The organism is Pseudomonas auratipiscis, from assembly GCF_036324085.1.
GTDB classification, from domain to species: domain Bacteria; phylum Pseudomonadota; class Gammaproteobacteria; order Pseudomonadales; family Pseudomonadaceae; genus Aquipseudomonas; species Aquipseudomonas auratipiscis.
This window is the reverse complement of record NZ_JAZDCU010000012.1, coordinates 57,287-114,242: the sequence shown is the minus strand read 5'-3', so window position 1 is coordinate 114,242 and position 56,956 is coordinate 57,287. Positions and strand designations below refer to the sequence as shown.

The window sequence follows — 56,956 nt, the reverse complement described above, 5'->3', positions numbered from 1 at the left end:
CAGGCCAATGAACTGGTCCTCGGCCTTGAGGACAAGCCGCGGCCGCTGATTGCCATGCTGGCAGCACTGCAGCATTTGCTGGCGATCATCGTGCCGATCGTGACCCCCGGCTTGCTGATTTGCCAGGCGCTGGGCGTGTCGGCACGCGACACTAACTTGATTGTGTCGATGTCGCTGGTGATCTCGGGTATCGCCACCTTTGTGCAGTGCCGTCGTTTTGGGCCGTTTGGTGCCGGATTGCTGATTGTCCAGGGCACCAGTTTCAACTTTGTCGGGCCATTGATCGCCGGGGGCGCGCTGATGGTCAAGCAAGGTACGCCGGTGGAAGCCGTGATGGCGGCGATTTTCGGTGTGGTGATTGCCGGTTCGTTCGTTGAAATGGGCATTTCGCGCATCCTGCCTTTCGTTAAACGCCTGATCACGCCGCTGGTGACCGGCATTGTGGTGCTGATGATCGGCCTGACCTTGATCAAGGTCGGCCTGATCAGCATGGGCGGTGGCTTTGCGGCAATGGGCAACGGCACCTTCGCCAACGGCGAAAACCTGCTGCTGTCGGGCGTGGTGTTGGCGATTATCGTGGTGCTCAACCGTATTCCAGTAGTGTGGATGCGCAGTTGCGCCATTGTCATTGCCTTGGCCGTTGGCTATGCCCTGGCCGGTTATCTCGGTCGCCTGGATTTCACCGGCATGCATGAAGCCGAGCTGTTCCAGGTGCCCGTGCCACTGCACTTTGGCCTGGGTTTCTCTTGGGCGCTGTTCATTCCGATGCTGGTGATTTACCTGGTGACCTCCCTGGAAGCCATTGGTGACGTGACTGCGACCAGCAAGGTTTCGCGCCAGCCGGTCGAAGGGCCGCTGTGGATGCAACGGATCAAGGGCGGCGTTCTGGTCAATGGTGCCAACTCGTTGCTGGCCGGGGTGTTCAACACCTTCCCAAGTTCGGTATTTGCCCAGAACAACGGCGTTATCCAACTGACCGGTATTGCCAGTCGCCATATCGGCGTGTGGATCGCAGCCATGCTGGTCATTCTTGGCCTGTTCCCAAGTGTTGCCGGGGTGATTCAGGCAGTGCCGGAGCCAGTACTGGGTGGCGCTGCGATGGTGATGTTCGGTGCAGTGGCTGCATCGGGGATCAACATTCTCGCAAGCATCAGCCTGGACCGCCGTGCACTGCTGATTATTGCAGTGTCGCTGGCGTTGGGCCTGGGCGTGGCGCAGGTGCCGGAGTTTCTTGCGCACATGCCGTCGGCGCTGCGCAATGTGCTGGAGTCGGGGGTCGCTACCGGGGGGATTTGTGCACTGGTACTGAACTGGTTCCTGCCAGAGCATAAAGAGAAGGCTTGAGCGAAGGGGGGCGGGCCGTCGCAGGGCAAGCCCGCTCCCTCGATTTGCTTTATGATTGGCGCAGTTTTGCTGAATGAGCCTTCCATGAAGTTCGCCATTGCGGTTTTTTCCCCGGCCCATGCGCCCTCCTCACGCCGCGCCCTGCGCTTTGCTCAGGCGGCACTGGCCAGCGGCCACGAAATTGTCCGGCTGTTTTTTTATCAAGACGGCGTGCACTGCGCCTCGGGCAATATCGTCAGCCCTCAAGATGAGCTGGATGTCGCCGCCCAATGGCGATCCTTTATCAGTGAGCACCACCTCGATGCCGTGGTGTGTATTGCCGCGGCGTTGCGCCGTGGCGTACTCAATGACGAGGAAGCCCAACGCTACCAGCGCACCGCGGTAAACCTGCCGGCACCCTGGGAGCTGTCTGGTCTTGGCCAACTGCATGAAGGTGCGCAACTGGCTGACCGCTTGCTCTGTTTTGGAGGCGACTGAGATGCCCAAGTCGTTACTTCTGATAAGCCGCAAGGCACCTTGGGCCGGTCTGTCCGCCCGCGAAACACTAGATATCGCCCTGGCCGGTGGGGCCTTCGATCTGCCCCTGGGCATGCTGTTTCTCGATGACGGGGTGTTTCAGCTCGCGCCTGGTCAGCAGCCCGCCCAACTGCAACAGAAGAACCTCGCCGCTAACTTGCAGGCCTTGCCGATGTTTGGTGTCGACGAGCTTTTTGTTGCCCGCAGCAGCCTGCAGGAGCGTGGCTTGACGGCAGAGAACCTCAGCCTGCCGGTGCAGGTGCTGGATGACGCCGAACTGGCTGCATTGATTGACCGTTTCGACCAGGTGGTAACCCTCTGATGAGCACCTTGCACGTAATTTCCCATTCGCCCTTCGGTGACAATCGCTTGAGCAGTTGCTTGCGCCTGCTCGGTAGCAAGGATGGCCTGTTGCTGTGCGGCGATGCCGTGTATGCCCTGCAAGCCGCAAGCGCGCCACTGGCCAGCCTGCACGCGAGCAATCTGCAAGGCCGCCTGTTCGCCCTCGAGGAAGACCTGCAAGCCCGCGCCATCAACACCGACGACGGCGTTCAGGCCATCGACTACCCGGCGTTCGTTGCACTTTCGCTGGACTACGACAAGGTCAACACCTGGCTATGAGCACCCTCACTGTAGGCGCGCGCAACATCGCCCTGGACAAGGACGGTTATCTGCTTGAGCTCAGCGATTGGTCCGAGGAGGTTGCCAACGCCCTCGCCGCCCGCGAGCAATTGGAGCTGACCGAGGAGCACTGGGAAGTGCTGACAGTACTGCGAGCATTTTACCAGGAGTTCGAGTTGTCGCCGGCCACGCGCCCGCTGATCAAGTACACGGCACTCAAACTGGGGCCGGAGAAAGGCAACAGCATGCACCTGAACCGCCTGTTCAAAGGCACTCCCGCCAAACTCGCCGCAAAACTTGCGGGCCTGCCAAAGCCGACCAATTGCATATGACCGACCCTCGCCCGCTGATCACCGAAACCCCGTCCGAACATCCCTTTGCCCAGTTTGTACGCATCCTTGGCAAGGGCAAGCGTGGCGCCCGCGGCCTGACCCGGGAGGAAGCCCGTGAGGCCATGGGCATGCTGCTCGACGGCGAGGTCGAGGAAGCGCAACTGGGCGCCTTTCTGATGCTGCTGCGACACAAGGAAGAAAGCCCTGAGGAGTTGGCCGGCTTCACTGAAGCGCTGCGTCAGCGCCTGCATGCACCAGCGATCCAGGTAGACCTGGACTGGCCCAGTTATGCCGGGAAAAAGCGCCACCTGCCCTGGTACCTGCTGGCGGCCAAATGCCTGGCCGCCAATGGCGTGCGCATTCTCCTGCATGGAGGTGGCGCACACACCGCCGGACGCCTGTACACCGAACAAGTGCTGGAGGTGTTGCAGATCCCCCTGTGTCGCGACTGGCAGGCGGTGGCCAAGGCGCTCGACAACCAACAATTGGCATTTATTCCGCTGCAGGACTGGGCGCCACGCCTGCAACGAATGATCGACCTGCGCAACACCTTGGGCCTGCGCTCGCCTATCCATTCCCTGGCCCGGGTGCTCAACCCTCTGGGCGCACGCTGCGGCCTGCAGAGCATCTTCCATCCGGGCTATCAGGCGGTACACCGCGAAGCCAGTCGTCTGCTTGGCGATACCGCTATTGTGGTCAAGGGTGACGGTGGCGAGATCGAGATCAACCCCGACACCACCAGCCATCTTTACGGCACTGCAGCGGGCGTGGATTGGGATGAGGAATGGCCTGCCCTGGCTGCCCAACGGCATGTAAAACCAGCGAACCTGGAGCCTGAGCAATTACTCTCGGTATGGCGTGGCGACACACAGAACAGCTATGGTGAACTGGCTGTAGTAGCGACCATGGCCCTGGCTTTGCGTGGCCTTGGCCAGTCGCGTGAAGACGCCTTCGCTCAAGCCCAACGCTACTGGGACAAGCGCAACTGATCGAACAAGCCGATTAAACCGGCCCGGTCTTTGCGCTATTCGTTCGAACTCAGCTCCGTACACTGGGCTCTATATCAGAATGAATCGCCAAGGAGTCAAGCATGGGCCTTTTGATCGATGGACGCTGGCATGACCAGTGGTATGAAAGCAGCAAAGATGGCGCCTTCCAGCGTGAAAGCGCGCAGCGCCGCAATCAACTACCGGCCGCCGAAGCCGGGCGCTATCATCTGTACGTGTCGCTGGCCTGCCCTTGGGCGCACCGCACCCTGATCTTTCGCAAGCTTAAAGGCCTGGAAAGTCTCATTGATGTGTCAGTAGTCAGCTGGCTGATGGGCGAGAACGGCTGGACGTTCGATCAGAGCAAGGGCTCTACCGGCGACAAGCTCGAGCACCTGCAATTTCTCCATCAGCGTTATACCCGCGACGATCCACATTACAGCGGCCGGGTTACCGTGCCGGTGCTGTGGGACAAGCAGGAACAGCGCATCGTCAACAATGAGTCGGCAGAGATCATCCGCATTTTCAACCATGCCTTCGATGGCCTGACCGGCAATCGCCTGGACCTCTACCCCGAGCCGCTGCAAAAAGAGATAGATGCCCTCAACGAGCGCATCTATCCGGCGGTCAACAACGGTGTGTATCGAGCAGGCTTCGCCACCTCGCAAGAGGCGTATGAACAGGCTTTCGATCAATTGTTTGCGGAACTGGACTGCCTGGATCAACGCCTTGGCGAACGCCGTTATTTAACCGGCGAGTACCTGACTGAAGCCGATTGGCGACTGTTCACCACATTGATTCGTTTTGATGCGGTGTACCACGGGCACTTCAAGTGCAACCTGCGGCGCCTCGCCGACTACCCAAACCTGTCGAATTGGCTACGAGAGTTGTATCAGTGGCCGGGGGTGGCGCAGACGGTGAATTTCGAGCATATCCAGAAGCATTACTACATGAGCCACAAGACCATCAACCCGAATGGTATTGTGCCTAAAGGCCCATTGCAGGACTTTACCCAGCAGCATGATCGGCAACGGTTGGCGGGGCGAGGTATCTGGACCAACGATTAATGCTGTGATTGGTGATCACGGGGCAATCCCGCGCCTACAGAGGTGAGTCTGTAGACGCGGGCTTGCCTCGCGATGCATTTCAGCCCTGGGAGCCTTCGAACCAGGCCAGCTTTTCACGCAACTGGACCACTTCCCCAACGATCACCAGGGTCGGCGCATGAACCTCATGCTCGGCGACCAGCGCCGGCAAATCAGCCAGTGTGCCGGTGAACACCCGCTGATTCGGCGTAGTGCCCTGCTGTACCAGCGCTGCGGGCGTGTCGGCAGCGCGACCATGGCGAATCAACTCGGCACAGATGGTCGGCAAACCAACCAGCCCCATGTAGAACACCAGGGTCTGAGCCGGTGCCACCAGATCATTCCAAGGCAGGTTACTGGTACCGTCCTTGAGATGGCCGGTAACGAACCGCACCGACTGGGCGTAATCACGATGAGTGAGCGGTATGCCAGCATACGCTGAGCAACCACTGGCGGCAGTGATACCCGGCACTACCTGGAAAGGAATGCCCTGCTCTGCCAGTTCTTCGATCTCTTCACCACCACGACCGAAGATGAACGGATCACCGCCCTTCAAACGCAATACCCGCTTGCCCTGACGAGCCAGGGTCACCAGCAGTTGGTTGATCTGATCCTGAGGCACAGTATGATCGGCGCGACGTTTACCGACGTAGATGCGCTCGGCATCACGGCGGCACAACTCGATGATCGCTGGAGCAACCAAACGATCGTAGAGCACCACGTCAGCCTGCTGCATCAAACGCAAGGCACGAAAGGTAAGCAAATCGGGATCACCCGGCCCTGCACCGACCAGATACACCTCACCCGGCGCCTGATAGCTGGCGCCGTCGATCTTGGCTTGCAGCAACCGCTCCGCTTCAGCACCCTGCCCGGCCAGTTGCCGCTCGGCGATAGGTCCCTGGAAAACATCTTCCCAAAAACCACGACGCTGATTGACGTCCGGATACAGGGCCTTGACCTTGTGACGAAAACGCGCGCCCAAACCGGCAAGCTCGCCATAGGCGGCCGGAATCCAGGTTTCCAGCTTGGCGCGGATCAACCGCGCCAACACCGGTGCATCACCGCCACTGGACACCGCCACCACAAGGGGCGAACGGTCGACAATCGCCGGGAAGATCACCGAGCACAAAGCAGGTGCATCAACCACGTTGACCGGCACACAGCGCTGGTGAGCATCGGCTGAAACCTGAGCGTTGAGCGCCTGGTCATCTGTTGCAGCAATGATCAACTGACAACCGTCAAGATCGCTCGACTGATAGCCACGGCTGAGGATTTCACCACCGCTGTGCCGGACAAGCTCGCTCAGTTGCGCTTCGATCTGGGGCGCAACCACGCGCAGTACCGCCCCGGCATCGGCCAGTAGACGCGACTTGCGCAGGGCAATCTCGCCTCCACCGACAACCAGCACACGGCTGCCGCGCAGTTTGTGGAACAGCGGCAGAAATTCCATTTAAGCAATGATCTCCAGGCCGCCCATGTACGGCTTGAGCACTTCAGGCACGCGGATCGAACCATCGGCCTGCTGGTAGTTCTCCAGCACCGCAACCAGGGTACGCCCAACCGCCAGACCCGAACCGTTCAGGGTATGGACCAACTCAGGCTTGCCGGTTTCCGGGTTGCGCCAGCGGGCCTGCATGCGACGCGCCTGGAAGTCACCACAGTTGGAGCACGAAGAGATCTCGCGGTATTTGTCCTGGCTCGGCACCCAGACTTCCAGGTCGTAAGTCTTGACCGCACTGAAACCCATGTCGCCGGTGCACAGCGCCAGAACGCGGTACGGCAGCTCCAGCGCCTGCAGCACGCGCTCGGCGTTGGCAGTCAGGCCTTCCAGCGCTTCCATGGATTTACCTGGCTCAACGATCTGGACCATCTCGACCTTGTCGAACTGGTGCTGGCGGATCATCCCGCGGGTGTCACGACCCGAAGCGCCGGCTTCACTGCGAAAGCATGGCGTGTGGGCGACAAACTTGACCGGCAACTGCTTGGCGTCGAGGATCTCGCCTGCGACGATGTTGGTCAGCGATACTTCAGCGGTCGGAATCAGGTAGAAGTCGGCTTCGCCTTCACGGCTGATCTTGAACAGGTCTTCTTCGAACTTCGGCAGTTGACCGGTGCCTTGCAGCGCCGGCGCCTGTACCAGGTACGGGGTGTAGGCTTCTTCGTAGCCGTGCTCGCTGGTGTGCAGGTTGATCATGAACTGCGCCAGGGCGCGGTGCAGGCGCGCAATTGGCCCGCGCAGCAAGGCGAATCTAGCACCCGAGAGCTTGGCTGCGGTTTCAAAGTCCAGGCCACCGCTCAGTTCACCCAGGGCGACGTGGTCCTTGATTTCGAAATCGAACTGGCGCGGGGTGCCCCAGCGACGCACCTCAACGTTGTGATCTTCATCGGCGCCGACCGGCACGCTTTCGTCCGGCAGGTTGGGAATGCCCAATACAATCGCGTCCAGCTCGGCCTGAATGCCGTCCAGTTCGGTTTTGCCACTGGCCAGCTCTTGGGCCATGCGTTCCACATCGGCCATCAGCGGCGCGATATCTTCGCCACGAGCCTTGGCCTGGCCAATGGATTTGGAACGGGTGTTACGCTCGGCCTGCAGTTGTTCGGTGCGGGTCTGCACCACCTTGCGGCGTTCTTCCAGTGCTTCGATGCGCGCGACATCCAGGCTGAAGCCACGGGAGGCCAGGCGGTCCGCCACTTCCTGAAGTTGGCCGCGTAACAGTTTGGAATCGAGCATATCGTTCTCTCGTTGGTTCAGAATTTGGTTAAAGACAGGCCGGCCCAGGTCGCGAGCAGCCCGCCAAATACGCTAAGCCCGGCATAACCGAAGGCCAGCGGCGCCTGCCCGCTTTCGAGCAGACGCACGGTATCCAGGGAAAAGGATGAAAATGTAGTCAAACCGCCAAGAAAGCCGACGATCAGGCCAGCACGCAGTTCGACCGGCACCATCGGGCGATGCAGAAACAACCCGTATAGCAGGCCGATCAGCAGACAGCCAATCAGATTGACCGCCAGCGTACCGAGATAGAAGTGGCGTGGCCAGTGGGCATTGACCCAATTGGACGTGGCAAATCGCAGCAAGGTCCCGGCGATACCCCCCGCGCTGACGGCGGCGATCACAGCAATCATGACTTTCTCCGTTGCCGTGGGCTGTTGCGATCAAGCTCAGCGAGGTGCTTGAGCTTCTCACCAATCTTCAATTCCAGGCCGCGCGGCACAGGCTGATAGTAAGGGCGCGGCTCGAGGTTATCCGGGAAGTAATCTTCCCCGGCTGCATAGGCATCCGGTTCATCATGGGCGTAACGGTACTCGTCGCCATAGCCCAGTTGTTTCATCAACTTGGTCGGCGCATTGCGCAAGTGTAGCGGCACTTCCAGCGAACCATGCTCACCCGCTTCACGCAGGGCAGTCTTGAAGCCCATGTAAACGGCATTGCTCTTCGGCGCACAGGCAAGGTAGGTGATGGCCTGGGCCACGGCCAGCTCACCCTCAGGGCTGCCGAGACGCTCTTGTACATCCCAGGCCGCCAGGCACAGGCTCAAGGCGCGGGGGTCGGCGTTGCCGATGTCTTCGCTGGCCATGCGCACGACACGACGCGCGATATAGAGCGGATCACAGCCACCGTCGAGCATTCGGGCAAACCAATACAGTGCGCCGTCGGGGTTGGAGCCGCGGACCGACTTGTGCAGCGCCGAGATCTGGTCGTAGAAGGCTTCGCCGCCCTTGTCGAAGCGACGGCGACTGTCACCCAGCAGGCTTTGCAGCAACTCCACACCGATTTCGCCGCCATCCTCCGCCAGATCGGAGGCGTTTTCGAGGAAGTTGAGCATGCGCCGACCATCACCATCGGCAGCAGCCATGAGCATCTGAAACGCTTCATCGCCGACGCGCAACTGGCGTTTGCCGAGGCCACGCTCCTCGCTCAGGGCGCGATTGACCAATTTGCGCAGGGCCGCTTCGTCGAGGCTCTTGAGCACATACACCCGCGCCCGCGACAACAACGCATTGTTGAGCTCGAACGAAGGGTTCTCAGTGGTGGCACCGATAAAAATCAGCGTGCCGTCTTCTACATACGGCAAGAAGGCATCTTGCTGGGACTTGTTGAAACGGTGCACTTCGTCAACGAACAGTATGGTGCGCCGCCCGTATTGCCCTGCCTGCTGCTTGGCGATTTCCACCGCATGGCGGATCTCCTTGACCCCCGCCAGCACCGCCGAAACGGTTTCGAAGTGGGCATCGCAGAACTGCGCCAGCAGCCGCGCCAGGGTGGTCTTGCCGACCCCGGGCGGGCCCCAGAAAATCATTGAGTGCAACGCTCCCTGCTCCAGCGCTTCGCGCAGCGGCTTGCCGCGGGCCAGCAAGTGCTCCTGGCCAACGTACTCGTCCAGGTTGGCCGGGCGCAGGCGCGCTGCCAGAGGCTGGGCTACGGGTTCGCTACGAAACAGGTCCATGGATGGCGTTACTACCTCTTATTCCGAAATGACGTCAGCGCCTTTCGGGATGTCGAACTTGAACTTGCCTGCCGCAATCGCCTCGTTGGCTTTGACGCCGGTGAACAGGATGTTGGTGCGCTGGCCGACGCTGTCGATCAGTTGCATATCATTGACCAGCCCCTTGCGGAACGAAAGGCGCAGGGAGTCAAACAGGGTGTCCTTGGTTTTCGGCTTGAGGGTGAAATCCATGACATCACCCTGCTCCTTGGAGGTGATATCGAAGCTCTGGCTGATCTTCGATACATCACCGGACAACAGCAGTGCAGGCGTTTCGGTCAGGCGCTGATCGAGCTTCTTGATCGTCGCCTGCTCCAGGTCCGGATCCCACAAGGTTACCGTCTTGCCGTCGGAGACTACGACTTGCTCCTGTGGCGCGTCAGTGTGCCAGTAAAACAGTCCTGGGCGCTGAACCGACATTTGCCCCGCCGTTTCCTGCAGGCTGGTGCCGCTGGCATCCAGGGTCAACTGCGAGAATCGAGCCTCGATAGTCCGGGATTTTTCCAGCAACTGGGTCAAGCGCGCCACATCCTGCTCACCAGCAAAAACCGACGCACTGGACACGGCCAAAGCGGAAACCAACATCATGCGAATCAGGCGCATGGCAATCCTCGTTGCAGTATGAATGGGCCTGTGGCCGTCGCTGGCCACAGGCTGAAAGGTCATCAGTCGCGAGACGGCCCGGGGGCAATCACTTCACGCGAGCCGTTGGTGTTCATGGCGGTTACGACACCGGCCATTTCCATCGACTCGATCATGCGCGCGGCGCGGTTGTAGCCAATCTTCAGCTTGCGCTGCACGGCGGAAATGGAAGCACGACGGCTTTCCAGCACGAATTGTACGGCTTCATCGTACAGGGCATCGGTTTCGGCATCATCGCCATCGCCACTACTACCACCGTCGAAGCCGCTACCGGCTTCTTCGACACCGTTGAGAATGTCGTCGTTGTAGTCTGGGGCGCCACGCAACTTCCAGGCCTCGACCACACGGTGAACCTCTTCGTCGGAAACGAAGGCGCCATGCACGCGAATCGGCAGGCTGGTGCCTGGCGGCATATAAAGCATGTCACCGTGACCGAGCAACTGCTCGGCACCGCCCTGGTCGATGATGGTCCGTGAGTCGATCTTGCTCGATACCTGGAACGCCATACGGGTCGGGATGTTGGCCTTGATCAGGCCGGTAATCACGTCTACCGAAGGCCGCTGCGTCGCAAGGATCAGGTGGATACCGGCAGCTCGGGCCTTCTGGGCGATACGTGCGATCAGCTCTTCAACCTTCTTGCCGACGATCATCATCATGTCGGCGAACTCGTCGACCACCACCACGATGGTCGGCAGGGTTTTCAGCAGCGGCGGCACGTCATCCATGCTCTCGCGCTTGAACATCGGGTCATAGATAGGCTCGCCCGCTTCCTCGGCATCTTTGACCTTGCGGTTGAAGCCCGCCAGGTTACGTACGCCCATCGCGGCCATCAGCTTGTAGCGCCGCTCCATCTCGGCCACGCTCCAGCGCAACGCATTGGCGGCGTCCTTCATGTCGGTAACCACCGGGCACAACAGATGTGGAATGCCTTCGTAGATCGACAATTCGAGCATTTTCGGGTCGATCATGATCAGCTTGGCGTCTTCCGGCCCCGACTTGAACAGGATCGACAGGATCATGGCGTTAACGCCCACCGACTTACCGGAACCGGTCGTACCGGCTACCAGCAGGTGCGGCATCTTGGCCAGATCGGTAATGACCGGCTTACCGCCAATGTCGTGGCCCAGAGCCATGGTGACCGGCGACTTGGCTTCGTCATACTGCGGCGACGACAGCACTTCGGAGAAACGCACGATCTGTCGGTCTTCGTTGGGAATCTCGATACCGACGGTGGTCTTGCCGGGAATTACTTCAACCACACGCACGCTGGTCACTGCCAGCGACCGCGCCAGGTCTTTTGCCAGGTTGGCGATCCGGCTGACTTTCACGCCTGCGGCCGGCTGGATTTCGTAGCGGGTAATCACGGGGCCTGGGTGAATGGAGTCCACCGAGACTTCCACGCCGAACTCCTTGAGCTTGATTTCCAGCAAATGCCCCACGCCGGCCAGGGATTCAGGCGAATAATTGACCTGTTTCTTCTCGGCAGGATCAAGAATCGAAATCGGCGGCAATGTGCCTTCAATGGCACTGTCGACGAACAGCGGCGCCTGCTTTTCCTTCTGCACGCGCTTGCTCGGCTCAGGCACCTTGGCAGGCGCGGGCATGATCACCGGCGCTGGCTGTTGCGCACGCTCGGCCACATGTTTGGTCAGGGCCTGGTCACGCTCGATGATACGTTCCTTGGCCTTGGCTTGCTCACGGCGGTCCGGGACCATTGGAGCGACCACATCATGAACCTGATCGTCGACTTCACGCAGTTGTGCAACCAGACGCTTGCGCTCGTTACGCGCCGCCCACCAGCGATTGGCGGCGCCCTGGAACAGTTCGAACAGATCGAGGGTGATCTTGCCGGTAACGTCCATGACCTTGAACCAGGACAGGTCGGTAAACACGGTCAGGCCAAACAGGAACAGGGCAATGAACATCAGGGTGCTGCCCTGTACGTTCAAGGCGTTCTTGGCCAGATCTCCCAGGCTTTCGCCCAAGGCACCGCCGGCCGAGGCAGGCAAACTGGCGGCAGAATGGAAGTGAATGTGCGCAAGGGCGGCGCCGGAAAGCACCAGAAACACCAGGCCGATCAAGCGCCAGGAGAACAGCCAGCCGCTCCACTGCCAAGGCTGATGGCGCTCACGGAAAATTTGCCAGGTTTTGATGGCCAGCAGCAACGGAAAGATATAGGCGAAATAGCCGAGCACCATGAACAGAACGTCGGCGAAATAGGCACCCGCGCGCCCGGCGGCATTCTGCACCTGATCGACATTGCTGGTATGACTGAAACCTGGATCGGCCTGATCGTAGGTCAGCAGCGCCATCAACAAGTACAGGCACAGCGCCCCAAAGGCGATCAGCGCACCTTCCTTGAGGCGGTAATGCAGCTGCTGACGCCAAAGCGGCACAGGCAAGGGCTTCGATGTTGCGGTGGATTTCTTCAAAACGCTTCTATTCCTGCGCTCAACGCGCGTCCAACAGTGATTGACCTATTTGAACAGTCAATAAACCACTACTTTTAACATTACTGCCCGTCTACCGCTATGGCGGCACGCTAGAAACAAGCGTAAACGGTGGCCAATTTCCTATATCGCAATTTGAGCACGCATTTTCTTTTGTGACAAAGGCTTATGCGTTGTTTTTGCACAGGTGTGACAACAAACGCCAAAGCAAGTTGCCATAAAGCCGCTGGTGACGACGCGACTTGCCCCGCAAGGTGCTTTCAGGCAATGCTGGACGCCCTCCCCTCCTCCATCTTTGGACCACGATGCTGACCTGGTTGAGCCGCGACTCCCTGACATTCCCCGCGCTGGACAAAGCCATGCGCGACCCTAACGGCCTACTCGCCGCTGGCGGGGATCTAAGCGCCGAGCGCCTGGTGCAAGCCTATCGTCACGGTTGCTTCCCCTGGTATCAGGACGGACAGCCAATCCTCTGGTGGTCACCGGACCCGCGTACAGTGCTGTTCCCCGACGAACTGCACGTATCGCGCTCGTTGCGCAAATTTATCCGCCAGGGCCACTACCAGGTAAGTTTCGATCAGGACTTCGCGGCGGTGATTGCCGCCTGCGCCGCGCCACGCGACTACGCAGACGGCACCTGGATCACCGACAGCATGCAGGCGGCCTACCTTAAACTGCACGACCAGGGTTTTGCCCACTCGGTGGAGGTGCGCCAGAACGGCGAACTGGTCGGCGGCCTGTATGGACTGGCCATGGGCCGCCTGTTTTTCGGCGAATCGATGTTCAGCCGCGCCGACAATGCATCCAAAGTTGGCTTCGTGACGCTGGTGGAACACCTTCAGCAAGCAGGGTTTATCCTGATCGATTGCCAGATGCCCACCGAACACCTGCACAGCCTGGGCGCCCGAGCCATTGCCCGAGCCACTTTCGCCGATTATCTGGAGCGCTACCTGGATCAACCCAATAGCGCCACCTGGGTTTGTTAGGCGAGTTTTCCCAGCTGGCATACACTTAAATCTAAAGCACCTCCCGAGGGGTTGATCATGACAGAGCTGGCGCGGTTGAAGTTTTATGCCACTCAACCCCATTCCTGCAGCTACCTGCCTGACGAACAAGCCACCACGCTGTTTCTCGACCCGAGCCAGCCGATGGATGTGAATGTCTACGCAGACCTGTCGGAAATGGGTTTCCGGCGTAGCGGCGATCACCTGTATCGCCCGCATTGCCAAAACTGCAACGCCTGCGTGCCGGCGCGAATCCCGGCTGCGCGATTTTTACCCAACCGCCAACAGAAGCGCATTCTCAAACGCAACGCCGACATCAGCGTCACCGCCGCTCGCCCAGCGTTCAAGGAAGAGTACTTCGAGCTGTACCGGCGCTACATCGAGCAACGTCACGCCGATGGCGACATGTACCCACCCAGCCGCGATCAGTTCGCGACCTTCCTGGTCCGCGACCTGCCATTTTCACGCTTTTACGAATTTCGCCTGCATGGCCGCCTGGTCGCCGTGGCAGTCACTGATTTGCTGCCCAACGGCCTCTCGGCGGTCTACACCTTCTACGAACCCGATGAAGAGCGCCGCAGCCTGGGTCGCTTCGCCATCCTCTGGCAAATCACCGAAGCACTGCGCCTCGACCTGGAAGCGGTTTACCTCGGATATTGGATCAAAAACTGCAAAAAGATGAACTACAAGACCCAGTATCGCCCTATCGAGCTACTGATCAATCAGCGCTGGGTGAGCCTAAACTGAAATCATTGGCTTGAAATCCATTTTTCGGGCACAATGCACGCCACTTTTTTAGCCTGGCGCAGTTGTGCACCGGGCCAATAACTGGATACCGAGGGCTTTACTGCATGTCGAAAGAAGACAGCTTCGAAATGGAAGGCACTGTCGTCGACACCCTGCCCAACACCATGTTCCGTGTGGAGTTGGAAAACGGGCACGTCGTTACCGCGCATATCTCCGGAAAAATGCGCAAGAACTACATTCGAATCCTGACCGGTGACAAGGTCCGCGTTGAACTGACGCCTTATGACCTGAGCAAAGGGCGCATCACCTACCGCGCCCGCTAAGCGACACCAACAAAAACGCCCGGCTATATGCCGGGCGTTTTTGTTCGCCCCAGAAATCCACTGGGAACGGGCTTGCGATGGGATCGTGCCTGTTCCGCGATAGCCATGTGCTTACACACCGCAATCGCGGACCAGGCCCGCCTCACTTAAGCCGTTATGCCATCTCCGCCGTGGTTTCGAAGTCGAATACCAGCTCACCCTCGCGAATGTCGATGTGCACCACACCGCCATGCTCGGCCAGTTCTCCGAACAGGATCTCTTCGGCCAATGGCCGTTTGATCTTGTCCTGAATCAGCCGCGCCATTGGCCGCGCGCCCATCTGCGCATCGTAGCCACCCGCAGCCAGCCAACTGCGCGCCGCATCACTTACCTCCAACAGAACACGCTTGTCTTCAAGCTGCGCCTGCAGTTCGGTAAGGAACTTGTCCACCACACTCTTGATCACTTCGTGGCTCAGGCGACCAAACTGGATAATGGTATCCAGGCGGTTACGGAACTCAGGCGTGAAACTCTTCTTGATTACTTCCATCGCGTCAGAAGAGTGATCCTGCTGCGTAAAGCCAATCGAGGCTCGTGCAGCCGTTTCAGCACCGGCGTTAGTGGTCATGATCACGATGACATTGCGAAAGTCCGCCTTGCGCCCGTTGTTGTCGGTCAGAGTACCGTGGTCCATTACCTGCAACAGCAGGTTGAAGACTTCCGGATGGGCTTTCTCGATTTCATCGAGCAACAGTACGCAATGAGGCTGCTTGGTAATGGCTTCGGTAAGCAGGCCACCCTGGTCGAAACCGACATAGCCTGGAGGCGCACCGATCAAACGCGACACGGTGTGACGCTCCATGTACTCGGACATGTCGAAACGCACCAACTCGACACCCAGCGCCTTGGCCAACTGGCGCGCTGCCTCGGTTTTACCTACACCGGTAGGCCCTGCGAACAGGAACGAGCCCACTGGCTTGTCAGGCGCTTTCAACCCGGCACGCGACAGCTTGATAGCGGTCGCCAGCGAATCGATCGCTGCATCCTGACCAAACACAGTCAACTTCAGGTCCCGCTCAAGGTTACGCAGAAGCTCTTTATCGGAACTGGTGACATGCTTTGGTGGAATACGCGCGATCTTCGCAACGATGTCCTCGACTTGCGGCACATCGATACGCTTGACGCGCATTTCCACCGGCTGCAGACGCTGGTAGGCGCCCGCCTCGTCGATGACGTCGATTGCCTTGTCGGGCATGTGCCGATCGTTGATGTAGCGTGCTGCTAGCTCGGCAGCGGCGCGCAGTGCCTCATCACTGTATTCGATATTGTGATGCGACTCGAAGCGCCCCTTCAGACCCCGCAGAATGCCTACGGTGTCTTCCACCGACGGCTCGCTGACATCGACTTTCTGGAAGCGTCGCGCCAACGCCCGGTCCTTCTCGAAAATGCCACGAAACTCCTGGAAGGTGGTCGAGCCGATGCAACGGATATCACCGGAAGACAACAACGGCTTCAGCAGGTTGGAAGCATCCATCACCCCACCGGAGGCCGCACCGGCACCAATGATGGTGTGGATCTCATCGATGAAGAGAATGGCCTGCGGCCGCTTGCGCAGTTCATTCAACAGCGCCTTGAAGCGCTTCTCGAAATCACCCCGGTATTTTGTACCGGCCAGCAAGGCGCCCAGATCAAGGGAATAGACCACGCTTTGTGCCAGCAGATCAGGCACTTGACCATCGACAATTCGCTTGGCCAGACCTTCGGCAATGGCGGTTTTGCCGACGCCGGCCTCACCGACCAGCAGAGGGTTGTTCTTGCGTCGACGTGCAAGGATCTGCGCTACCCGCTCGACTTCAAGTTCGCGTCCCACCAGCGGGTCGATACGACCTTGGCGAGCCTGCTCGTTGAGGTTGCTGGCATAGGCGTCCAGAGGGTTGCCTGACGACGAGGTTTCACCACCATCTTCGTCCTGCATGTCCTGCTCGCCTTCGGAGTGATCGCCATGCCCCGGCACCTTGGAGATGCCATGGGCGATGAAGTTGACCACATCGATACGCGCGACGCTCTGCTGCTTGAGCAGAAACACCGCCTGACTTTCCTGTTCACTGAAGATCGCTACCAGCACGTTGGCACCGGTGACTTCACGTTTGCCCGAGCTCTGGACATGGAAGACTGCGCGCTGCAGCACACGCTGGAAGCCCAAGGTTGGCTGGGTTTCGCGGTCCTCGTCATGCACGGGGATCAATGGCGTGGTGGAGTCGATGAACTCCTGCAGGTCATGTTTGAGTTTGTCGAGGTTCGCGCCGCAGGCGCGTAGAACGGTCGCGGCGGCCTCATTATCCAATAGCGCCAACAACAGGTGCTCGACAGTCATGAACTCATGACGTTTCGAGCGAGCCTCCTTGAAGGCCAGATTGAGGGTGACTTCGAGCTCGCGGTTTAACATAGCTTCACCTCATACCCAAGTGGTCGGCGATTAACCGTCCTTCTCGATTTCACAGAGTAGCGGATGCTGGCTTTCCCTAGCGTATTGATTGACCTGCATAGCCTTGGTCTCGGCAATGTCACGGGTAAACAATCCGCAAACTGCCCGTCCTTCTGTATGGACGGCCAGCATGACCTTGGTCGCCAGCTCACGATTCAGGTTAAAAAACACCTCGAGCACTTCGACGACGAAATCCATCGGCGTGTAGTCATCGTTGAACAAAATCACCTTGTACATTGGTGGTGCCTGCAGGGCCGGCTTGGCTTCCTGTACCGCCAGGCCAGAACCATCGTCCTCATGCGATTGCGGGCGATCCTGATTGAATGTTAGTCGAATCTGGCTATGTGCATGCATGGAAAGAATTTCATCATTTCGACAAGTTGGATTGTGGATTGACCGCACAGATGACGCGGGATTGCCGTCACCTCACCTTGACTATCGGCAAAACGGTGTTACAACCAATAAGAACCCACCGTGGTCGATAAAGATCCGCGCAGTCAACCAGAATTTTCGCAGGTTCATATGCGGATGGAGTGGATGATACTCCAGTGATGGAGTCCTTTGCAGAGGGATATGAGGATGGCAAGCGGTAAAGTCAAGTGGTTCAACAACGCCAAAGGCTATGGATTCATCAACGAAGAGGGGAAAAGCGACGATCTGTTCGCTCATTACTCAGCTATCGAGATGGATGGTTACAAAACCCTGAAAGCCGGACAGGCTGTCAGCTTTGACATCATCCAGGGGCCAAAGGGGTTGCACGCGGTGAAAATCACCGGACTCAAGGCAGCCATCACCGACCCTGCGCCAGCCTCGACCACTACCGTAATTGCCTGACCGCCACAGCACATAGAAAAAGCCGGCCCGTTCTTGCGAAGGGGCCGGCTTTTTATTGCCTTGCTTACATGTGCTTGATCATTGCCTCACCGAAACCGGAGCTGCTGACCAGCGTGGCGCCATCCATCAGGCGCTCGAAATCATAGGTTACGGTTTTGGCAGCAATAGCGCCGTTAGTGCCCTTGATGATCAGATCGGCAGCCTCAGTCCAGCCCAAGTGACGCAACATCATCTCGGCCGAGAGAATCACCGAACCCGGGTTGACCTGGTCCTTGCCGGCATACTTGGGCGCGGTACCGTGGGTGGCTTCGAACATTGCCACGGTGTCGGACAAGTTGGCGCCCGGCGCAATGCCGATACCGCCTACTTCTGCAGCCAGTGCGTCTGAAAGGTAGTCGCCGTTGAGGTTCAGGGTGGCGATGACATCGTATTCAGCCGGACGCAGCAGAATCTGCTGGAGCATGGCATCGGCAATCGCATCCTTGACGATGACGTCACGACCGGTTTTCGGGTTCTTGAACTTCATCCACGGGCCGCCATCCAGCAGCTCGGCGCCAAATTCGTTCTTGGCAACCTCATAGCCCCAGTCTTTGAAGGCTCCTTCGGTGAACTTCATGATATTGCCCTTGTGCACGATGGTCAGCGACTCGCGGTCGTTGTCCACTACGTATTGCAGGGCCTTGCGTACCAGGCGCTGGGTACCTTCCTTCGACACCGGCTTGATGCCGATACCGCAGTCCTGGTCGAAACGAATCTTGGTGACGCCCATTTCTTCCTTGAGGAACTTGATGACCTTATTCGCCTCGGGCGAACCGGCTTTCCATTCGATGCCGGCATAAATGTCTTCGGAGTTTTCGCGAAAGATCACCATGTCGACGTCACCCGGCTTTTTCACCGGGCTTGGCACACCCTGGAACCAGACCACAGGACGCAGGCAGACATACAGGTCCAGTTGCTGGCGCAGGGCCACGTTGAGAGATCGAATACCCCCGCCAACCGGCGTGGTCAGCGGCCCCTTGATGGAGACGACGTAATCCTTGACCGCATCCAGGGTTTCCTGTGGCAGCCAGGTATCCTGGTCATACACCTGGGTGGCCTTTTCACCGGCATAGACTTCCATCCAGGAAATCTTGCGCTTGCCCCCATAGGCTTTTTCTACAGCAGCATCGACCACTTTGATCATGACGGGACTGACGTCTACGCCAATGCCGTCGCCTTCGATGAACGGGATGATCGGATTATCAGGAACATTGAGAGAATGGTCCGCATTGACGGTGATTTTGTCGCCGACTGCCGGAACCTTGATTTTCTGGTATCCCATGCTGCACTCCGTTTTTTTTGGTGTGGTACGTCATCTGGATCCCCAGAGCGTACCCCAGTTGCACGGCAACGGGAACCATGGTGGCAAATGCACCATTTTGGGGCTGATGCGCCTACATCTTTGGTCTAAAAAAGCCGTTGTTACACGTTGATCTTGATGATTACGACCAAGGATTTGGTATACTCCGCCGGTGACCAAAGGGTCACTGGGGCAAACCGTCTGAAACGCGACCCCGACTTGATTGGTTCGACCTGACTGAACTGTTACCGCAGTCCAGCCGTTTGACACTCGACTGATGCAATCCACCATCACTGCACAGAACCCTCGACCTTCTGCTCATAGATGTGTCTGAGCGAAGCGCCTACCCTGCGCACTTCGAGATTCTGCGCACGCTCAGCAAAACAGAGAGTTAACCCGAATATGCCCACCCGATCCAAGATCATCTACACCTTCACCGACGAAGCCCCTGCCCTCGCCACCTATTCACTGCTCCCCATCGTCGAAGCCTTTACCGCTTGCGCCGACATCGCCGTAGAAACCCGGGACATCTCTCTGGCCGGCCGCATCCTTTCTGCCTTCCCCGAACAGCTCGGCGCCGACAAGCAAGTGGCCGACCATTTGGCAGAACTGGGCCAACTGGCTACTACGCCAGAAGCCAACATCATCAAGCTGCCTAACATCAGCGCCTCGGTACCGCAGCTCAAAGCCGCAATCAAGGAACTACAAGCCAAGGGCTTCAACGTTCCCGACTACCCTGAAGCTGCTACCAGCGACGCCGAAAAAGAAGCCAAGGCTCGCTACGACCGCATCAAGGGCAGCGCCGTGAACCCGGTTCTGCGTGAAGGCAACTCCGATCGCCGCGCCCCACTGTCGGTCAAGAACTACGCTCGCAAGCACCCACACAAGATGGGCGCCTGGGCTGCAGACTCCAAATCCCACGTGGCCCATATGAGCCAGGGTGATTTCTACGGCAGCGAGAAAGCCGCGCTGATCGAAGCCGATGACAACCTGCGCATCGAGCTACTGGACAAGAACGGCAACACGACCGTTCTGAAAGAAAAAACCGCGGTCAAGGCCGGCGAAATCATCGACTGCGCGACCATGAGCACCAAGGCACTGCGCGCATTCATCGCCACCGAAATCGAAGATGCCAAGGCCAAGGGCGTACTGCTGTCGGTACACCTGAAAGCCACCATGATGAAGGTCTCCGACCCAATCATGTTTGGCCAGATCGTTGCCGAGTACTACAAGGACGCGCTGAGCAAGCACGCCGCCGTACTGGAACAGATCGGTTTCAACCTGAACAACGGTATCGGCGACCTGTACGCCCGTATCAAAGACCTGCCAGCTGAGCAGCAGGCGCAGATCGAAGCGGACATCAAAGCCGTCTACGACGTACGCCCTGCCCTGGCCATGGTCAACTCCGACAAGGGCATCACCAACCTGCACGTGCCAAGCGACGTTATCGTCGATGCATCGATGCCAGCGATGATCCGTGACTCGGGCAAGATGTGGAACACCGAAGGTCAGTTGCAAGACACCAAGGCGGTGATTCCGGATCGCTGCTACGCGACCATCTACCAGGCCGTTATCGAAGACTGCAAGCAGCATGGCGCCTTCGATCCGACCACCATGGGCAGCGTACCGAACGTTGGCCTGATGGCGCAGAAAGCCGAAGAATACGGTTCGCACGACAAGACTTTCCAGGCCAAGGTCGACGGCGTAATCCGCGTAGTTGACGGTAAGGGCAACCTGCTGCTGTCCCAGGACGTCGAAGCTGGCGACATCTTCCGCATGTGCCAGACCAAAGACGCCCCGATTCAAGACTGGGTCAAACTGGCTGTAAACCGTGCCCGCGCCAGCAATACTCCGGCACTGTTCTGGCTCGATCCGCAGCGCGCCCACGACGGCGTTCTGATCGAGAAAGTCCAGCAGTACCTGAAAGACCACGACACTGCCGGCCTGGACATTCGCGTCCTGTCACCTGTCGACGCCATGAAGGTTTCCCTGGAGCGCATCCGCGCCGGCCAGGACACCATCTCGGTAACCGGTAACGTGTTGCGCGACTATCTGACCGACCTGTTCCCGATCATGGAACTGGGCACCAGCGCCAAGATGCTGTCGATCGTACCGCTGATGAACAACGGCGGCCTGTTCGAAACCGGCGCCGGCGGCTCGGCACCGAAGCACGTACAGCAACTGGTTGAAGAAAACTTCCTGCGCTGGGATTCGCTGGGTGAGTTCCTGGCCCTGGCCGCCTCCCTGGAGCACCTGGGCACTGCCTACGCGAACCCGAAAGCCAAGGTACTGGCGGCGACCCTGGATCAGGCCACTGGCCAGTTCCTGGACACCAACAAGTCTCCGGCTCGCAAGGTCGGCGGCATCGACAACCGTGGCAGCCACTTCTACCTGACCCTTTACTGGGCCCAGGCGCTGGCTGCACAGAGCGACGACGCCGCACTGCAAGCGCGCTTCGCCCCACTGGCAAAAGCCCTGGCCGAGAACGAAGCGACCATCGTCGCCGAACTCAACGCCGTTCAGGGCAAGCCGGCCGAAATCGGTGGTTACTACTACCCAGACGCCGAGCTGACCAGCAAAGTGATGCGCCCAAGCCAGACGCTCAACAGCGCGATTGCCGCACTGTAAGCGAAGCAGCTTGATGCAGTAACAAAGAACCCCGGCCACGCACCGGGGTTTTCTTTAGCTGCAAGCTGTAAGCCACAAGAACGAGCACTCCTGCCCCACCTCTACGTGTGGCTTACAGCTTGCAGCTTGCAGCTTACAACCAAGGGAGAGATTCAACCGTGCGACCCCATATCACTGTCGCCACTATCGTTGAAGACCAGGGCCGCTTCCTCATGGTCGAGGAGTTCAAGGCCGGCAAGCACGTCTTCAACCAGCCCGCAGGCCATCTTGAAGCCAACGAAAGCCTGCTCGACGCCGCCCGCCGCGAAACCCTCGAAGAGAGCGCATGGGAAGTCGAACTCACCGGCATCGTCGGCATCTACCTCTATACAGCCCCAAGCAACGGCGTAACCTACCAACGCGTCTGTTTTGCCGCGCGGCCGCTCAAGCACCACCCGCAGCGCCCTTTGGACAGCGACATTGTTCGTGCTATCTGGCTGAGCCGCGACGAGCTGCTGGCAATGCCCGAGCGCTGGCGCAGCGAGTTGGTGCCACGCTGCATCGACGACTACCTGGCCGGACCGCTGCACAGCCTGACCTTGATCCGCGACTGACAGTGACGATGCCTTGAAGGCCACGGCCTGATAGAATCGCCGTCTTTTTCCAGATACACAGCCGGTACCTATGACCAGTCCAGCACTTTACGAACCCGAAAAGACACGCGTTATTGTCGGCATGTCCGGCGGCGTGGACTCTTCCGTCTCCGCCCTCCTGCTGATGGAGCAGGGCTACCAGGTGGAAGGCCTGTTCATGAAGAACTGGGAGGAAGACGACGGCACCGAATACTGTACCGCCCGCGAAGACCTGGCCGACGCCCAGGCTGTTTGCGATCGCATTGGTATCAAGCTGCACACCGCCAACTTCGCCGCCGAGTACTGGGACAACGTGTTCGAGCACTTTCTGGCCGAATACAAGGCCGGTCGCACGCCGAATCCGGACATCCTGTGCAACCGTGAAATCAAGTTCAAAGCCTTCCTCGATTATGCCCTGATGTTGGGCGCCGACCTGATTGCGACGGGTCACTATGTGCGTCGTCGCGACACTGACGGCCGCACCGAGCTGCTCAAGGGCCTGGACCCGAACAAGGACCAGAGCTATTTCCTGCACGCTGTCGGCGGCAAGGAAATTGCCCGGACACTGTTCCCGGTTGGCGAGCTGGAAAAACCCGAAGTGCGCGCCATTGCCGAAAAACACGGCCTGGCCACAGCAAAGAAGAAAGACTCTACCGGCATCTGCTTTATTGGCGAACGTCGCTTCAGTGACTTCCTCAAGCAGTACCTGCCTGCGCAGCCCGGCGAGATCCAGACCACCGAGGGCGAAGTGATCGGTCGCCATCACGGCCTGATGTATCACACCATCGGCCAGCGCCAGGGCCTGGGCATTGGCGGCCTCAAGGACGCCGGTGACGAGCCGTGGTACGTGCTGGAAAAAGACCTCGAGCGCAACGTGCTGGTGGTGGGTCAGGGTAATGAACACCCGTGGCTGTTTTCCCGCGCCCTGATGGCTTCGGAAATTTTCTGGGTAAACCCGATAGACCTGACCAGCCCGCGCAGACTCACCGCCAAGGTACGTTACCGCCAGAGCGATCAGGACTGCACCCTGGAACTCAGCGAGAGCGGTTATCGCGCCGTGTTCGATGAACCGCAACGCGCCGTCACCCCCGGCCAGTCCGTGGTGTTCTACGATGGCGAAATATGCCTGGGCGGTGGCGTGATCGAAACGGCCGAGCCGTGGAGCAGCCACTGATGAGCTCGATTCAGGAGCAGTTGATCGCCTTGGGCGGCGTATTCCAGGCCGCGGTTCTGGTTGACCGCATTGCCCGCACCGGCCAGGCCAGCGAGGCCCACCTGGGTTGCATGCTTGGCAGCCTACTGGTTCGTGATCCACAGAACACCCTGGAAGTGTTCGGCGGCGACGATCTCAACCTGCGCGACGGCTACCGCGCCCTCGCCAGTGCGCTGGAACGCGACCCGGGCAGCCTGCAACGCGAGCCCCTGCGCTACGCCCTGTCAATGCTGGGCCTGGAACGGCAATTGGCCAAGCGTGGCGATATGCTCGATGCAATCGGCAATCGACTGCCACAGATCCAGTCCCAGGCCGAGCATTTCGGCCTGGTGCATGAAAACGTCATCGCTTCCAGTGGCGCCCTGTATCAAGACACCTTGAGCACCCTGCGCCAGCGCATCCAGGTGCACGGCGACATGCGCCACCTGCAACAACCGAGCAACGCTTCGAAGATCCGCGCGCTACTGCTGGCCGGCATTCGTGCTGCACGCCTATGGCGCCAACTGGGCGGCCATCGCTGGCAGCTAGTGATCAGCCGACGCAAGTTGCTTAAAGAGCTTTACCCGATGCTACGTGGCTGACACCGCTTGCGCGGGGCAAGACCGCTCTCACCGAGCCTCACCCGTGGAAGCGCACCGCCTTGCGATACGACGAAAGATTTACTGGCAGACCATTGGTCAGCCACCCGACTCGGGCGCGTTTTTCATGTATGATATGCGCCCTCTTCAAAGCCTGACTGTCCGAGAACACCCCATGCAGCTTTCCTCGCTCACTGCGGTTTCCCCTGTTGACGGCCGTTATGCCGGCAAAACCCAGGCCCTGCGCCCTATTTTCAGCGAATACGGTCTGATCCGTTTCCGCGCCCTGGTTGAGGTGCGCTGGTTGCAACGCCTCGCCGCTCATCCGCAAATCGCTGAAGTTCCAGCGTTTTCTGCCGAAGCCAACGCCCTGCTCAATGGCCTGGCCGATGAGTTCGCCCTCGAACACGCCGAGCGCGTGAAAGAAATCGAGCGCACCACCAACCACGACGTCAAGGCCATTGAGTACCTGCTCAAGGAGCAGGCAGCCAAGCTGCCAGAACTGGCCAAGGTCAGCGAGTTCATTCACTTCGCCTGCACCAGCGAAGACATCAACAACCTGTCCCACGCCCTGATGCTGCGCGCCGGCCGTGATGACGTGCTGTTGCCGTTGATGCGCCAGATCGCCCAGGCCATCCGTGAACTGGCCCACCGCTTCGCCGACGTGCCGATGCTGTCGCGCACCCACGGCCAACCGGCCTCGCCGACCACCCTGGGTAAAGAGCTGGCGAACGTTGTCTACCGCCTCGAGCGCCAGATCGCACAAGTCGCTGCCGTACCGCTGATGGGCAAGATCAACGGCGCCGTAGGCAACTACAACGCCCACCTCTCGGCCTACCCACAGATCGACTGGGAAGCCAACGCCCGCGCCTTCATCGAAGACGAGCTGGGCCTGGTGTTCAACCCGTACACCACCCAGATCGAACCGCACGACTACATCGCCGAGATGTTTGATGCGATCGCTCGCTTCAACACCATCCTGATCGACTTCGACCGCGATATCTGGGGCTACATTTCCCTGGGTTACTTCAAGCAGCGCACTATTGCAGGTGAAATCGGTTCCTCGACCATGCCGCACAAGGTCAACCCGATCGACTTCGAAAACTCCGAAGGCAACCTGGGTATCGCCAACGCGCTGTTCCAGCACCTGGCCAGCAAGCTGCCGATTTCGCGCTGGCAGCGTGACCTGACCGACTCCACCGTGCTGCGCAACCTGGGTGTTGGTTTCGCCCACAGCGTCATCGCTTACGAAGCCAGCCTCAAAGGCATCAGCAAGCTGGAAATCAATACCCAGCGCATCGCTGAAGACCTGGACGCCTGCTGGGAAGTACTGGCCGAGCCAATCCAGACCGTCATGCGTCGCTACGACATCGAGAACCCATACGAGAAGCTCAAGGAGCTGACACGTGGCAAAGGCATCAGCCCTGAAGCGCTATTGACCTTCATCGATGGCCTGGACATGCCAGCCGAAGCGCGTGCCGAGCTGAAGAAGCTGACACCCGCGTCCTACATCGGTAACGCCGTCGCTCAAGCCAAACGCGTCTGATCTACGCCTTACGCGTAAACGCCCGGCTCAGCCGGGCGTTTTTATTACCGAAAGAAAATTACTTTTTTTCAATAGGTTACACATGAATCCTGATACTCCACTGCAGTTGTTAGGCGGCCTCACTGCCCGCGAATTCATGCGCGACTACTGGCAGAAGAAACCCCTGCTGGTGCGCCAGGCCTTTACCGACTTCGAAAGCCCGATCGACGCCGACGAACTGGCCGGCCTGGCCCTCGAAGAAGAAGTCGAATCGCGCCTGATTATCGAGCACGGCGAGCGCCCCTGGGAACTGCGTCGCGGCCCATTCGAGGAAGACACCTTCAGCACCTTGCCTGAGCGCGACTGGACCCTGCTGGTGCAGTCGGTGGATCAGTTCGTGCCGGAAGTGCACGAGATGCTCGAGCACTTCCGCTTCCTGCCAAGCTGGCGCATCGACGATGTGATGATCAGTTTCGCCGCCCCCGGTGGCAGCGTCGGCCCACACTTCGATAACTACGACGTGTTCCTGCTGCAAGGCGAAGGCAAGCGCAACTGGAAAGTAGGCCAGATGTGCGACAGCGACAGTCCGCTGCTGGAGCACGCCGACCTGCGCATTCTGGCTGAATTCGAGCAAAGCGAAGAATGGACCCTGGAACCGGGCGACATGCTCTACCTGCCACCCCGCCTGGCTCACTACGGCATCGCCGAAGACAACTGCCTGACTTACTCGGTAGGCTTCCGCGCCCCTAGCGCCGCCGAAGTGCTGACCCACTTCACCGACTTCCTCAGCCAGTTCCTGCCGGACGAAGAACGCTACAGCGACGCCGATGCGCAGCCCGTCAGCGATCCGCACCAGATCCAGCACGACGCCCTGGACCGCTTGAAGAACCTGCTGACCGAGCACATGAGCGACGAGCGTCTGCTGCTCACCTGGTTCGGCCAGTTCATGACCGAGCCGCGCTACCCTGAACTGGTCAGCGGCGAGCCATTGGACGAAGCACAACTGATCGAAAGCCTGGCCCAGGGTGCAATCCTTATCCGCAACCCGAGTGCTCGCCTGGCCTGGTCGGAAGTCGACGACAACCTGCTGTTGTTCGCCAGCGGCCAAAGCCGCCTGCTGCCGGGCGACCTGCGCGAGCTGCTGAAGCTGATCTGCGCCGCCGACGCGTTGCATATTGAAAACCTTGAGCAGTGGCTTGAAAGCGATCAAGGCCTTACATTGATCTGCGAGCTGGTCAAACAAGGAAGCTTGGGGTTTGCCAATGAATAAAATCCGCGTTCGCCTCGCCGATTGGCACAAAGACAACGCTGACATCCGCCGTATCCGTGAAGCCGTATTCATTGCCGAGCAATGCGTGCCGCCCGAACTGGAATGGGATGCCGACGACGACAGCGCCGTACACTTCCTGGCAATGGAAGGCGACTACGCCATCGGCACCGCACGCCTGCTGGGCGACGGCCAGATTGGCCGAGTGTCGGTACTCAAAGACTGGCGCGGCCTGAAGGTCGGCGATGCGTTGATGCAGGCGGTGATCGTCGAAGCGCAGCACCGCGATCTGAAGCAGCAGATGCTCAGCGCCCAAGTACAGGCTACGCCGTTCTACGAACGCCTTGGCTTCAAGGTGGTAAGCGAAGAGTTCCTCGAGGCGGGCATTCCGCACGTGGACATGGTTCGCGAGTCACGCGAACTGGCCTGACAGCTTATCGTGGTGCAAGCTCGCCCCCCTATGATGGGGGCGGGCCTGCACCACGATGAAGCCAGCAAAAACCCTACAAATTTGCCATCATGTCCACTCCACCCGCGGAGATCATGGACATGCCGCTACTCCCCCTTCTCGCCTCTCTTCTCCTGTCGTTCAGCCTCAGCGCGCTAGCCGCTACGGAAGTCCTGCCACTGAGCCACCGCACCAGCGCCGAGCTGCTACCCACCGCACAATCATTTCTTGGCAAAAACGGCACTGTCAGCGCCTTCGAAAACAAGTTGATCGTCAACGCCGACCCCGAACGAATCGATGACCTGCGCGCGTTACTTGCGCAACTGGATACTGCGCCGCGCCGCCTGATGATCAGCGTCGACAACAACGACAGCAACTATCAGGACAATCGCGGCAATGCTCGCGTTATCCGCTACGGCACCTCGAACCGCGAAGGCGGCCTGCAGCAGGTGCAGGCAACCGAAGGTAGCCCTGCACTGATTCAGGTTGGCCAGAGCATTCCCGTTACCAGCACTAGCACCGACGGCTACGGCCGGGTTCAAAGCGACACTGAATATCGCAACGTTACCCAGGGTTTCTATGTCACGGCCAGCGTCAACGGTAATAACGTCAGCCTGAGCATTAGCACCAACAATGACCGCATGAGCCTGGAGCGTCCCGATGTAGTGAAGGTTCAAAGTACCGACACAACGGTCAGTGGCAAGCTTGGTGAATGGATAACCCTGGCCGGGGTCAACCAGCAGAGTCAGGCCGAACGTAGTGCTTCAGCCATTTCCTACAGCACACAGCGCGGTGAAAACATGACTTTACGGGTAAAAGTCGATGCTTTGGACTGAGGCCGCGCAGATCAAGGCTTCGACCAACAGCCTCGGAACTGACTGATGGGTCGTATTAGACAAAAGATGTAGTGGTGATAAAAAAGCACTACAAAACATTTGACGACCTCATTTGGTATAGGCATGATGGCCCCGCTCCCGCTAATCAGAGGCCCTGCAAAAGGCCTTCGAGCCGCGCTCTAACCTACCCACCTGAGCCGACTCGTGTCTGTACAGCCCACAAGGCAGTTTGACGAGATTGCGACTGGAACGAAGTTGTCCCGAGGGACGGAAGCGCATCAAAAGGCACCCGGCAGTACTGTTCAATGCAGTTCGGCAACCACGAGCCACCCTGCAACGAATACCTGACCCAAGCCTGCTCGCTTCCCCGCTTCGAGCACCATCGTTCGACCGTCGCACATTTCGCTGAACATGACTTGCGCCAGGCTTCTGATCTGCGCTGTGTGAGCGAGAATTTTTTCCAAGACCGATGCGACGAGGTTTATTTCCATGGCACTGACACGCGAACAGCAAATTGCAGCCCTCGAAAAAGACTGGGCCGAAAACCCGCGCTGGAAAGGCGTGACCCGTACCTACACCGCCGCTGATGTCGTACGTCTGCGTGGCTCGGTCCAACCTGAGCACACCCTGGCCCGCATGGGTGCTGAAAAGCTGTGGAAGCTGGTCACTCAAGGTGCACACCCGGCCTTCCGTCCAGAAAAAGATTTCGTCAACTGCATGGGCGCCCTGACCGGTGGCCAGGCTGTTCAACAGGTGAAGGCCGGCATCCAGGCTATCTACCTGTCCGGCTGGCAAGTGGCTGCCGACAACAACTCGGCCGAGTCCATGTACCCAGACCAGTCGCTGTACCCAGTAGACTCGGTTCCAACTGTAGTCAAGCGCATCAACAACTCGTTCCGTCGCGCCGACCAGATCCAGTGGAAAGCAGGCAAGAACCCAGGCGATGACGGCTACATCGACTACTTCGCTCCAATCGTGGCTGACGCCGAAGCCGGTTTCGGCGGCGTCCTGAACGCCTACGAGCTGATGAAGAACATGATCGAAGCAGGCGCCGCCGGCGTTCACTTCGAAGACCAACTGGCATCGGTTAAAAAATGCGGTCACATGGGCGGCAAGGTTCTGGTGCCAACCCAGGAAGCCGTACAAAAGCTGAGCGCTGCGCGTCTGGCTGCCGACGTTGCCGGCGTACCGACCATCATTCTGGCCCGTACCGACGCCAACGCCGCTGACCTGCTGACCAGCGACTGCGACCCTTACGATCAGCCATTCGTAGTTGGCGAGCGTACCCAGGAAGGTTTCTACAAGGTACGTGCCGGTCTCGACCAAGCCATTGCCCGCGGCCTGGCCTACGCGCCTTACGCTGACTTGATCTGGTGTGAAACCGCCAAGCCAGACCTGGACGAAGCCCGTCGTTTCGCCGAAGCGATCAAGAAGGAATACCCAGACCAGATCCTGTCCTACAACTGCTCGCCTTCTTTCAACTGGAAGAAGAACCTGGACGACGCGACCATCGCCAAGTTCCAACGCGAACTGTCGGCCATGGGCTACAAGCACCAGTTCATCACTTTGGCCGGCATTCACAACATGTGGCACGGCATGTTCAACCTGGCGCACGACTACGCCCGCAACGACATGACCGCCTACGTGAAACTGCAGGAACAAGAGTTCGCTGACGCTTCCAAAGGCTACACCTTCGTGGCCCACCAGCAGGAAGTCGGCACCGGCTACTTCGACGACATGACCACTGTGATTCAAGGTGGCAAGTCTTCGGTTACCGCGCTGACCGGCTCCACCGAAGAAGAGCAGTTCCACTGATTAGTGGGCAATTGCTGAAATTCGGGTAGCAGATGAAACCCGGAGCCTGTGATGGGGCTCCGGGTTTTTGCTTATTCAGCAACGTCACACAGGCTCCACGAAGCCCGCTGATTCGGCCGATTCGGCACTTCCTTAATAATCCGCATTGGCTATCCTAGGGGCACGACAACACCAAGGATCGGTCATGCCCCGCCCTCTCACGCTTCTCTGCCTGGCCCTGCTCGGCGCCGCCTTCTATCTATATGCACTGGCCAGCGACAACGCGCTACTCGGCCTGGCAGTCAAACCGATTCCCGTCCTCGCCCTGATCGCCTGGCTGTATGCTGCCGAACCTGGCCGCTACCGTCGCTGGATAACCGTGGGCCTGGCATTCTCACTGCTGGGCGACGTGCTCCTGGCCGTACCGGGCGATCTGTTCGTGTTCGGCCTGGCAGCCTTTCTGTTCGCCCACCTGGCCTACCTGCGCGCCTACCTTAATGAAGCGCGTCAAATGGCGACCTGGGCACTGGCCATTTCACTGATTGTCGGTGCGGCGCTGCTGACGCTTCTGATCAGCCACGGGCTCGGAGAATTGCTGATTCCGGTAACGGTCTACGCACTGGCTATCAGCGCCATGCTCTGGCGCGCCCTGGCTTGCGGCGGTATCGCGGCATTGGGAGCGATAGCCTTCGTATTTTCCGATAGCTTGATAGGCATCGATCGCTTTGTCGGGCATTTCGAAGCTGCCCCCTATCTGATCATCCTCGCCTACTGGCTTGGACAATGGGCGATCGCAGCTTCGGTCTACACTAATCGGGGGACAAAAACCTTGATCCAGACCCCGGCACGCCAGGATAAATTCGGTTAAAACACCGGGGGTAAAAACTTGCAGGTGATGCCAATGCCGCACAACTTTGTAGTTGACCTTAACAGTAGGACGAATTGCATTTCTGCAAATGATATTAATTATCATTACGAAGTTGAGAGTTCATTACGCGATGCAAGAAACATAATTAACAAAACCCGAGACAATGCCCGTCCCATGCGGCCTGCAGCGAGTTACGCAAGTTTTTTGTTCTTAATCTTACGAATAAATTTGCTGCAGAAATTTTACTTGCACCGGGTTTACCCATAAAATCAGCACGATAGATTCCGCTGCGACATATCGTCACTGCTTTACTACTTTCCAAGCCGCAGAGACAGGTCTCTGTATAAGGATTTTCAGCATGCCCGATTCGACAGGACTCATCGCCCACAACTGGGGCTTTGCCATTTTCCTTTTGGGTGTCGTTGGCCTCTGCGCCTTCATGCTCGGTCTGTCCGCTTTGCTCGGCAGCAAGGCCTGGGGCCGCAGCAAGAACGAACCCTTCGAATCCGGCATGCTGCCTACTGGCGGCGCCCGCTTGCGCCTGTCAGCCAAATTCTATCTGGTCGCGATGCTGTTCGTGATCTTCGATATCGAAGCCCTCTTTCTCTTTGCATGGTCTGTGTCCGTCCGCGAAAGCGGCTGGACCGGATTCGTCGAAGCTCTCGTTTTCATAGCAATTCTGTTGGCAGGCCTTGTCTACCTATTCCGAGTGGGGGCACTTGATTGGGCTCCGGAAGCTCGTCGTAAGCGGCAAGCGAAGCTGAAACAATGAGGCTTTGGCAATGCAATACAATCTCACCAGAATCGACCCGGATGCTCCCAACGAGCAATATCCAATCGGAGAGCGGGAAACCGTCTCCGATTCGCTGCTAGAGGACCAGGTCCACAAGAACATCTTCATGGGCAAGCTCGAAGATGTTCTCAGTGGTGCGGTCAACTGGGGGCGTAAAAACTCCTTGTGGCCCTACAACTTCGGCCTCTCCTGCTGCTACGTGGAAATGACCACGGCCTTTACGGCGCCTCACGACATCGCCCGCTTCGGTGCGGAAGTCATTCGGGCATCGCCGCGTCAGGCCGACTTCATGGTTATCGCCGGTACCTGCTTCATCAAGATGGCGCCGATCATCCAGCGCCTGTATGAGCAGATGCTTGAACCCAAGTGGGTTATCTCCATGGGTTCGTGCGCCAACTCCGGTGGCATGTACGACATCTATTCGGTCGTTCAGGGGGTCGACAAGTTCCTCCCCGTGGATGTCTATGTGCCCGGCTGCCCGCCTCGCCCTGAAGCCTTCCTGCAAGGCCTGATGCTGTTGCAGGAGTCGATTGGCCAGGAGCGTCGTCCTCTTTCATGGGTTGTCGGCGATCAAGGCATTTACCGTGCCGAGATGCCGTCGCAGAAAGAGCAACGCCGTGAACAGCGCATCCAGGTCACCAACCTGCGCAGCCCCGACGAAGTCTGATCCAGCGACCTGTTGCCTGCGCATGCGCGACAGGCAGCCTGGCTTCATTCTCTACGTTGACCGAAAGCGACCGAGACCATGACAGCGGACACCGCTATTTATATCCCGCCTTACAAGGCTGACGACCAGGATGTGGTTGTCGAACTGAACAATAAATTTGGCCCCGAGGCGTTCGTCGCCCAGGAAACCCGCACCGGCATGCCGGTGCTTTGGGTTACCCGCGCCAAACTCAAGGACGTGCTGAGCTTCCTGCGCAATGTTGCCAAGCCGTACAGCATGCTCTACGACCTGCACGGTGTTGACGAGCGCCTGCGCACCCAGCGTCGCGGCCTGCCCGGCGCTGACTTCAGTGTGTTCTACCACCTGCTGTCGGTAGAGCGAAACAGTGACGTGATGATCAAGGTTGCCTTGACCGAAGGCGATCTGAACCTGCCGACCGTGACCGGTATCTGGCCGAACGCCAACTGGTACGAGCGCGAAGTCTGGGACATGTTCGGCATCGACTTTGCCGGCCACCCGCACCTCACCCGCATCATGATGCCGCCTACCTGGGAAGGTCACCCGCTGCGCAAGGATTATCCGGCGCGCGCCACCGAGTTCGATCCGTACAGCCTGACCCTGGCCAAGCAGCAGCTCGAGGAAGAAGCGGCGCGCTTCAACCCTGAAGCCTGGGGCATGAAACGTCACGGCGCGAACGAGGACTACATGTTCCTCAACCTGGGCCCGAACCACCCTTCGGCTCACGGTGCCTTCCGTATCGTTCTGCAGCTGGACGGTGAAGAAATCGTCGACTGCGTCCCGGACATCGGCTACCACCACCGTGGTGCCGAAAAAATGGCCGAGCGTCAGTCCTGGCACAGCTTCATTCCCTACACCGACCGTATCGACTACCTCGGCGGGGTAATGAACAACCTGCCGTACGTGCTCGCGGTCGAGAAGCTGGCCGGTATCCAGGTACCGCAAAAGGTCGACGTGATCCGTATCATGCTGGCCGAGTTCTTCCGTATCACCAGCCACCTGCTGTTCCTGGGTACTTACATCCAGGACGTTGGCGCCATGACCCCTGTGTTCTTCACCTTCACCGACCGTCAACGGGCCTACACCGTGATCGAAGCCATTACCGGCTTCCGTCTGCATCCGGCCTGGTACCGCATCGGCGGTGTTGCCCACGACCTGCCGCGCGGCTGGGACAAACTGGTTAAGGATTTCGTCGAATGGCTGCCAAAGCGCCTCGACGAATACACCAAGGCTGCCCTGCAGAACAGCATCCTCAAGGGTCGTACCATCGGCGTCGCCCAGTACAACACCAAGGAAGCCCTCGAATGGGGCGTTACAGGTGCTGGCCTGCGTTCCACCGGCCTGGACTTCGACCTGCGTAAAGCCCGCCCTTACTCCGGCTACGAGAACTTCGAGTTCGAAGTACCGCTGGCCCACAACGGCGATGCCTACGATCGCTGCATGGTCCGTGTCGAAGAGATGCGCCAGAGTATCCGCATCATCGACCAGTGCCTGCGCAACATGCCGGAAGGCCCGTACAAGGCGGATCACCCGCTGACCACGCCGCCGCCGAAAGAGCGCACGCTGCAGCACATCGAAACCCTGATCACTCACTTCCTGCAGGTTTCGTGGGGCCCGGTCATGCCGGCCAACGAGTCCTTCCAGATGATCGAGGCGACCAAGGGCATCAACAGTTACTACCTGACGAGCGACGGCGGCACCATGAGCTACCGCACCCGGATTCGCACCCCGAGCTACCCGCACCTGCAGCAGATCCCTTCGGTGATCCGTGGCAGCATGGTCGCGGACCTCATTGCGTACCTGGGCAGTATCGACTTCGTTATGGCTGACGTGGACCGCTAAGCATGAATAACACGCTTATCCAAACCGACCGTTTCGCCCTGAGCGAAACCGAGCGCTCGGCCATCGAGCACGAGATGCATCACTACGAGGACCCGCGCGCGGCGTCCATCGAAGCCCTGAAGATCGTTCAGAAGGAACGTGGCTGGGTGCCGGACGGCGCCATCTATGCCATCGGCGAAGTGCTCGGCATTCCTGCCAGCGACGTCGAAGGCGTGGCTACCTTCTATAGTCAGATCTTCCGTCAGCCGGTTGGCCGGCACATCATCCGCGTTTGCGACAGCATGGTCTGCTACATCGGTGGCCACGAATCCGTGGTCAGCCAGATTCAGAACGAGCTGGGTATTGGCCTGGGCCAGACGACCGCCGACGGCCGCTTCACCCTGCTGCCGGTGTGCTGCCTGGGCAACTGCGACAAGGCTCCGGCACTGATGATCGACGACGACACCTTTGGTGATGTCCAGCCTGCTGGCGTCTCCAAGTTGCTGGAGGGTTACGTATGACCATCACTTCCTTCGGCCCGGCCAACCGCATTGCGCGCAGCGCCGAGACCCATCCGCTGACCTGGCGTCTGCGCGACGACGGCGAACCTGTGTGGCTCGACGAGTACCAGGCCAAGGACGGCTACAGCGCCGCCCGCAAGGCCCTGGCCCAGATGTCCCAGGACGATATCGTCCAGACCGTGAAAGACGCTGGCCTCAAGGGTCGCGGCGGTGCGGGCTTCCCGACAGGGGTCAAATGGGGCCTGATGCCCAAAGACGAATCCATGAACATCCGCTACCTGCTGTGCAACGCGGATGAAATGGAACCCAACACCTGGAAAGACCGCATGCTGATGGAGCAACAGCCCCATCTGCTGGTCGAAGGCATGCTGATCAGTGCCCGTGCACTTAAGGCGTACCGTGGTTATATCTTCCTGCGTGGCGAATACACCACCGCGGCGAAGAACCTCAACCGCGCCATCGATGAAGCCAAGGCCGCAGGTCTGCTGGGCAAGAACATCCTTGGCAGCGGCTTTGACTTCGAGTTGTTCGTCCACACCGGTGCCGGCCGCTACATCTGCGGCGAAGAAACTGCACTGATCAACTCCCTGGAAGGTCGTCGCGCCAACCCGCGCTCCAAGCCGCCCTTCCCTGCTGCCGTGGGCGTATGGGGCAAGCCGACCTGCGTGAACAACGTCGAGACCCTGTGCAACGTACCGGCAATCGTCGGTAATGGCGTTGACTGGTACAAGTCGCTGGCACGCGAAGGTTCAGAAGATCACGGCACCAAGCTGATGGGCTTCTCCGGCAAGGTCAAGAACCCTGGCCTGTGGGAACTGCCATTCGGCGTTACCGCCCGTGAACTGTTCGAAGACTACGCCGGCGGCATGCGCGACGGCTTCAAGCTCAAGTGCTGGCAGCCAGGCGGCGCCGGTACCGGCTTTTTGCTGCCCGAGCATCTCGATGCGCAAATGTATGCCGGTGGCATCGCCAAAGTCGGCACCCGTATGGGTACTGGCCTGGCCATGGCCGTGGACGACAGCGTCAACATGGTTTCGCTGCTGCGCAACATGGAAGAGTTCTTTGCCCGCGAATCCTGCGGCTGGTGCACCCCATGCCGTGACGGCCTGCCGTGGAGCGTGAAGATGCTTCGTTCCCTCGAGAAAGGCCAAGGCAAGGCAGAAGACATCGAGACCCTGCTGGGTCTGGTCAACTTCCTCGGCCCAGGCCGCACCTTCTGCGCTCACGCGCCAGGTGCCGTCGAGCCGCTGGGCAGTGCCATCAAGTATTTCCGTCCGGAGTTCGAGGCCGGCGTCGCGCCTGTTACAGGCAGCGAAGCCCTGCGCCCGAACCTGGCCAAGCCGATTGTCGTCGGCGCATAACAAATGAAATGCGGGTGGTCCGTGCCATCCGCTGCTTCGACGGCTCGCCAGGTAATGCCTGTGCGGGCTGCAAGCACACAGATTTCCATTAGCCACGCCCGCAGACGCGGGCCAACGAAGAACTTTGAACCATGGCCACTATCCACGTAGACGGCAGAGCGCTCGAAGTCAACGGTGCAGACAACCTGTTACAGGCCTGTCTGTCGCTCGGCCTCGACATCCCCTATTTTTGCTGGCACCCGGCGCTCGGTAGCGTTGGTGCCTGCCGCCAGTGTGCGGTCAAGCAGTACACCGACGAGAACGACACCCGTGGTCGTATCGTCATGTCCTGCATGACCCCTGCCACTGATGGCACCTGGATTTCCATCGATGACGACGAGTCCAAGGCGTTTCGCGCCAGCGTTGTCGAATGGCTGATGACCAACCACCCGCACGACTGCCCGGTCTGTGAGGAAGGTGGTCACTGCCACCTGCAAGACATGACGGTAATGACCGGCCACAATGAGCGCCGTTACCGATTCACCAAACGTACCCACCAGAACCAGGAGCTCGGCCCGTTCATCGCTCACGAGATGAACCGCTGCATCGCCTGCTACCGTTGCGTGCGTTACTACAAGGACTATGCCGGCGGTACCGACCTGGGCGTATACGGTGCCCACGACAACGTCTATTTCGGTCGTGTTGAAGACGGCGTCCTCGAGAGCGAGTTCTCCGGCAACCTCACCGAGGTCTGCCCTACCGGTGTGTTCACCGACAAGACTCACTCCGAGCGCTACAACCGTAAGTGGGACATGCAATTCGCGCCGAGCATCTGCCACGGCTGCTCCAGCGGCTGCAACATCAGCCCGGGCGAGCGTTATGGCGAACTGCGTCGGATCGAAAACCGCTTCAACGGTTCGGTCAACCAATACTTCCTGTGCGACCGCGGCCGTTTTGGCTATGGCTACGTCAACCGTGAAGACCGCCCACGCCAGCCGCTGCTCGCCAATGGCAGCAAGCTGAGCCTGGACGCTGCGCTGGATAAAGCTGCCGACATGCTCCGCGGTCGCAACATCGTGGGCATCGGCTCGCCGCGCGCCAGCCTGGAAAGCAACTACGGCCTGCGTGAACTGGTGGGTGCCGAGCACTTCTACTCGGGTATGGAAGCCGGTGAACTGGCCCGTGTACGCCTGGCCCTGCAAGTACTGAACGACAGCCCGCTGCCAGTTCCGACCCTGCGCGACATGGAAGACCATGACGCGGTGTTCGTCCTCGGTGAAGACCTCACCCAGACCGCCGCCCGCGTTGCCCTGGCACTGCGCCAGTCGGTCAAGGGCAAGGCCGAAGCCATGGCCGAGGCCATGCGCGTTCAGCCTTGGCTCGACGCCGCGGTGAAAAACATCGGCCAACACGCCATGTACCCGCTGTTCATCGCCAGCCTTGCCGAAACCAAGCTCGATGACGTCGCTGAAGAATGCGTACACGCAGCACCAGACGACCTGGCTCGTATCGGTTTCGCCGTCGCCCACGCCATCGACCCAAGCGCCCCTGCCGTGGACGGCCTGGACGCAGAAGCCCTGGCCCTGGCCAAGCGTATTGCCGATGCCCTGGTTGCTGCCAATCGCCCACTGGTGGTTGCCGGTACCTCGCTGGCCTCCAGCGCGCTGATCGAAGCTGCCGCCAACATCGCCAAGGCCCTGAAGCTGCGTGAGAAGAATGGCTCGCTGAGCCTGGTCGTGCCTGAGGCCAACAGCCTCGGTATGGCCATGCTCGGTGGCGATTCACTCGATGCCGCCCTGGACGCAGTGATTTCCGGCAAGGCCGACGCCATCGTCGTCCTCGAAAACGATCTGTACAGCCGCGTTCCGGCTGCCAAGGTCGACGCTGCCCTGGCTGCGGCCAAAGTGGTGATCGTCGCTGACCACCAGAAGACGCGCACGGTAGACCGCGCTCACCTGGTGCTGCCAGCAGCCAGCTTTGCTGAAGGCGACGGTACTCTGGTCAGCCTCGAAGGCCGTGCCCAGCGGTTCTTCCAGGTTTTCGATCCTACGTACCTGGACAGTAGCATCCTGGTTCATGAAGGCTGGCGCTGGATGCACGCGCTGCGTGCCACCCTGCTCAACAAGCCTGTGGACTGGACCCAGTTGGACCACGTCACCGCCGCCTGCGCCGCTGCCGCTCCACAGTTGACCGGCATCGTCAACGCCGCACCGTCCGCTTCGTTCCGCATCAAAGGCATGAAGATTGCCCGTGAGCCACTGCGTTACTCCGGTCGTACCGCGATGCGTGCCAACATCAGTGTGCACGAGCCACGCACCCCGCAGGACAAAGACACCGCGTTCGCCTTTTCCATGGAAGGCTACTCGGGCTCGGCCGAACCTCGCTCGCAAGTACCGTTCGCCTGGTCTCCGGGCTGGAACTCGCCACAAGCCTGGAACAAGTTCCAGGATGAGGTCGGAGGTCACCTGCGCGCAGGCGACCCAGGCACTCGCCTGATCGAAAGCCAGGGCGACAAGCTCAACTGGTTCGCCAATGTACCGGCAGCGTTCTCTCCAGCCCGTGGTACCTGGCAGGTCGTGCCGTTCTACCACCTGTTCGGCAGCGAAGAGAATTCCTCGCGCGCCGCACCGGTACAAGAACGCATTCCACAGGCCTACGTCGGCCTGGCCAAGTCCGAAGCCGACCGCCTGGGCGTCAACGAGGGTGCAATGCTCAGTTTGAACGTGGCTGGCCAGACCCTGCGTCTGCCATTGCGTATCAATGAAGAACTGGGCGCAGGCCTGGTTGCCCTGCCCAAAGGCCTGGCCGGCATTCCACCAGCCATCTTCGGTGCATCCGTCGAAGGTCTGCAGGAGGCAGCACAATGACTTGGTTCACCCCTGAAGTGATCGATGTGATCATCACCGTCATCAAGGCCATTGTGGTCTTGCTGGCCGTGGTGGTCTGCGGTGCGCTGCTCAGCTTCGTCGAGCGGCGCCTGCTGGGCTGGTGGCAGGACCGTTACGGTCCGAACCGTGTAGGTCCGTTCGGTATGTTCCAGATTGCTGCCGACATGCTGAAGATGTTCTTCAAGGAGGACTGGAACCCACCCTTCGTCGACAAAATGATCTTCACCCTGGCGCCGGTCGTGGCCATGAGTGCCTTGCTGATCGCCTTTGCAATCATCCCGATCACCCCGACCTGGGGTGTCGCGGACTTGAACATCGGTCTGCTGTTCTTCTTCGCCATGGCCGGACTGTCGGTGTATGCGGTGCTGTTCGCCGGTTGGTCGTCGAACAACAAATACGCCCTGCTGGGCAGCCTGCGGGCCTCGGCGCAGACCGTGTCGTACGAAGTGTTCATGGGTCTGGCGCTGATGGGTATCGTCGCCCAGGTCGGCTCGTTCAACATGCGCGATATCGTTGACTATCAGGCCCAGAACCTGTGGTTCATCATTCCGCAGTTCTTCGGCTTCTGCACCTTCTTCATCGCCGGCGTCGCCGTGACTCACCGTCACCCATTCGACCAGCCTGAAGCGGAACAAGAACTGGCCGACGGTTACCACATTGAATATGCCGGCATGAAGTGGGGCATGTTCTTCGTCGGTGAGTACATCGGCATCATCCTCATCTCGGCGCTGCTGGTAACACTGTTCTTCGGTGGCTGGCACGGTCCATTCGGCATCCTGCCGCAAGTACCGTTCCTGTGGTTCGCCCTGAAGACCGCGTTCTTCATCGTCCTGTTCATCCTGCTGCGTGCCTCTATTCCGCGCCCGCGCTATGACCAGGTGATGGACTTCAGCTGGAAGTTCTGCCTGCCGCTGACCCTGATCAATTTGCTGGTGACCGCTGCGATCGTGTTGCTCAACACGCCAGCTGTTGCGGCCCAGTGAGGATTTGACCCATGTTCAAGTATATTGGCGACATCGTTAAAGGCACTGGCACCCAGCTGCGCAGCCTGGTGATGGTGTTCTCTCACGGTTTTCGCAAACGTGACACCCTGCAGTACCCCGAAGAGCCGGTCTACCTGCCGCCACGCTACCGTGGCCGCATCGTCCTGACCCGCGATCCGGATGGCGAAGAGCGTTGTGTAGCTTGCAACCTGTGTGCCGTGGCTTGCCCGGTAGGTTGCATTTCGCTGCAGAAAGCCGAAACAGAAGACGGTCGTTGGTACCCGGAGTTCTTCCGCATCAACTTCTCGCGTTGCATCTTCTGCGGCCTCTGCGAGGAAGCCTGCCCGACCACCGCAATCCAGCTCACGCCGGATTTCGAAATGGCCGAGTTCAAGCGTCAGGATCTGGTTTACGAGAAAGAAGATCTGCTGATCTCCGGCCCCGGCAAGAACCCTGACTACAACTTCTACCGTGTTGCAGGTATGGCCGTTGCCGGCAAGCCGAAAGGCGCCGCACAGAACGAAGCCGAGCCGATCAACGTGAAGAGCTTGCTCCCTTAAGGAAGAAAGATGGAATTCGCTTTCTATTTCGCATCCGGTGTCGCTGTGGTGTCTACCCTACGGGTAATCACTAACACCAACCCCGTGCACGCCCTGCTCTACCTGATCATTTCGCTGATCTCCGTAGCGATGACCTTCTTCGCTCTCGGTGCCCCGTTTGCCGGTGTGCTGGAAGTAATCGCCTACGCTGGCGCCATCATGGTGCTGTTCGTCTTCGTGGTGATGATGCTCAACCTGGGCCCGGCGTCGGTCGCCCAGGAACGAGGCTGGCTCAAGCCGGGTATCTGGCTCGGTCCAGTGGTCCTGGCCGCGCTGCTGCTGCTCGAGTTGCTGTATGTGCTGTTCAGCAACCAGAGCGGTGCCAGCATCGGTCACACCACCGTCGACGCCAAGGCTGTCGGTATCAGCTTGTATGGTCCTTACCTGCTAGTGGTGGAACTGGCCTCGATGCTGCTGCTTGCTGCAGCGGTAACGGCTTTCCACCTCGGCCGCAACGAGGCGAAGGAGTAATCACATGCCTGCAATTCCTCTCGAGCATGGCCTGGCAGTCGCCGGCATCCTGTTCTGCCTCGGCCTCGTCGGCCTGATGGTGCGCCGCAACATTCTTTTCGTGTTGATGAGCCTGGAAATCATGATGAACGCCTCGGCTTTGGCTTTCATCGTCGCGGGCAGCCGTTGGGCGCAGCCGGATGGACAGATCATGTTCATCCTGGTGATCAGCCTGGCAGCCGCTGAGGCCAGTATCGGCCTGGCGATCCTGCTTCAGCTGTATCGCCGCTTCCACACTCTCGACATCGATGCAGCCAGTGAGATGCGCGGATGAACCTTCTCTTTCTGACTTTCGTTTTCCCCCTGATCGGCTTCCTGCTGCTGTCGTTCTCGCGCGGACGGTTCTCGGAGAACCTGTCGGCGCTGATCGGTGTCGGTTCGATCGGCCTCTCGGCTATCGTCACCGCCTATGTGATCTGGCAGTTCAACGTCGCGCCGCCTGAAGGCGGTGCGTACAGCCAACTGCTGTGGCAGTGGATGTCGGTGGATGGCTTTGCGCCGAACTTCACCCTGTACCTGGACGGACTCTCGGTAACCATGCTTGGCGTGGTCGTCGGCGTGGGCTTCCTGATCCACCTGTTCGCCTCCTGGTACATGCGCGGTGAAGCGGGCTACTCGCGCTTCTTCGCCTACACCAACCTGTTCATTGCCAGCATGTTGTTCCTGATCCTGGGCGACAACCTGCTGTTCATCTACTTCGGTTGGGAAGGCGTAGGCCTGTGTTCGTACCTGTTGATCGGTTTCTACTACAGCAACCGCAACAACGGTAACGCCGCACTCAAAGCCTTCATCGTTACCCGTATCGGCGACGTGTTCATGGCCATCGGCCTGTTCATTCTGTTCCAGCAACTGGGCACCCTGAACGTTCAGGAACTGCTGGTGCTGGCACCGCAGAAGTTCCAGGCAGGTGATTTCTGGATGGTCCTGGCCACCCTGATGTTGCTTGGTGGTGCGGTGGGTAAATCTGCCCAGCTGCCACTGCAGACCTGGCTGGCAGACGCGATGGCCGGTCCTACCCCGGTTTCGGCACTGATCCACGCCGCAACCATGGTTACCGCCGGCGTCTACCTGATTGCTCGTACCCACGGCCTGTTTGCCCTGGCACCTGACGTACTGCACCTGGTCGGTGTGGTCGGCGGTGTGACCCTGGTGCTGGCGGGCTTCGCGGCCCTGGTCCAAACCGACATCAAACGTATCCTCGCCTACTCGACCATGAGCCAGATCGGCTACATGTTCCTGGCGCTGGGCGTTGGTGCCTGGGACGGCGCGATCTTCCACCTGATGACCCACGCCTTCTTCAAGGCCCTGCTGTTCCTTGCTTCCGGTGCGGTAATCGTTGCCTGCCACCACGAGCAGAACATCTTCAAAATGGGCGGTCTGTGGAAGAAGCTGCCGTTGGCCTACGCCAGCTTCATCGTCGGTGGTGCCGCTCTGGCTGCCCTGCCGCTGCTGACTGCCGGTTTCTACTCCAAGGACGAGATCCTCTGGGAGGCCTTCGCCAGTGGCAACAACGGCTTGCTCTACGCCGGCCTGGTCGGTGCGTTCATGACCTCGCTGTACACCTTCCGCCTGATCTTCATCGCCTTCCACGGCGAAGCCAAGACCGAAGCTCACGCCGGCCACGGGATTTCCCACTGGCTGCCGCTGGGTGTGCTGATCGTGCTGTCGACGTTCATCGGTGCCTGGATTCATCCACCACTGGCGGGTGTTCTGCCGCAGAGCGTTGGCCATGCCGGTGGCGAAGCCAAGCACAGCCTGGAAATCGCCTCGGGCGCTATCGCCATCGCCGGTATCCTCCTGGCCGCGCTGCTGTTCCTGGGCAAGCGTCGCCTGGCAACCGCGATCGCCAACAGCGGCATCGGCCGCGTCCTCTCGGCCTGGTGGTTCGCTGCCTGGGGCTTCGACTGGATCTACGACAAGCTGTTCGTCAAACCTTACCTGTTGATCAGCCACATCCTGCGCAAGGATCCGGTTGACCGCAGCATTGGCCTGATTCCGCGTCTGGCAAAAGGCGGTCATGCCGCCATGAGCAAGACCGAAACCGGTCAGCTGCGCTGGTACACCGCTTCGATCGCCGTAGGTGCCGTGCTTGTACTTGGTGCCGTTGTTATGGCTGCGGTCTGATATGAACCTTGCGACTTTGCGAAAGGAATTGAGCCCGTCATGATTTTGCCTTGGCTGATCCTGATCCCCTTTATCGGCGGCCTGCTGTGCTGGCTGGGTGAGCGCTTCGGCGCCACCCTGCCGCGCTGGATTGCGCTGCTGACCATGTCCCTGCTGCTTGGTATCGGCCTCTGGCTGTGGGCCAACGGGGACTACACCCTGGCCCCTGCACCGGGTGCTGTACCCGAGTGGGCGTTCGAGTTCAAAGTACTGTGGATCGAACGCTTCGGCATCAGTCTGCACCTGGCCCTCGATGGCCTGTCGCTGCTGATGATCCTGCTCACCGGCTTGCTCGGTGTGCTTTCGGTACTGTGTTCCTGGAAAGAGATTCAGCGTCACGTCGGCTTCTTCCACCTCAACCTGATGTGGATCCTTGGCGGCGTGGTCGGTGTATTCCTGGCCCTGGACCTGTTCCTGTTCTTCTTCTTCTGGGAAATGATGCTGGTGCCGATGTATTTCCTCATCGCGCTCTGGGGTCACAGCTCCTCCGACGGCAAGAAGACCCGGATCTACGCAGCAACCAAGTTCTTCATCTTCACTCAGGCCAGCGGTCTGATCATGTTGGTGGCGATCCTGGGCCTGGTTCTGGTCAACTACAACAACACCGGCGTGATCACTTTCGATTACACCCAGTTGCTCAAGGCCGACCTGCCTGCTGGCACCGAATACCTGCTGATGCTTGGCTTCTTCATCGCCTTCGCGGTCAAGCTGCCGGTTGTTCCGTTCCACTCCTGGCTGCCTGATGCTCACGCCCAGGCACCGACTGCAGGCTCCGTCGACCTCGCCGGTATCTTGCTCAAAACCGCGGCCTACGGCCTGCTGCGCTTTGCCCTGCCGCTGTTCCCGAATGCCTCGGCCGAGTTTGCACCGATTGCCATGACCCTGGGTCTGATCGGGATTTTCTACGGTGCGTTCCTGGCCTTCGCTCAGACCGACATCAAGCGTTTGATCGCCTTCTCCAGCGTGTCGCACATGGGCTTCGTGCTGATCGGTATCTACTCCGGCAGCCAGCAAGCACTGCAAGGTGCGGTTATCCAGATGCTGGCTCACGGTGTTTCGGCAGCGGCCCTGTTTATCCTCAGCGGCCAGTTGTATGAGCGCCTGCACACCCGTGACATGCGCCAGATGGGCGGCCTGTGGCATCGCATTGCCTACCTGCCGGCGATCAGCCTGTTCTTCGCGGCAGCCTCGCTGGGCTTGCCTGGCACCGGTAACTTTGTTGGCGAGTTCCTGATCCTGATCGGCAGCTTCGTCAGCGCGCCATGGATCACGGTCATTGCTACCTCGGGCCTGGTGTTTGGTTCGGTCTACTCGCTGATCATGATTCACCGTGCCTACTTCGGCCCGGCGAAATCGGACGAAGTCCTGGCGGGTCTGGATACCCGCGAAATGATCATGGTGCTGGGCCTGGCTGGCCTGCTGATCTTGCTGGGCGTCTACCCGCAGCCGTTCCTGGACACTTCCGCCGCCACCATGAGTGGTGTGCAGCAGTGGCTCGGCTCCGCTTTCACTCAACTCGCTTCGGCCCGGTAAGAGCGCTATGGACCTGACGATTCAACATTTTATTGCGCTTGCGCCGCTGCTGATTACCAGTATCACCATTGTCGTGGTGATGCTGGCCATCGCCTGGCGCCGCAATCATTCGCAAACTTTCCTGCTGTCGACCGTGGGCCTGAATCTGGCCTTGCTATCGATTATCCCGGCACTGAAGACCGCCCCCCTGGCAGTCACCCCACTGCTGACCATCGACAACTTCGCCTGCCTGTACATGGCGTTGATCCTGGTTGCCACCCTGGCGTGCGTAACCCTTGCCCATGCCTACCTGGGCGATGGCGGCAAAGGCTACCCAGGCAACCGTGAAGAACTGTACCTGCTGATTCTCCTGGCCGCCCTCGGTGGCCTGGTACTGGTCAGCGCGCAGCACCTGGCTGGCCTGTTCATTGGCCTTGAGTTGCTGTCGGTACCGGTCTATGGCCTGGTCGCCTATGCCTTCTTCAACAAGCGTTCGCTGGAAGCCGGCATCAAGTACATGGTGCTCTCGGCAGCAGGTTCGGCCTTCTTGCTGTTCGGCATGGCCCTGCTATATGCCGACGCTGGCAGCCTGAGCTTCGACGGTATTGGCAAAGCCCTGGCAACTACCAGCATGCCTAGCCTGCTGGCACAGCTGGGCTTAGCCATGATGCTGGTGGGCTTGGCATTCAAACTGTCGCTGGTGCCGTTCCACTTGTGGACCCCGGACGTCTACGAAGGCGCCCCTGCGCCAGTCGCTGCGTTCCTGGCCACCGCCAGCAAGGTTGCGGTATTCGCCGTGGTGGTGCGCCTGTTCATGCTCTCCCCTGCGGCCAGTAGCGGCGTGCTGACCACCGTACTGTCGGTGATTGCCGTAGCATCGATCCTGATCGGTAACCTGCTGGCGCTGACTCAGAGCAACCTCAAGCGTCTGCTGGGTTACTCGTCGATCGCCCACTTCGGTTACCTGTTGATCGCCCTGGTGGCGAGCAAAGGTATGGCCGTCGAAGCCATTGGCGTGTACCTGGTCACTTACGTGATCACCAGCCTGGGCGCATTCGGTGTAATCACCCTGATGTCCTCGCCGTACAACGGCCGTGACGCTGATGCCCTGTACGAGTACCGCGGCCTGTTCTGGCGCCGTCCGTACCTGACGGCGGTACTGACCGTGATGATGCTGTCGCTGGCCGGTATCCCGCTGACTGCAGGCTTCATCGGCAAGTTCTACATCATCGCTACCGGCGTCGAGTCGCAGCTGTGGTGGCTGGTCGGTGCCCTGGTAATCGGCAGTGCCATCGGCGTGTTCTACTACCTGCGCGTGATGGTCACCCTGTTCCTGATCGAACCAAACCTGCGTCGTCACGATGCGCCGCTGAACTGGGAGCAGCGTACCGGTGGCGTCATGCTGCTGGCGATTGCGATCCTGGCCTTCGTGCTGGGTGTGTACCCGCAGCCATTGCTGGACATCGTTCAGCATGCCGGACTGCAGTTGATCGGCTGATCGACTTAGTTATAAAAAACACCCCGCCTTGGCGGGGTGTTTTTTTTAGGGAAGGTTCTAGGCGGGGTCAAATTGCGGTATGCCCTGGCTTGGCGCTACGACCTGGTAGTCATCGTTACACCTAGGCCCTGGTTGCAACGCTGCCCGGCGCAACTCTCCCCCAGCGCGCGGTAGGCGAACATCAGGGTTTGGCATGCCACTGGGTGACAGTTCATGGGTCATCTCAAACTCCGCGCGCACCGACCAACCGCAGGCTTCGGTGGTGCACTGCAGATAAGCTATTCGCAGGAAGATGTGTCGCCCCTCGCTGGTGCGAATGCGCATGCGACTCTTGCAATGAGGGCACACCAACTTGTAAGTACTCACGAATCTCTCCTGCCAAAGTCTGCGAACCACTGAACATGCCCGACAGCTACAACGCGAAATGTTCTGCTAACAGGGTAATAATTCATACATTTCAGAATCTGATGTAGTCTCATGCGTAGATGGAAAGCGTACTTTTTCCTTTTTCTCCCGGAATTCGTCATAGATCGATAATGTCCTTATGAGTTGCGTTTGATGTACCGAATCGTGATTACTCAGATCGAATATTGCCTTGCAAATATTCATAGAAGTATCCCACAGGAATACTCAGAATGAGTACAAATGGATTTACTGCTGTACTACGCCGAATGAAACTGATCACTGCATCCACGACAGACGCCGAGCTTTCAGTCGCACTGAACGTAAGCCCACAGACCTTGAGCAGTTGGAAAGGCCGCAACAGCATCCCATACTCATTATGCATAGGGCTCGCCACATGCCATGGAATTTCGCTGGACTGGTTGTTACTCGGAGAAGGCCCGCAACAACGCGCGCTTGGCGCAACGCCTACCGCTACGGATGAAAGCGCTCACGACTGGGAAACTCAGTTACTCACTCAACTGCGTGCGCTAGCTCCACAAGACCAGCGGGCGATTGCACAGGCAGTAGAAGAGAAGCACCGCTTTCGTCAGTTAGAGCGCCAGGTAGAGGACATGCACAGACTGCTGCAAGCCGATGGCTGAATCGAAAAGTTCTCAGGAGCCATTGCGCAAACGCTGCAAAATCTCACGAAGGTCCGCAGAGTCGAGCCAGATCATTACCTTGATGCTGATCGGAATAACCACCACAGCCGCAACGAATGCCGCCACACCACTCGACAGAAAGGGTGCCAACAACAGCACGAAAGGCGTAAACAGATAGCCAACACCCGCTGAAAGGAAGAGTGATCCCAGGCGCTGCCAAGCCTTGAGAGCCCGCCGGGTACTAGCGACCAGCCATGCCCCCAACACCGCACCGAATATTGTATCGCCGTCAATCGTCGGCATTGACGAAGCCAGGCCCAAGCCAATAAATACGCTGGAAAGACTCGCGCTGGTTGGCTCACTCATGTACTGGCGCTCCATTCGGACCGGGCCGGCGCGTGACCAGCAGTACATCGCTCTCCAGTGCCAAATGGGTGTTCGCCTCAACCGCACGCCGATAGCAACCCGACAAGAGTTGGTGCGCCGCCATGTCTTCCAGGCGCTTATAGCCTCGGTCTCGAAGTACCCTGCGCCATTGCGCAAACTCTCCTCCCGCCTTATGTGTCGCAGCTCGAGCTGCCACTTCCAATCGTGTATCGCTGATCGCACAGGTAAGTGCCAAATGTTGGCGCAGCTCCCGCAGGTCGATACTTGGCCAGAACGGATCGTCGCTGGTCAGCATGTAGCATCGATCAGCATGGTTTACTGCGTAGTTGTCGCTCTGCATATAGAGCTCCCTTGAGTTCATCGTTACCTTCACGCATCACAGTTGCTGCAACATTCCGTGGCGCAATCCCTTGAGCACCGCAGCAACTCGGTTGGTGACGTCGAACTTGCGCAGGATGTTGCTGACGTGGAAGTTCACAGTCGACTCCTTGCACTGGAGAATCTGTCCGATCTCCCAAGAGCTCTTCGCGTGGGCACACCAGAGAAGCACCTCCTGCTCCCGAGCGGTCAGTTTGAATTGAGCGCCTGGGTTATCACTAGTTAGGTCGTGCACAGGTTTTTTTGAGGTATGGGTTGTCATGGCTATTCTCCGCATTTTCTCCGGAGTCATTCCGGATCAGGGTGTGCCGTCACCATACAAACAGCACTTGCGTCACTTCCAGAAAGCCAACCTGTAGGGACCGACCTTACAAAACATATTTACGCTAACTTCAGCACTGTCTGTCGTGATCTGAAGTGATTTTCGGTCGTCTGAGCTTCGATGATCACTGCCCTCTGCTGTTGGAGTCGTACGATGCGCCCCGCTTTACTCTCCCCCTCCTCCCTTGGTGTGCTCGGGTTGTTCGTTGCAATAAATCCGGCACTGGAGGCTGCCCCACTGGAACTGGGACAGGTGCTGATCGAAGACCGACAGCAGAACGAATTGGAAGCAGCCCAAGAGCGCTTGCGCCAAGTACCAGGCTCGACGAACCTTGTGGACATGCAACAAGTAGAGCAAGGTCGGGTCGCAAGTAACGAGGATGTCCTTGCCTATCAACCGGGCGTGTTTGCCCAGTCGGCTGGCAACGATGGCGTCAAACTGTCGATTCGCGGATCGGGCATCAACCGCGCGCCGGGAAGCCATGGCTCGGGCGTCTACGTGATGTTCGACGGTTTGCCGTTGACCGGCCCCGGTGGTACTCCTTATGAATTGTTCGAGCCGCTCTGGCTGAGCCGTGCCGAAGTGCTGCGTGGCGCCAACGGCTTCGACCGCGGTGCCCTGGCACTGGGCGGCGCCATCGACTACGTCACCCACACTGGCCATGACGCGGCGCCGTTGCAGGTGCGTTACGAAATCGGCAGCCGTGGCTATGCCAAGCGCCAGATAAGTTCGGGACAGGTGCTGGGGGATCTGGACTATTACGTAGCCCTGACCGACTCCGAGTACGATGGTTATCAGCAACACAGCAGCGGCAGCAGCAAGGGCATCGCCGCCAATGTCGGTTATCGCTTCAATCCGAACCTGGAGACCCGCTTCTACCTGCGTTACCGGGAAACCGAGAATGACCTGGCTGGGCGCCTCACCAAAGCGCAGATCAAGCACGATCCGCGAGCCGCCAACCCACTCTACCTGAGCCGTGATGCCAGCCGTCCGCAGCCAGGCAGTACCTGGCTGGGGAACAAGACAACGTTTTTTCTCGACGGAGATTCTCGTCTGGAAACCGGACTGGTCTACCACGATTATCCTATGGACCTGCGTGAGGGGCCCAATCGGCTGAAAGTGGCCTACTCCGACGTCAGTGGGACCTTGAACTACTTCCGTCGCGACACCCTGTTCAACCACGAAAGCAAAACCACCCTTGGTTGGCGCACCACCAAACACCTACCTAACAGCGGTGCCTCCGAGTTCGTTCGTGTACCAGCTACCCTAGCCGTCGGCACCCGCACACGCGATTTCAGCTACCAAGGCTCTGACAGCGTCGTGCATGTCGGCAACGAGCTGGAGTTGGCCCCCGACTTATGGCTAACCAGCGGGCTGGCGATGATTTATACCCGACGTGAAAGTGCGGTGACTTACCCGGAAAATGGTGGAAAGGTAAGCCAGCATGACTGGGATTACGCGCCGCGCCTGGGCCTGCGCTATGACCTGAACCCAGGTTTGCAGCTATTCGGCAACCTTAGTCGCTCGGTTGAGCCACCTCATCCATGGGCATTGATCTGGAGTTCGCCGCGGGTCAATGGTCTGCAAACCCAGCCCATCGAAATGCAAAACCAGACAGCGACAACGCTGGAGCTTGGTGCCCGAGGAGACTCGAGTTTCGGTCGATGGGACCTGGCTTGGTACTACTCGCACGTACGTCACGAACTGCTGGCGGTCGAGATCGTACCCGGCCTGCCCGCAGCCGAGTTCAACGCCAGCCCGACCGTGCACCAAGGTGTTGAAGCCGGCCTCGACAGCCTGCTCTGGGAGCGCGGCGGGGTTGGCAAGCTTTCCCTGCGCCAGGCCTATACCTTCAGCGATTTCCACTACCGCGACGACGACGTTTTCGGCGATAACCGCCTGCCCGGCATCCCGATGCACTATTACCAAGCCGAATTACGTTTCGATTTGCCGAGCGGGTTGTACGCCGGGATCAATACTCAGATGGCTTCCAAGGTGCAGGTCGATTACGCCAACAGCTACCCAACTGATGCCTACGCCCTGCTCGGCGCAACCCTGGGTTACAACTCCCCCAAGCAGGACTGGCAGACGTGGCTCGACCTGCGCAACCTGACCAACAAGCGTTATGCCGCCACGGTGACTCCCGGCTATAACGACAACGGCAAGGACACTCCCCATTCGACGCCTGGCGAAGGCTTTGGCGTCTACGCTGGAGTGTCTTACAGCTTCCGTTAACTGGGCAGTTGCACCTGGGGCTTGGTCGAGACAAAGATCCCCCAACTGGACATGAACAGCGCGGCGATCAACGGGCCGATGACAAAGCCGTTGAGCCCGAATACCGCCAGCCCTCCGAGAGTGGAAACGAGGATCAGGTAATCGGGCATTTTGGTGTCCTTGCCCACCAGCATGGGCCGCAGCAGGTTGTCGACCAGACCGATCACAAATATGCCAAACGCCGCCAGCACCGCCCCCTGCCATATCGCGCCGGTGGCCACGAAGTAGATCGCCACGGGCGCCCAGACGATCCCTGCGCCGACGGCCGGAAGTAGCGACAGGAATGCCATCAGCACTCCCCAGACCAACGCGCTGGGGATGTCCAGGATCCAGAAAATGATTCCGCCAAGGGCGCCCTGGGTCACCGCCACCAGCAGGTTGCCTTTGACCGTGGCCCGTACCACCCGGTTGAACTTGAGTTGCAGACGGCGCTTTTGCTGCTCGGCCAAAGGTAACGCGGTGCGTATTTTGCGTACCAACTCAGCACCGTCACGCAAGAAGAAGAACAGCAAATAGAGCATCACGCCAAAGCTGACCAGAAACTCGAATGTACCCTGGCCAAAGCTGAACGCCTGAGAAGCAAAGAACTGACTGCCCTGTAAAGCACTATTGGCAATCTTGTCCCGCAAACCGTCCAGGTCCCCCATGCCCATGCGCTCCAGACCGTTTTGCGCGAATGCCGGAAGGATGTCCTTGAAGCGCTCAATGTAGCCGGCCAGGTCCAACTGGCCCGTTTCGATATTCTTGTACAGCGCAGCCCCTTCCTGGACCAGCAACATACTGATGATGATCACCGGGAGAATGGCGATCACCAGGCAGATCAACAACGTCAAGCCGGCGGCCAAGTTGCGTCGCCAGTCCAGGCGTGCCAACAAGCGCCGCTGTAGCGGCGCAAAGACGATGCCGAGGATCACTGCCCAGAAAACCGCACCGTAGTAAGGTAGCAGGATCCAGATGAAGGCAATCGTGACCAGGGCCAATAGCATGTGCAGGGCCCTGTGCTGCAGGTTGGTTTCGTTCATATGCGCTCCGTTGCCGTTCACAACGTTAGTGCATGGCGCGGCGGCAAAAGTGCCGTTCACCCAGAACAATTAACCTCTTCAGAGGCCGGTGTGCCTGCCAGGACCTGCGCGTGCCCCGCGTGCCAGTTGTCCATGGTTCGGCCCATTTTCACATCGCTGTCCCAGATAAAGTTGGCCTTTAGCTCGATGTGCACGTAATCCTCTTTTATCCTGTCGGCTGACGCAGCAGGGTTGCCGCTGGCAGGGAGTTGCCAGGCTCGCTGGTCAGCCGAGGTGCTCCAGGTGATGGGGCTCGATAGCGCCAGGTTGGCGAATGTAAAAGTGCAATCGCTGGCGTCTGCCCCAGTTTGCGCCTTCCAGTTCCAGCGGTACGTGCTATCCACGTCCAGGCCTTCGTTCAATGTGTACTGAGTGCGAAAACCCGGATGTGCATCGACAAGTTTTGCCACTGCGATGGACCAAGGTCCATGCGAGAGAATCAAAGTCATTGATATTCCTTAACGCAGACTGCAAGCCGACATTGAGCCATCGGCCAGAAGAAAGAGCTGTTCAGGTTCGAGAATGTGCACATCCTTGCCTTCGACCTTGATCAGGCCATTTTGCTGGAGGCGAGTGAACACACGAGATACGGTCTCTCCGGCCAGTCCCAGGTAGTTGCCGATTTCGTTGCGCGAAATACTCAAATGCAACCGGTTGGCCGCATAGTCAAGGGCGCGAAAACGGGCCGCCAGATTAACCAGCAAGGTCACCACTCGCGCATCGGCGGCCTTTTTGGAAAGCAGGCGCGTCATTTGCTGGGTATCGCGGATTTCACGGCTCATCGCCCGCATCAGATGTCGGCGCAGTTGCGGTAGCCGCGTCAACAATTGGTCGAGTGGCCCGAAAGGCAGTTCACAAACGTAGGTTTCCTCAAGCGCCTGGACTGAAACCAGATAGGCTTGTGCGTCCACGCCAGACAAACCAATCAGCTCACCGGGCAAATGAACGCCGACAATTTTCTCCTCACCGGTTTCACTCAGGCTGATGGATTTCATTGCGCCTGAACGAATCGTGTAGATCGAATTGAAGCTGTCTCCTTGGCGAAACAGAAAGTCGTCTTTCTTCAATGGCCGGCCGTGCCTGACCAGATCATCCAGGGTGTCGACTTCTTCGTGGCTCACAGAGCCTGCCAGGCATAGCGACGCCAGGCTGCAGGTCTTGCAACTGGCCTGGCGATGAGCATGCAAGCGAACGGCTTCAGACATTTATTGGCCCCCAATGAGATAGCACACTTTGTGCGCTAGATAATTGTCCCGCGGGCCGATTTCAAATCCTTATCAAGAATCTTTATTTGATGTCAAAGCATTGATTTCATTGAGTTATTGATGCGAAGACGTTGCATATGGCCGAGGTATGCAATCACCGCTGTGTAGCCGATTCCGGCGCTTTCTATCACCGTCGGACAGGGCCCGACCCCCACCACTGATCCAGCCCTGCGCAGCACCCAAAGCGCCCTTGATACAGATCAATGTCTTGAAGCGATGTTGCCGATAGCATTCCCGCCTTTCGCCGCGATCCGACCATGACCCTGCCCGCCAAACCTGAATTGCTCGCCCCTGCCGGCACCCTGAAGAACATGCGCTACGCCTTCGCCTATGGCGCCGACGCGGTGTACGCAGGCCAGCCGCGCTACAGCCTGCGAGTGCGCAACAACGAGTTCGACCACGCTAACCTGGCCTTGGGTATCAAAGAAGCTCAAGCCCAGGGCAAGCGCTTCTACGTAGTGGTCAACATTGCACCTCATAACGCCAAGCTCAAGACCTTCCTCAAAGACCTCGCACCGGTCATCGAGATGGCCCCGGATGCTTTGATCATGTCCGACCCCGGCCTGATCATGCTGGTGCGCCAGCACTTCCCGCAGATGCCGATTCATTTGTCGGTGCAAGCCAACACCGTGAACTGGGCCAGCGTCGAATTCTGGCGCAGCCAGGGACTTACCCGGGTGATTCTTTCGCGTGAACTGTCGCTGGAAGAAATAGAGGAGATTCGTCAGCAGGTGCCGGCGATGGAGCTGGAGGTTTTCGTCCACGGCGCGCTCTGCATGGCCTACTCCGGCCGCTGTTTGTTATCGGGCTACCTTAACCGCCGCGATGCCAACCAGGGCAGTTGCACCAACGCCTGCCGCTGGAAATACAGCGCCACGCCGGCCACTGAAGATGCCAGCGGCGACATCGTTCGCGAAGTGCAACCGACTCTGGGTGTGGGCGCACCCACCGAGCAGGTGTTTCTGCTTCAGGAAAGCAATCGTCCAGACGAAGACATGCCCGCGTTCGAGGATGAGCACGGCACCTACATCATGAACGCCAAGGACCTGCGCGCGGTACAGCACGTCGAACGGCTGACCCGCATGGGTGTGCACTCGCTGAAAATCGAAGGCCGGACCAAGTCGCACTTTTATTGCGCCCGCACCACCCAGGCCTATCGCCAGGCTATCGATGATGCCGTGGAAGGTCGGGAGTTCGACCGCAGCTTGATGCTCAACCTCGAGTCATTGGCACAGCGCGGTTACACCGAAGGTTTCCTGCGCCGTCACGTGCATGATGAGTATCAGAACTACCAACGTGGCAACTCGGTTTCCGATCGCCAGCAATTTGTTGGCGAACTGACGGGTGAGCGCGTCGATGGTTTGGCAGAAGTACGGGTCAAGAACCGCTTTGCCCTGGGTGATCACTTGGAGTTGATGACACCGCGGGGCAACTATCACTTCGACCTCCATCAACTGCGCGACCGCCAGGGCGCAGCGATCGACGTGGCACCAGGTGATGGACACACGGTCTACCTGCCGATTCCCGAACAGGTCGAGCTGGAGTTTGGGTTGCTGTTGCGCGAATTGGTGCAGTAACTGCCGCACCGCCATTGCGGGGCGCGTTTCGACGCGCCCGGCGGTACGAAACTCAATCAAGGCGCAGTTTTTGCCAGTACCGCAGGCTCCGCCTCTCTGATTACCTGCAAACGATACTGCGGGTCAGCCTTGATCTGTTCCTCGGTAAAAGGCAGCACATGCCATTGCTTGGCCGAAAAGGCACGGGTCTGGTCACTGGCGTGTGGCGAGCTTGCTTCGCTGGACTCGGAAAACGCCAGCACACCCAGTGCCTGCGGGCCTTTCACATCAAAGGTCACCAGTTGCAAGTAACTGGTGCCACTGACCACCAGACGCTTGCCCGGCGCTGTCGGCACACTCTGGATTGCGTTGTACACCCCCAAGCTTGCCGGCCCACCATGGATCGGCGTGCCATCAGCGGCTTGCTGAATCTGTCCCCAACGCGCATCGGCAGCAAGGCCGGCACGCTCCACCTCCGCCAGCGACGCGAGCGCCGCATCGTTCAACGCGCGTGCCACGTCGGCACGCTCGACAGCCAAGCCACGTGGGGTGTGCTGGGGGTCAGCTGGATCGAATGTCACGCGCCAGAAGTCTGGATGCTCGAGCAAGCTCTGCAAGATATTCTGAAAGTGCACCAGGCCCATGCCACTGTCCAGATCAGCACGCAGGTTCCAGGTTTTCAGGCTGCTGCACAGTGCCGCCAATTGCGACGCTGGCGGTTGCGCTCCACACCACTGCAACATATCCGGCAGCACCAATTCGGCCAGGTAGACCTGGTTGTCCATCACCATTTGTTGCAGATCAGCGCCGGTCAGCTTGTCGTCCCGACTCAATCGCTGCAATGCATAGCGAGTGCGCGGCCCCAGGGGCTGGTCTTCGCGACTGATCAACGGTGAGTAACCACGCAAGGGCTGCGCCGGGTTGACCATCCAGGCCGAATCATTGGAGTGCTGGACAAAGTCGTTGCGGCTCAGGCTTGGCTGAAGCTGCGCAGGAAAGATACCCGCCTGCGCTGCACGCGCATCAATCTTCCAGTTACAGGCACTGCGCGAGCCATCGAGCACAACCATGCCTTGCCCGGCAGCCGGGTCACTGCACTGCGTCAGCAACGCAGCATCGACATAGGGCACCACCGATTGATTCAGATACAAGGTCTGCCCCTTGGCATCCACAGCCAAGGTGTTGACCCATGGAATACCCTGCAGGTGCTGAACCGAGTCCTGCAGCGCCTTCAGGCTCTGTGCCTGGTTCATGCTGTACCACTGCTGCAGAACCCGGGTATTTTCCAGGTTCGCATCGCGCAGGCTGAACGCATGTTGCTTGCTCCAATCCAGCCGGCCAGGCCATTGCACGACCGGGCCAAACACCGAACTGTAGACATCTCGGTTGACCGCAGTGAGCTTGCCGTCCTCGCCCTTGACCATCACCGTCAGACGCTGACGACTCAGGGGTAAGGACTTGCCATCAAGCATGTAACGGGTGGCATCCTTGGGATCGAGTTCGAGGCGATACAGGGTGAAATGGCTGGAGGTGTCCACCGTATGGGTCCAGGCGAGGTGGCGGTTAAAGCCGATGTTGATCAACGGTAACCCGGGTAATGCCGCGCCCATGACGTCCAGCTTGCCTGGCACAGTCAGTTGCATCTGATAAAAACGCATACCACCGGCCCAGGGGAAATGCGGGTTGGCGAGCAACATGCCGCGCCCATTGGCAGAGCGCTCACTGCCCACGGCCACCGCATTGCTACCTCGCTCAAGGGCAAAATTATCCTGACGCGCCTGGGCAACACCCATGTCCTGGTTCGTACCCAACTGCCCCACTACACCGGGTGGTGTCGCGCCAGCCAAGGCCTCGGCGAACTGGCCGACGCCGCCTTCAACCAACAGGCGTCGGGTCAACTTGACCAGATCCAGGGAGGTGATCGGGCGCAACCATTGCGCCTGCAAGCATTGCGCACCTTGTCCCTTGGCGAGCAGCTCGGCCAGTGCACGGTTGTATCCCTTGGCATAACCTTCAAGCAAGGCACGCACCTCACTCGATTGCGCCTGCCAGAAGCCGAATACCGCAGAGGGGGTATTGAGCCAGTTGAAAAACAGATCGCTGCCCAGGTTCTTGCGCTGCTCGAAGGTGACCTGGTCGGGGCCGAAGAAGCGTGAGCGCTCACCGTTGACGGTAACCACCTCGTTGGCCAGCAGGCACAGATTGTCTTGCGCATAGGCGTAGCCAATTCCGTACCCCAGCCCCTGTTCATCGTGCGCCAGGATGTGCGGCACCCCAAAGCTGGTACGGCGTATTTCGGCGCTGGCATCACCTGCGACGACCCGAGCCTGGGAGGTAAAACTGAGGCCGACGAGCAGCCCGGCCAGACAGACGCGTGCCAATGGACGAGGGTTGATCACGAATACTCCTTCACAG

At 59.2% G+C, this 56,956-nt stretch carries 54 protein-coding genes (1 of these 54 only partly in view); 37 read left to right on the top strand and 17 right to left on the bottom strand.

The window, feature by feature from the left end:
- The 7 genes from V0R60_RS17545 to V0R60_RS17515 form a co-directional block, all read left to right on the top strand.
- Nucleotides 1-1,344, top strand: partial view of a nucleobase:cation symporter-2 family protein gene (locus V0R60_RS17545; protein WP_330080328.1) — the 3' portion only. 36 nt of this gene lie to the left of the window's left edge; only the last 1,344 of its 1,380 coding nucleotides appear in the window; its start codon lies beyond the left edge, outside the window; it ends in the stop codon at nucleotides 1,342-1,344.
- 84 nt (nucleotides 1,345-1,428) lie between these two features.
- Entirely contained in the window at nucleotides 1,429-1,821 is a 393-nt protein-coding gene (tusD, locus tag V0R60_RS17540) for a sulfurtransferase complex subunit TusD (RefSeq protein WP_330080327.1), read from the top strand.
- Nucleotide 1,822: 1 nt separating this feature from the next.
- Nucleotides 1,823-2,182 carry a sulfurtransferase complex subunit TusC gene (tusC, locus tag V0R60_RS17535; RefSeq protein WP_330080326.1) on the top strand — a complete coding sequence of 120 codons (360 nt, stop codon included), beginning with the start codon at nucleotides 1,823-1,825 and terminating at the stop codon, nucleotides 2,180-2,182.
- Nucleotides 2,182-2,481, top strand: a complete 300-nt coding sequence (gene tusB, locus V0R60_RS17530) for a sulfurtransferase complex subunit TusB (protein ID WP_136477149.1) — start codon at nucleotides 2,182-2,184, stop codon at nucleotides 2,479-2,481. Before tusC ends, tusB begins: the two co-directional genes overlap by 1 nt.
- A complete protein-coding gene (locus tag V0R60_RS17525) occupies nucleotides 2,478-2,813 on the top strand; it encodes a TusE/DsrC/DsvC family sulfur relay protein (RefSeq protein WP_136477150.1) in 336 nt (111 codons plus the stop codon). The genes tusB and V0R60_RS17525 overlap by 4 nt, the downstream gene beginning before the upstream one ends.
- Nucleotides 2,810-3,802, top strand: coding sequence for a glycosyl transferase family protein (locus V0R60_RS17520; protein ID WP_330080325.1), 993 nt, complete (start codon nucleotides 2,810-2,812; stop codon nucleotides 3,800-3,802). Before V0R60_RS17525 ends, V0R60_RS17520 begins: the two co-directional genes overlap by 4 nt.
- 101 nt (nucleotides 3,803-3,903) lie before the next feature.
- On the top strand, nucleotides 3,904-4,866 hold the full coding sequence (locus V0R60_RS17515; RefSeq protein WP_330080324.1) for a glutathione S-transferase family protein: 963 nt from the start codon (nucleotides 3,904-3,906) through the stop codon (nucleotides 4,864-4,866).
- Nucleotides 4,867-4,945: 79 nt separating this feature from the next.
- On the opposite strand, the gene cysG is transcribed toward V0R60_RS17515, so the two are convergent.
- The 6 genes from cysG to ftsK form a co-directional block, all read right to left on the bottom strand.
- Complete coding sequence (gene cysG / locus V0R60_RS17510) at nucleotides 4,946-6,334, bottom strand: siroheme synthase CysG (protein WP_330080323.1); 1,389 nt, start codon at nucleotides 6,332-6,334, stop codon at nucleotides 4,946-4,948.
- Nucleotides 6,335-7,615 (bottom strand): serine--tRNA ligase, encoded by a 1,281-nt coding sequence (gene serS, locus V0R60_RS17505; protein ID WP_136477154.1) that lies wholly within the window; start codon nucleotides 7,613-7,615, stop codon nucleotides 6,335-6,337.
- Between the two features lie 17 nt (nucleotides 7,616-7,632).
- A complete protein-coding gene (crcB, locus tag V0R60_RS17500; protein ID WP_136477155.1) occupies nucleotides 7,633-8,007 on the bottom strand; it encodes a fluoride efflux transporter CrcB in 375 nt (124 codons plus the stop codon).
- On the bottom strand, nucleotides 8,004-9,329 hold the full coding sequence (locus tag V0R60_RS17495) for a replication-associated recombination protein A (RefSeq protein WP_330080322.1): 1,326 nt from the start codon (nucleotides 9,327-9,329) through the stop codon (nucleotides 8,004-8,006). Before V0R60_RS17495 ends, crcB begins: the two co-directional genes overlap by 4 nt.
- Nucleotides 9,330-9,347: 18 nt before the next feature.
- Nucleotides 9,348-9,971 (bottom strand): outer membrane lipoprotein chaperone LolA, encoded by a 624-nt coding sequence (gene lolA, locus V0R60_RS17490; RefSeq protein ID WP_136477157.1) that lies wholly within the window; start codon nucleotides 9,969-9,971, stop codon nucleotides 9,348-9,350.
- A 62-nt stretch (nucleotides 9,972-10,033) separates the two neighbouring features.
- Nucleotides 10,034-12,442 carry a DNA translocase FtsK gene (gene ftsK / locus V0R60_RS17485; protein WP_203542581.1) on the bottom strand — a complete coding sequence of 803 codons (2,409 nt, stop codon included), beginning with the start codon at nucleotides 12,440-12,442 and terminating at the stop codon, nucleotides 10,034-10,036.
- Nucleotides 12,443-12,765: 323 nt separating this feature from the next.
- Here ftsK and aat point away from each other — a divergent pair, with 323 nt between their 5' ends.
- The 3 genes from aat to infA all read left to right on the top strand — a co-directional run bounded on the left by aat (nucleotide 12,766) and on the right by infA (nucleotide 14,534).
- A complete protein-coding gene (gene aat / locus V0R60_RS17480; RefSeq protein WP_330080321.1) occupies nucleotides 12,766-13,446 on the top strand; it encodes a leucyl/phenylalanyl-tRNA--protein transferase in 681 nt (226 codons plus the stop codon).
- 57 nt (nucleotides 13,447-13,503) lie between these two features.
- Nucleotides 13,504-14,211: an arginyltransferase gene (locus V0R60_RS17475; protein ID WP_330080320.1), complete on the top strand. Its 708-nt coding sequence runs from the start codon at nucleotides 13,504-13,506 to the stop codon at nucleotides 14,209-14,211.
- Between the two features lie 104 nt (nucleotides 14,212-14,315).
- Nucleotides 14,316-14,534, top strand: a complete 219-nt coding sequence (gene infA, locus V0R60_RS17470) for a translation initiation factor IF-1 (RefSeq protein ID WP_002553999.1) — start codon at nucleotides 14,316-14,318, stop codon at nucleotides 14,532-14,534.
- Between the two features lie 154 nt (nucleotides 14,535-14,688).
- On the opposite strand, the gene clpA is transcribed toward infA, so the two are convergent.
- Nucleotides 14,689-16,959 (bottom strand): ATP-dependent Clp protease ATP-binding subunit ClpA, encoded by a 2,271-nt coding sequence (gene clpA, locus V0R60_RS17465; RefSeq protein WP_330080319.1) that lies wholly within the window; start codon nucleotides 16,957-16,959, stop codon nucleotides 14,689-14,691.
- A gap of 30 nt (nucleotides 16,960-16,989) precedes the next feature.
- A complete protein-coding gene (clpS, locus tag V0R60_RS17460) occupies nucleotides 16,990-17,352 on the bottom strand; it encodes an ATP-dependent Clp protease adapter ClpS (RefSeq protein ID WP_136477162.1) in 363 nt (120 codons plus the stop codon).
- Between the two features lie 225 nt (nucleotides 17,353-17,577).
- On the opposite strand from clpS, the gene cspD reads away from it, so the two are divergent.
- Nucleotides 17,578-17,832: a cold shock domain-containing protein CspD gene (gene cspD / locus V0R60_RS17455; RefSeq protein WP_330080318.1), complete on the top strand. Its 255-nt coding sequence runs from the start codon at nucleotides 17,578-17,580 to the stop codon at nucleotides 17,830-17,832.
- 64 nt (nucleotides 17,833-17,896) lie between these two features.
- Here the strand turns inward: cspD and icd are convergent, their stop codons facing one another.
- A complete protein-coding gene (gene icd / locus V0R60_RS17450; protein ID WP_330080317.1) occupies nucleotides 17,897-19,153 on the bottom strand; it encodes an NADP-dependent isocitrate dehydrogenase in 1,257 nt (418 codons plus the stop codon).
- 420 nt (nucleotides 19,154-19,573) lie between these two features.
- Between icd and V0R60_RS17445 the strand changes: the two genes are divergently transcribed.
- The 23 genes from V0R60_RS17445 (at nucleotide 19,574) to nuoN (ending at nucleotide 46,252) form a co-directional block, all read left to right on the top strand.
- A complete protein-coding gene (locus tag V0R60_RS17445) occupies nucleotides 19,574-21,799 on the top strand; it encodes an NADP-dependent isocitrate dehydrogenase (RefSeq protein ID WP_136477165.1) in 2,226 nt (741 codons plus the stop codon).
- A gap of 158 nt (nucleotides 21,800-21,957) precedes the next feature.
- Nucleotides 21,958-22,392 (top strand): NUDIX hydrolase, encoded by a 435-nt coding sequence (locus V0R60_RS17440; protein ID WP_330080316.1) that lies wholly within the window; start codon nucleotides 21,958-21,960, stop codon nucleotides 22,390-22,392.
- 70 nt (nucleotides 22,393-22,462) lie between these two features.
- Nucleotides 22,463-23,584, top strand: coding sequence for a tRNA 2-thiouridine(34) synthase MnmA (mnmA, locus tag V0R60_RS17435; RefSeq protein WP_330080315.1), 1,122 nt, complete (start codon nucleotides 22,463-22,465; stop codon nucleotides 23,582-23,584).
- Nucleotides 23,584-24,204 (top strand): high frequency lysogenization protein HflD, encoded by a 621-nt coding sequence (gene hflD, locus V0R60_RS17430; protein WP_136477168.1) that lies wholly within the window; start codon nucleotides 23,584-23,586, stop codon nucleotides 24,202-24,204. The genes mnmA and hflD overlap by 1 nt, the downstream gene beginning before the upstream one ends.
- A gap of 172 nt (nucleotides 24,205-24,376) precedes the next feature.
- Complete coding sequence (gene purB, locus V0R60_RS17425; protein WP_136477169.1) at nucleotides 24,377-25,747, top strand: adenylosuccinate lyase; 1,371 nt, start codon at nucleotides 24,377-24,379, stop codon at nucleotides 25,745-25,747.
- A gap of 82 nt (nucleotides 25,748-25,829) precedes the next feature.
- A complete protein-coding gene (locus V0R60_RS17420) occupies nucleotides 25,830-26,996 on the top strand; it encodes a ribosomal protein uL16 3-hydroxylase (protein ID WP_136477170.1) in 1,167 nt (388 codons plus the stop codon).
- The gene (locus V0R60_RS17415) at nucleotides 26,989-27,423 is read left to right on the top strand and encodes a GNAT family N-acetyltransferase (RefSeq protein ID WP_136477171.1); all 435 of its coding nucleotides are present in this window, start codon (nucleotides 26,989-26,991) and stop codon (nucleotides 27,421-27,423) included. Before V0R60_RS17420 ends, V0R60_RS17415 begins: the two co-directional genes overlap by 8 nt.
- A 119-nt stretch (nucleotides 27,424-27,542) precedes the next feature.
- Entirely contained in the window at nucleotides 27,543-28,277 is a 735-nt protein-coding gene (locus V0R60_RS17410) for a secretin N-terminal domain-containing protein (protein ID WP_330080314.1), read from the top strand.
- Nucleotides 28,278-28,766: 489 nt separating this feature from the next.
- Nucleotides 28,767-30,092, top strand: a complete 1,326-nt coding sequence (gene aceA / locus V0R60_RS17405; protein WP_107025575.1) for an isocitrate lyase — start codon at nucleotides 28,767-28,769, stop codon at nucleotides 30,090-30,092.
- 184 nt (nucleotides 30,093-30,276) lie between these two features.
- On the top strand, nucleotides 30,277-30,939 hold the full coding sequence (locus V0R60_RS17400) for a lysoplasmalogenase (protein WP_330080313.1): 663 nt from the start codon (nucleotides 30,277-30,279) through the stop codon (nucleotides 30,937-30,939).
- A gap of 358 nt (nucleotides 30,940-31,297) precedes the next feature.
- A complete protein-coding gene (locus tag V0R60_RS17395; protein WP_028944238.1) occupies nucleotides 31,298-31,711 on the top strand; it encodes an NADH-quinone oxidoreductase subunit A in 414 nt (137 codons plus the stop codon).
- A 10-nt stretch (nucleotides 31,712-31,721) separates the two neighbouring features.
- Nucleotides 31,722-32,399 carry an NADH-quinone oxidoreductase subunit B gene (locus V0R60_RS17390; protein ID WP_010220398.1) on the top strand — a complete coding sequence of 226 codons (678 nt, stop codon included), beginning with the start codon at nucleotides 31,722-31,724 and terminating at the stop codon, nucleotides 32,397-32,399.
- Nucleotides 32,400-32,477: 78 nt separating this feature from the next.
- Nucleotides 32,478-34,259, top strand: coding sequence for an NADH-quinone oxidoreductase subunit C/D (gene nuoC, locus V0R60_RS17385; RefSeq protein ID WP_330080312.1), 1,782 nt, complete (start codon nucleotides 32,478-32,480; stop codon nucleotides 34,257-34,259).
- A gap of 2 nt (nucleotides 34,260-34,261) precedes the next feature.
- Nucleotides 34,262-34,759, top strand: coding sequence for an NADH-quinone oxidoreductase subunit NuoE (gene nuoE / locus V0R60_RS17380; protein ID WP_136477175.1), 498 nt, complete (start codon nucleotides 34,262-34,264; stop codon nucleotides 34,757-34,759).
- On the top strand, nucleotides 34,756-36,120 hold the full coding sequence (gene nuoF, locus V0R60_RS17375; RefSeq protein ID WP_330080311.1) for an NADH-quinone oxidoreductase subunit NuoF: 1,365 nt from the start codon (nucleotides 34,756-34,758) through the stop codon (nucleotides 36,118-36,120). Before nuoE ends, nuoF begins: the two co-directional genes overlap by 4 nt.
- A 131-nt stretch (nucleotides 36,121-36,251) precedes the next feature.
- Complete coding sequence (gene nuoG / locus V0R60_RS17370) at nucleotides 36,252-38,966, top strand: NADH-quinone oxidoreductase subunit NuoG (RefSeq protein ID WP_136477177.1); 2,715 nt, start codon at nucleotides 36,252-36,254, stop codon at nucleotides 38,964-38,966.
- The gene (nuoH, locus tag V0R60_RS17365; protein WP_136477178.1) at nucleotides 38,963-39,970 is read left to right on the top strand and encodes an NADH-quinone oxidoreductase subunit NuoH; all 1,008 of its coding nucleotides are present in this window, start codon (nucleotides 38,963-38,965) and stop codon (nucleotides 39,968-39,970) included. The genes nuoG and nuoH overlap by 4 nt, the downstream gene beginning before the upstream one ends.
- An 11-nt stretch (nucleotides 39,971-39,981) precedes the next feature.
- Nucleotides 39,982-40,530: an NADH-quinone oxidoreductase subunit NuoI gene (gene nuoI, locus V0R60_RS17360; RefSeq protein ID WP_009400993.1), complete on the top strand. Its 549-nt coding sequence runs from the start codon at nucleotides 39,982-39,984 to the stop codon at nucleotides 40,528-40,530.
- Nucleotides 40,531-40,539: 9 nt separating this feature from the next.
- Complete coding sequence (gene nuoJ / locus V0R60_RS17355) at nucleotides 40,540-41,040, top strand: NADH-quinone oxidoreductase subunit J (RefSeq protein WP_136477179.1); 501 nt, start codon at nucleotides 40,540-40,542, stop codon at nucleotides 41,038-41,040.
- Between the two features lie 4 nt (nucleotides 41,041-41,044).
- Nucleotides 41,045-41,353 carry an NADH-quinone oxidoreductase subunit NuoK gene (gene nuoK / locus V0R60_RS17350; protein ID WP_028944232.1) on the top strand — a complete coding sequence of 103 codons (309 nt, stop codon included), beginning with the start codon at nucleotides 41,045-41,047 and terminating at the stop codon, nucleotides 41,351-41,353.
- Complete coding sequence (gene nuoL, locus V0R60_RS17345; protein WP_136477180.1) at nucleotides 41,350-43,203, top strand: NADH-quinone oxidoreductase subunit L; 1,854 nt, start codon at nucleotides 41,350-41,352, stop codon at nucleotides 43,201-43,203. The genes nuoK and nuoL overlap by 4 nt, the downstream gene beginning before the upstream one ends.
- A 39-nt stretch (nucleotides 43,204-43,242) precedes the next feature.
- Nucleotides 43,243-44,775, top strand: a complete 1,533-nt coding sequence (nuoM, locus tag V0R60_RS17340) for an NADH-quinone oxidoreductase subunit M (RefSeq protein ID WP_330080310.1) — start codon at nucleotides 43,243-43,245, stop codon at nucleotides 44,773-44,775.
- Nucleotides 44,776-44,782: 7 nt separating this feature from the next.
- Nucleotides 44,783-46,252, top strand: a complete 1,470-nt coding sequence (gene nuoN, locus V0R60_RS17335; RefSeq protein WP_136477182.1) for an NADH-quinone oxidoreductase subunit NuoN — start codon at nucleotides 44,783-44,785, stop codon at nucleotides 46,250-46,252.
- Nucleotides 46,253-46,309: 57 nt separating this feature from the next.
- Here the strand turns inward: nuoN and V0R60_RS17330 are convergent, their stop codons facing one another.
- The gene (locus V0R60_RS17330; RefSeq protein WP_256658245.1) at nucleotides 46,310-46,618 is read right to left on the bottom strand and encodes an ogr/Delta-like zinc finger family protein; all 309 of its coding nucleotides are present in this window, start codon (nucleotides 46,616-46,618) and stop codon (nucleotides 46,310-46,312) included.
- Between the two features lie 269 nt (nucleotides 46,619-46,887).
- On the opposite strand from V0R60_RS17330, the gene V0R60_RS17325 reads away from it, so the two are divergent.
- Nucleotides 46,888-47,298, top strand: coding sequence for a helix-turn-helix domain-containing protein (locus V0R60_RS17325; RefSeq protein ID WP_136477183.1), 411 nt, complete (start codon nucleotides 46,888-46,890; stop codon nucleotides 47,296-47,298).
- A 12-nt stretch (nucleotides 47,299-47,310) separates the two neighbouring features.
- Here the strand turns inward: V0R60_RS17325 and V0R60_RS17320 are convergent, their stop codons facing one another.
- Genes V0R60_RS17320 through V0R60_RS17310 form a run of 3 tightly spaced genes read right to left on the bottom strand, consistent with a single transcriptional unit; the run spans nucleotide 47,311 to nucleotide 48,325 of the window.
- A complete protein-coding gene (locus V0R60_RS17320) occupies nucleotides 47,311-47,664 on the bottom strand; it encodes a putative holin (protein WP_136477184.1) in 354 nt (117 codons plus the stop codon).
- The gene (locus tag V0R60_RS17315) at nucleotides 47,657-48,025 is read right to left on the bottom strand and encodes a head completion/stabilization protein (protein ID WP_330080309.1); all 369 of its coding nucleotides are present in this window, start codon (nucleotides 48,023-48,025) and stop codon (nucleotides 47,657-47,659) included. The genes V0R60_RS17320 and V0R60_RS17315 overlap by 8 nt, the downstream gene beginning before the upstream one ends.
- Before the next feature lie 36 nt (nucleotides 48,026-48,061).
- Nucleotides 48,062-48,325: a response regulator transcription factor gene (locus tag V0R60_RS17310; RefSeq protein ID WP_330080308.1), complete on the bottom strand. Its 264-nt coding sequence runs from the start codon at nucleotides 48,323-48,325 to the stop codon at nucleotides 48,062-48,064.
- 213 nt (nucleotides 48,326-48,538) lie between these two features.
- On the opposite strand from V0R60_RS17310, the gene V0R60_RS17305 reads away from it, so the two are divergent.
- On the top strand, nucleotides 48,539-50,620 hold the full coding sequence (locus tag V0R60_RS17305) for a TonB-dependent receptor family protein (RefSeq protein ID WP_330080307.1): 2,082 nt from the start codon (nucleotides 48,539-48,541) through the stop codon (nucleotides 50,618-50,620).
- On the opposite strand, the gene V0R60_RS17300 is transcribed toward V0R60_RS17305, so the two are convergent.
- Genes V0R60_RS17300 through fnr form a run of 3 tightly spaced genes read right to left on the bottom strand, consistent with a single transcriptional unit; the run spans nucleotide 50,617 to nucleotide 52,925 of the window.
- A complete protein-coding gene (locus tag V0R60_RS17300; protein ID WP_330080306.1) occupies nucleotides 50,617-51,681 on the bottom strand; it encodes an AI-2E family transporter in 1,065 nt (354 codons plus the stop codon). The two genes, V0R60_RS17305 and V0R60_RS17300, sit on opposite strands and share 4 nt — an antisense overlap.
- A gap of 56 nt (nucleotides 51,682-51,737) precedes the next feature.
- Nucleotides 51,738-52,169: a hypothetical protein gene (locus tag V0R60_RS17295; protein WP_330080305.1), complete on the bottom strand. Its 432-nt coding sequence runs from the start codon at nucleotides 52,167-52,169 to the stop codon at nucleotides 51,738-51,740.
- Between the two features lie 9 nt (nucleotides 52,170-52,178).
- Entirely contained in the window at nucleotides 52,179-52,925 is a 747-nt protein-coding gene (fnr, locus tag V0R60_RS17290; protein ID WP_136477189.1) for a fumarate/nitrate reduction transcriptional regulator Fnr, read from the bottom strand.
- A gap of 317 nt (nucleotides 52,926-53,242) precedes the next feature.
- On the opposite strand from fnr, the gene trhP reads away from it, so the two are divergent.
- On the top strand, nucleotides 53,243-54,562 hold the full coding sequence (gene trhP, locus V0R60_RS17285) for a prephenate-dependent tRNA uridine(34) hydroxylase TrhP (protein WP_136477190.1): 1,320 nt from the start codon (nucleotides 53,243-53,245) through the stop codon (nucleotides 54,560-54,562).
- 56 nt (nucleotides 54,563-54,618) lie between these two features.
- Here trhP and pvdQ read toward each other — a convergent pair whose 3' ends face one another.
- A complete protein-coding gene (pvdQ, locus tag V0R60_RS17280) occupies nucleotides 54,619-56,940 on the bottom strand; it encodes a bifunctional acylase PvdQ (RefSeq protein WP_375547287.1) in 2,322 nt (773 codons plus the stop codon).
- Nucleotides 56,941-56,956 lie beyond the last annotated feature (16 nt).

Coding starts and splice junctions, on each gene's coding strand:
- V0R60_RS17320 (WP_136477184.1), bottom strand. CDS start 47,664: ATGAGTGAGCCAACCAGCGCGAGTCTTTCCAGCGTATTTATTGGCTTG.
- hflD (WP_136477168.1), top strand. CDS start 23,584: ATGAGCTCGATTCAGGAGCAGTTGATCGCCTTGGGCGGCGTATTCCAG.
- aat (WP_330080321.1), top strand. CDS start 12,766: ATGCTGACCTGGTTGAGCCGCGACTCCCTGACATTCCCCGCGCTGGAC.
- nuoE (WP_136477175.1), top strand. CDS start 34,262: ATGAATAACACGCTTATCCAAACCGACCGTTTCGCCCTGAGCGAAACC.
- serS (WP_136477154.1), bottom strand. CDS start 7,615: ATGCTCGATTCCAAACTGTTACGCGGCCAACTTCAGGAAGTGGCGGAC.
- V0R60_RS17445 (WP_136477165.1), top strand. CDS start 19,574: ATGCCCACCCGATCCAAGATCATCTACACCTTCACCGACGAAGCCCCT.
- lolA (WP_136477157.1), bottom strand. CDS start 9,971: ATGCGCCTGATTCGCATGATGTTGGTTTCCGCTTTGGCCGTGTCCAGT.
- clpA (WP_330080319.1), bottom strand. CDS start 16,959: ATGTTAAACCGCGAGCTCGAAGTCACCCTCAATCTGGCCTTCAAGGAG.
- V0R60_RS17415 (WP_136477171.1), top strand. CDS start 26,989: ATGAATAAAATCCGCGTTCGCCTCGCCGATTGGCACAAAGACAACGCT.
- V0R60_RS17300 (WP_330080306.1), bottom strand. CDS start 51,681: ATGAACGAAACCAACCTGCAGCACAGGGCCCTGCACATGCTATTGGCC.
- tusB (WP_136477149.1), top strand. CDS start 2,182: ATGAGCACCTTGCACGTAATTTCCCATTCGCCCTTCGGTGACAATCGC.
- V0R60_RS17475 (WP_330080320.1), top strand. CDS start 13,504: ATGACAGAGCTGGCGCGGTTGAAGTTTTATGCCACTCAACCCCATTCC.
- infA (WP_002553999.1), top strand. CDS start 14,316: ATGTCGAAAGAAGACAGCTTCGAAATGGAAGGCACTGTCGTCGACACC.
- V0R60_RS17520 (WP_330080325.1), top strand. CDS start 2,810: ATGACCGACCCTCGCCCGCTGATCACCGAAACCCCGTCCGAACATCCC.
- V0R60_RS17395 (WP_028944238.1), top strand. CDS start 31,298: ATGCCCGATTCGACAGGACTCATCGCCCACAACTGGGGCTTTGCCATT.
- V0R60_RS17295 (WP_330080305.1), bottom strand. CDS start 52,169: ATGACTTTGATTCTCTCGCATGGACCTTGGTCCATCGCAGTGGCAAAA.
- aceA (WP_107025575.1), top strand. CDS start 28,767: ATGGCACTGACACGCGAACAGCAAATTGCAGCCCTCGAAAAAGACTGG.
- purB (WP_136477169.1), top strand. CDS start 24,377: ATGCAGCTTTCCTCGCTCACTGCGGTTTCCCCTGTTGACGGCCGTTAT.
- V0R60_RS17420 (WP_136477170.1), top strand. CDS start 25,830: ATGAATCCTGATACTCCACTGCAGTTGTTAGGCGGCCTCACTGCCCGC.
- icd (WP_330080317.1), bottom strand. CDS start 19,153: ATGGGATACCAGAAAATCAAGGTTCCGGCAGTCGGCGACAAAATCACC.
- tusC (WP_330080326.1), top strand. CDS start 1,823: ATGCCCAAGTCGTTACTTCTGATAAGCCGCAAGGCACCTTGGGCCGGT.
- V0R60_RS17400 (WP_330080313.1), top strand. CDS start 30,277: ATGCCCCGCCCTCTCACGCTTCTCTGCCTGGCCCTGCTCGGCGCCGCC.
- trhP (WP_136477190.1), top strand. CDS start 53,243: ATGACCCTGCCCGCCAAACCTGAATTGCTCGCCCCTGCCGGCACCCTG.
- cysG (WP_330080323.1), bottom strand. CDS start 6,334: ATGGAATTTCTGCCGCTGTTCCACAAACTGCGCGGCAGCCGTGTGCTG.
- cspD (WP_330080318.1), top strand. CDS start 17,578: ATGGCAAGCGGTAAAGTCAAGTGGTTCAACAACGCCAAAGGCTATGGA.
- V0R60_RS17410 (WP_330080314.1), top strand. CDS start 27,543: ATGCCGCTACTCCCCCTTCTCGCCTCTCTTCTCCTGTCGTTCAGCCTC.
- V0R60_RS17305 (WP_330080307.1), top strand. CDS start 48,539: ATGCGCCCCGCTTTACTCTCCCCCTCCTCCCTTGGTGTGCTCGGGTTG.
- V0R60_RS17495 (WP_330080322.1), bottom strand. CDS start 9,329: ATGGACCTGTTTCGTAGCGAACCCGTAGCCCAGCCTCTGGCAGCGCGC.
- nuoK (WP_028944232.1), top strand. CDS start 41,045: ATGCCTGCAATTCCTCTCGAGCATGGCCTGGCAGTCGCCGGCATCCTG.
- nuoI (WP_009400993.1), top strand. CDS start 39,982: ATGTTCAAGTATATTGGCGACATCGTTAAAGGCACTGGCACCCAGCTG.
- nuoH (WP_136477178.1), top strand. CDS start 38,963: ATGACTTGGTTCACCCCTGAAGTGATCGATGTGATCATCACCGTCATC.
- fnr (WP_136477189.1), bottom strand. CDS start 52,925: ATGTCTGAAGCCGTTCGCTTGCATGCTCATCGCCAGGCCAGTTGCAAG.
- V0R60_RS17515 (WP_330080324.1), top strand. CDS start 3,904: ATGGGCCTTTTGATCGATGGACGCTGGCATGACCAGTGGTATGAAAGC.
- nuoF (WP_330080311.1), top strand. CDS start 34,756: ATGACCATCACTTCCTTCGGCCCGGCCAACCGCATTGCGCGCAGCGCC.
- nuoJ (WP_136477179.1), top strand. CDS start 40,540: ATGGAATTCGCTTTCTATTTCGCATCCGGTGTCGCTGTGGTGTCTACC.
- nuoL (WP_136477180.1), top strand. CDS start 41,350: ATGAACCTTCTCTTTCTGACTTTCGTTTTCCCCCTGATCGGCTTCCTG.
- mnmA (WP_330080315.1), top strand. CDS start 22,463: ATGACCAGTCCAGCACTTTACGAACCCGAAAAGACACGCGTTATTGTC.
- V0R60_RS17525 (WP_136477150.1), top strand. CDS start 2,478: ATGAGCACCCTCACTGTAGGCGCGCGCAACATCGCCCTGGACAAGGAC.
- V0R60_RS17390 (WP_010220398.1), top strand. CDS start 31,722: ATGCAATACAATCTCACCAGAATCGACCCGGATGCTCCCAACGAGCAA.
- crcB (WP_136477155.1), bottom strand. CDS start 8,007: ATGATTGCTGTGATCGCCGCCGTCAGCGCGGGGGGTATCGCCGGGACC.
- nuoG (WP_136477177.1), top strand. CDS start 36,252: ATGGCCACTATCCACGTAGACGGCAGAGCGCTCGAAGTCAACGGTGCA.
- V0R60_RS17325 (WP_136477183.1), top strand. CDS start 46,888: ATGAGTACAAATGGATTTACTGCTGTACTACGCCGAATGAAACTGATC.
- nuoN (WP_136477182.1), top strand. CDS start 44,783: ATGGACCTGACGATTCAACATTTTATTGCGCTTGCGCCGCTGCTGATT.
- nuoC (WP_330080312.1), top strand. CDS start 32,478: ATGACAGCGGACACCGCTATTTATATCCCGCCTTACAAGGCTGACGAC.
- tusD (WP_330080327.1), top strand. CDS start 1,429: ATGAAGTTCGCCATTGCGGTTTTTTCCCCGGCCCATGCGCCCTCCTCA.
- V0R60_RS17310 (WP_330080308.1), bottom strand. CDS start 48,325: ATGACAACCCATACCTCAAAAAAACCTGTGCACGACCTAACTAGTGAT.
- nuoM (WP_330080310.1), top strand. CDS start 43,243: ATGATTTTGCCTTGGCTGATCCTGATCCCCTTTATCGGCGGCCTGCTG.
- clpS (WP_136477162.1), bottom strand. CDS start 17,352: ATGCATGCACATAGCCAGATTCGACTAACATTCAATCAGGATCGCCCG.
- V0R60_RS17315 (WP_330080309.1), bottom strand. CDS start 48,025: ATGCAGAGCGACAACTACGCAGTAAACCATGCTGATCGATGCTACATG.